This window comes from Stutzerimonas tianxiuensis (genome assembly GCF_053470365.1).
The window spans coordinates 400,661-458,331 of sequence record NZ_JBPVWS010000001.1 but is presented as its reverse complement, the minus strand read 5'-3'; the positions used below and the strand labels follow the sequence as shown (position 1 = coordinate 458,331).

At 60.4% G+C, this 57,671-nt stretch carries 46 protein-coding genes (2 of these 46 running past the window's edge); 14 read left to right on the top strand and 32 right to left on the bottom strand.

The genetic code is table 11. The annotated features are described in order from the left end of the window. A protein-coding gene (locus ACSSNI_RS01895) for a TolC family outer membrane protein (protein ID WP_148925343.1) crosses the window boundary here: on the top strand, positions 1-239 show its 3' end. 1,213 nt of this gene lie to the left of the window's left edge; 239 of the gene's 1,452 nt are visible here — the last part of the coding sequence; the start codon falls outside the window, past its left edge; its stop codon occupies positions 237-239. 149 nt (positions 240-388) lie between these two features. Here the strand turns inward: ACSSNI_RS01895 and waaA are convergent, their stop codons facing one another. Further along, positions 389-1,657 carry a lipid IV(A) 3-deoxy-D-manno-octulosonic acid transferase gene (gene waaA / locus ACSSNI_RS01890; protein WP_200639878.1) on the bottom strand — a complete coding sequence of 423 codons (1,269 nt, stop codon included), beginning with the start codon at positions 1,655-1,657 and terminating at the stop codon, positions 389-391. Positions 1,658-1,801: 144 nt separating this feature from the next. On the opposite strand from waaA, the gene ACSSNI_RS01885 reads away from it, so the two are divergent. The 4 genes from ACSSNI_RS01885 (at position 1,802) to ACSSNI_RS01870 (ending at position 5,111) form a co-directional block, all read left to right on the top strand. After that, the gene (locus ACSSNI_RS01885) at positions 1,802-2,134 is read left to right on the top strand and encodes a DMT family transporter (RefSeq protein ID WP_200639879.1); all 333 of its coding nucleotides are present in this window, start codon (positions 1,802-1,804) and stop codon (positions 2,132-2,134) included. Between the two features lie 68 nt (positions 2,135-2,202). After that, on the top strand, positions 2,203-3,375 hold the full coding sequence (locus ACSSNI_RS01880; RefSeq protein WP_200639880.1) for an NAD(P)/FAD-dependent oxidoreductase: 1,173 nt from the start codon (positions 2,203-2,205) through the stop codon (positions 3,373-3,375). Then, positions 3,375-4,187 carry an aldo/keto reductase gene (locus ACSSNI_RS01875; protein ID WP_267908339.1) on the top strand — a complete coding sequence of 271 codons (813 nt, stop codon included), beginning with the start codon at positions 3,375-3,377 and terminating at the stop codon, positions 4,185-4,187. Before ACSSNI_RS01880 ends, ACSSNI_RS01875 begins: the two co-directional genes overlap by 1 nt. 36 nt (positions 4,188-4,223) lie before the next feature. Next, a complete protein-coding gene (locus ACSSNI_RS01870) occupies positions 4,224-5,111 on the top strand; it encodes a metal ABC transporter ATPase (RefSeq protein ID WP_200639881.1) in 888 nt (295 codons plus the stop codon). Positions 5,112-5,160: 49 nt separating this feature from the next. Here ACSSNI_RS01870 and hldE read toward each other — a convergent pair whose 3' ends face one another. Continuing rightward, positions 5,161-6,582: a bifunctional D-glycero-beta-D-manno-heptose-7-phosphate kinase/D-glycero-beta-D-manno-heptose 1-phosphate adenylyltransferase HldE gene (hldE, locus tag ACSSNI_RS01865; RefSeq protein WP_148925348.1), complete on the bottom strand. Its 1,422-nt coding sequence runs from the start codon at positions 6,580-6,582 to the stop codon at positions 5,161-5,163. A gap of 112 nt (positions 6,583-6,694) precedes the next feature. Then, positions 6,695-8,512, bottom strand: a complete 1,818-nt coding sequence (msbA, locus tag ACSSNI_RS01860) for a lipid A export permease/ATP-binding protein MsbA (RefSeq protein WP_200639882.1) — start codon at positions 8,510-8,512, stop codon at positions 6,695-6,697. Between the two features lie 115 nt (positions 8,513-8,627). Here msbA and ACSSNI_RS01855 point away from each other — a divergent pair, with 115 nt between their 5' ends. Next, positions 8,628-10,457, top strand: coding sequence for an O-antigen ligase family protein (locus ACSSNI_RS01855; RefSeq protein WP_200639883.1), 1,830 nt, complete (start codon positions 8,628-8,630; stop codon positions 10,455-10,457). Between the two features lie 209 nt (positions 10,458-10,666). Here the strand turns inward: ACSSNI_RS01855 and ACSSNI_RS01850 are convergent, their stop codons facing one another. The 13 genes from ACSSNI_RS01850 to glnE form a co-directional block, all read right to left on the bottom strand. After that, positions 10,667-11,527 carry a glycosyltransferase gene (locus ACSSNI_RS01850; protein ID WP_200639884.1) on the bottom strand — a complete coding sequence of 287 codons (861 nt, stop codon included), beginning with the start codon at positions 11,525-11,527 and terminating at the stop codon, positions 10,667-10,669. Then, positions 11,520-12,656: a glycosyltransferase gene (locus ACSSNI_RS01845; protein ID WP_200639885.1), complete on the bottom strand. Its 1,137-nt coding sequence runs from the start codon at positions 12,654-12,656 to the stop codon at positions 11,520-11,522. The genes ACSSNI_RS01850 and ACSSNI_RS01845 overlap by 8 nt, the downstream gene beginning before the upstream one ends. Next, positions 12,656-13,570 (bottom strand): glycosyltransferase family 2 protein, encoded by a 915-nt coding sequence (locus ACSSNI_RS01840; protein WP_159967002.1) that lies wholly within the window; start codon positions 13,568-13,570, stop codon positions 12,656-12,658. The genes ACSSNI_RS01845 and ACSSNI_RS01840 overlap by 1 nt, the downstream gene beginning before the upstream one ends. Further along, on the bottom strand, positions 13,557-15,311 hold the full coding sequence (locus tag ACSSNI_RS01835; protein WP_200639886.1) for a carbamoyltransferase family protein: 1,755 nt from the start codon (positions 15,309-15,311) through the stop codon (positions 13,557-13,559). The genes ACSSNI_RS01840 and ACSSNI_RS01835 overlap by 14 nt, the downstream gene beginning before the upstream one ends. 97 nt (positions 15,312-15,408) lie before the next feature. Beyond that, positions 15,409-16,848, bottom strand: coding sequence for a lipopolysaccharide kinase InaA family protein (locus tag ACSSNI_RS01830; RefSeq protein ID WP_200639887.1), 1,440 nt, complete (start codon positions 16,846-16,848; stop codon positions 15,409-15,411). After that, complete coding sequence (locus ACSSNI_RS01825) at positions 16,845-17,597, bottom strand: lipopolysaccharide kinase InaA family protein (RefSeq protein WP_200639888.1); 753 nt, start codon at positions 17,595-17,597, stop codon at positions 16,845-16,847. Before ACSSNI_RS01825 ends, ACSSNI_RS01830 begins: the two co-directional genes overlap by 4 nt. Next, entirely contained in the window at positions 17,594-18,331 is a 738-nt protein-coding gene (locus ACSSNI_RS01820; protein ID WP_159966998.1) for a lipopolysaccharide kinase InaA family protein, read from the bottom strand. The genes ACSSNI_RS01825 and ACSSNI_RS01820 overlap by 4 nt, the downstream gene beginning before the upstream one ends. Further along, on the bottom strand, positions 18,328-19,143 hold the full coding sequence (gene rfaP / locus ACSSNI_RS01815) for a lipopolysaccharide core heptose(I) kinase RfaP (protein WP_448258929.1): 816 nt from the start codon (positions 19,141-19,143) through the stop codon (positions 18,328-18,330). Before rfaP ends, ACSSNI_RS01820 begins: the two co-directional genes overlap by 4 nt. Continuing rightward, a complete protein-coding gene (locus ACSSNI_RS01810) occupies positions 19,140-20,261 on the bottom strand; it encodes a glycosyltransferase family 4 protein (RefSeq protein WP_200639890.1) in 1,122 nt (373 codons plus the stop codon). The genes rfaP and ACSSNI_RS01810 overlap by 4 nt, the downstream gene beginning before the upstream one ends. Beyond that, entirely contained in the window at positions 20,261-21,262 is a 1,002-nt protein-coding gene (gene waaC / locus ACSSNI_RS01805) for a lipopolysaccharide heptosyltransferase I (RefSeq protein WP_200639891.1), read from the bottom strand. Before waaC ends, ACSSNI_RS01810 begins: the two co-directional genes overlap by 1 nt. Further along, positions 21,263-22,297 carry a lipopolysaccharide heptosyltransferase II gene (waaF, locus tag ACSSNI_RS01800; RefSeq protein WP_200639892.1) on the bottom strand — a complete coding sequence of 345 codons (1,035 nt, stop codon included), beginning with the start codon at positions 22,295-22,297 and terminating at the stop codon, positions 21,263-21,265. A 79-nt stretch (positions 22,298-22,376) separates the two neighbouring features. After that, positions 22,377-23,300: a branched-chain-amino-acid transaminase gene (ilvE, locus tag ACSSNI_RS01795; protein ID WP_200639893.1), complete on the bottom strand. Its 924-nt coding sequence runs from the start codon at positions 23,298-23,300 to the stop codon at positions 22,377-22,379. A 43-nt stretch (positions 23,301-23,343) separates the two neighbouring features. Next, positions 23,344-26,289: a bifunctional [glutamate--ammonia ligase]-adenylyl-L-tyrosine phosphorylase/[glutamate--ammonia-ligase] adenylyltransferase gene (glnE, locus tag ACSSNI_RS01790; RefSeq protein ID WP_200639894.1), complete on the bottom strand. Its 2,946-nt coding sequence runs from the start codon at positions 26,287-26,289 to the stop codon at positions 23,344-23,346. Positions 26,290-26,565: 276 nt separating this feature from the next. On the opposite strand from glnE, the gene aceE reads away from it, so the two are divergent. Together aceE and aceF are read left to right on the top strand one after the other, a co-directional pair. Further along, on the top strand, positions 26,566-29,211 hold the full coding sequence (gene aceE / locus ACSSNI_RS01785) for a pyruvate dehydrogenase (acetyl-transferring), homodimeric type (RefSeq protein WP_159966991.1): 2,646 nt from the start codon (positions 26,566-26,568) through the stop codon (positions 29,209-29,211). Positions 29,212-29,235: 24 nt separating this feature from the next. Then, positions 29,236-31,245 (top strand): dihydrolipoyllysine-residue acetyltransferase, encoded by a 2,010-nt coding sequence (gene aceF / locus ACSSNI_RS01780; protein ID WP_200639895.1) that lies wholly within the window; start codon positions 29,236-29,238, stop codon positions 31,243-31,245. 66 nt (positions 31,246-31,311) lie between these two features. On the opposite strand, the gene ACSSNI_RS01775 is transcribed toward aceF, so the two are convergent. Beyond that, complete coding sequence (locus ACSSNI_RS01775; RefSeq protein ID WP_200639896.1) at positions 31,312-31,839, bottom strand: hypothetical protein; 528 nt, start codon at positions 31,837-31,839, stop codon at positions 31,312-31,314. Positions 31,840-31,948: 109 nt separating this feature from the next. Between ACSSNI_RS01775 and ACSSNI_RS01770 the strand changes: the two genes are divergently transcribed. Together ACSSNI_RS01770 and msrA are read left to right on the top strand one after the other, a co-directional pair. Beyond that, complete coding sequence (locus ACSSNI_RS01770) at positions 31,949-34,624, top strand: putative bifunctional diguanylate cyclase/phosphodiesterase (protein ID WP_102837539.1); 2,676 nt, start codon at positions 31,949-31,951, stop codon at positions 34,622-34,624. A gap of 94 nt (positions 34,625-34,718) precedes the next feature. Further along, positions 34,719-35,366, top strand: coding sequence for a peptide-methionine (S)-S-oxide reductase MsrA (gene msrA, locus ACSSNI_RS01765; protein WP_200639897.1), 648 nt, complete (start codon positions 34,719-34,721; stop codon positions 35,364-35,366). Between the two features lie 533 nt (positions 35,367-35,899). On the opposite strand, the gene ACSSNI_RS01760 is transcribed toward msrA, so the two are convergent. From ACSSNI_RS01760 to bioB, 10 genes are all read right to left on the bottom strand, one after another. Beyond that, on the bottom strand, positions 35,900-37,678 hold the full coding sequence (locus ACSSNI_RS01760; RefSeq protein WP_200639898.1) for an acyl-CoA dehydrogenase C-terminal domain-containing protein: 1,779 nt from the start codon (positions 37,676-37,678) through the stop codon (positions 35,900-35,902). A gap of 221 nt (positions 37,679-37,899) precedes the next feature. Beyond that, positions 37,900-39,693: an acyl-CoA dehydrogenase C-terminal domain-containing protein gene (locus ACSSNI_RS01755; RefSeq protein WP_200639899.1), complete on the bottom strand. Its 1,794-nt coding sequence runs from the start codon at positions 39,691-39,693 to the stop codon at positions 37,900-37,902. A 154-nt stretch (positions 39,694-39,847) separates the two neighbouring features. Beyond that, complete coding sequence (locus tag ACSSNI_RS01750; RefSeq protein WP_200639900.1) at positions 39,848-41,185, bottom strand: GGDEF domain-containing protein; 1,338 nt, start codon at positions 41,183-41,185, stop codon at positions 39,848-39,850. Between the two features lie 113 nt (positions 41,186-41,298). Next, a complete protein-coding gene (locus ACSSNI_RS01745) occupies positions 41,299-43,104 on the bottom strand; it encodes a phenylacyl-CoA dehydrogenase (RefSeq protein ID WP_159966984.1) in 1,806 nt (601 codons plus the stop codon). Positions 43,105-43,342: 238 nt separating this feature from the next. Continuing rightward, complete coding sequence (locus tag ACSSNI_RS01740) at positions 43,343-43,600, bottom strand: hypothetical protein (RefSeq protein WP_200639901.1); 258 nt, start codon at positions 43,598-43,600, stop codon at positions 43,343-43,345. An 89-nt stretch (positions 43,601-43,689) separates the two neighbouring features. Beyond that, on the bottom strand, positions 43,690-44,388 hold the full coding sequence (gene bioD / locus ACSSNI_RS01735; RefSeq protein WP_200639902.1) for a dethiobiotin synthase: 699 nt from the start codon (positions 44,386-44,388) through the stop codon (positions 43,690-43,692). After that, positions 44,385-45,209, bottom strand: coding sequence for a malonyl-ACP O-methyltransferase BioC (bioC, locus tag ACSSNI_RS01730; protein ID WP_200639903.1), 825 nt, complete (start codon positions 45,207-45,209; stop codon positions 44,385-44,387). The genes bioD and bioC overlap by 4 nt, the downstream gene beginning before the upstream one ends. Then, a complete protein-coding gene (locus ACSSNI_RS01725; RefSeq protein ID WP_448258922.1) occupies positions 45,206-45,928 on the bottom strand; it encodes an alpha/beta fold hydrolase in 723 nt (240 codons plus the stop codon). The genes bioC and ACSSNI_RS01725 overlap by 4 nt, the downstream gene beginning before the upstream one ends. Then, positions 45,921-47,102, bottom strand: a complete 1,182-nt coding sequence (bioF, locus tag ACSSNI_RS01720) for an 8-amino-7-oxononanoate synthase (RefSeq protein WP_448258921.1) — start codon at positions 47,100-47,102, stop codon at positions 45,921-45,923. Before bioF ends, ACSSNI_RS01725 begins: the two co-directional genes overlap by 8 nt. A gap of 103 nt (positions 47,103-47,205) precedes the next feature. Continuing rightward, the gene (gene bioB, locus ACSSNI_RS01715; protein ID WP_148925376.1) at positions 47,206-48,264 is read right to left on the bottom strand and encodes a biotin synthase BioB; all 1,059 of its coding nucleotides are present in this window, start codon (positions 48,262-48,264) and stop codon (positions 47,206-47,208) included. A gap of 93 nt (positions 48,265-48,357) precedes the next feature. Between bioB and ACSSNI_RS01710 the strand changes: the two genes are divergently transcribed. Next, complete coding sequence (locus ACSSNI_RS01710) at positions 48,358-49,065, top strand: ComF family protein (protein ID WP_448258919.1); 708 nt, start codon at positions 48,358-48,360, stop codon at positions 49,063-49,065. Positions 49,066-49,132: 67 nt separating this feature from the next. Then, positions 49,133-50,107 (top strand): serine/threonine protein kinase, encoded by a 975-nt coding sequence (locus ACSSNI_RS01705; RefSeq protein WP_448258917.1) that lies wholly within the window; start codon positions 49,133-49,135, stop codon positions 50,105-50,107. A gap of 112 nt (positions 50,108-50,219) precedes the next feature. On the opposite strand, the gene ACSSNI_RS01700 is transcribed toward ACSSNI_RS01705, so the two are convergent. Continuing rightward, positions 50,220-51,059, bottom strand: coding sequence for a 23S rRNA (adenine(2030)-N(6))-methyltransferase RlmJ (locus ACSSNI_RS01700; protein WP_448258915.1), 840 nt, complete (start codon positions 51,057-51,059; stop codon positions 50,220-50,222). A gap of 146 nt (positions 51,060-51,205) precedes the next feature. Here ACSSNI_RS01700 and ACSSNI_RS01695 point away from each other — a divergent pair, with 146 nt between their 5' ends. Further along, positions 51,206-52,249 carry an NAD(P)H-dependent flavin oxidoreductase gene (locus ACSSNI_RS01695; protein WP_448258913.1) on the top strand — a complete coding sequence of 348 codons (1,044 nt, stop codon included), beginning with the start codon at positions 51,206-51,208 and terminating at the stop codon, positions 52,247-52,249. A 93-nt stretch (positions 52,250-52,342) separates the two neighbouring features. Further along, positions 52,343-52,876 (top strand): sterol desaturase family protein, encoded by a 534-nt coding sequence (locus ACSSNI_RS01690; RefSeq protein ID WP_448258911.1) that lies wholly within the window; start codon positions 52,343-52,345, stop codon positions 52,874-52,876. Here the strand turns inward: ACSSNI_RS01690 and ACSSNI_RS01685 are convergent. The 4 genes in view from ACSSNI_RS01685 to ACSSNI_RS01670 are tightly spaced (each overlapping or abutting the next) and all read right to left on the bottom strand, a layout consistent with a single transcriptional unit that may run on beyond the window. Next, positions 52,830-53,762: a phytoene/squalene synthase family protein gene (locus ACSSNI_RS01685; protein WP_448258909.1), complete on the bottom strand. Its 933-nt coding sequence runs from the start codon at positions 53,760-53,762 to the stop codon at positions 52,830-52,832. The two genes, ACSSNI_RS01690 and ACSSNI_RS01685, sit on opposite strands and share 47 nt — an antisense overlap. Beyond that, the gene (locus ACSSNI_RS01680) at positions 53,759-55,261 is read right to left on the bottom strand and encodes a phytoene desaturase (protein ID WP_148925383.1); all 1,503 of its coding nucleotides are present in this window, start codon (positions 55,259-55,261) and stop codon (positions 53,759-53,761) included. The genes ACSSNI_RS01685 and ACSSNI_RS01680 overlap by 4 nt, the downstream gene beginning before the upstream one ends. After that, the gene (gene crtY / locus ACSSNI_RS01675; RefSeq protein WP_448258906.1) at positions 55,258-56,424 is read right to left on the bottom strand and encodes a lycopene beta-cyclase CrtY; all 1,167 of its coding nucleotides are present in this window, start codon (positions 56,422-56,424) and stop codon (positions 55,258-55,260) included. The genes ACSSNI_RS01680 and crtY overlap by 4 nt, the downstream gene beginning before the upstream one ends. Beyond that, on the bottom strand, positions 56,417-57,671 hold the 3' portion of the coding sequence (locus ACSSNI_RS01670; protein WP_448258904.1) for a glycosyltransferase. 35 nt of this gene lie beyond the right edge of the window; only the last 1,255 of its 1,290 coding nucleotides appear in the window; the start codon falls outside the window, past its right edge; its stop codon occupies positions 56,417-56,419. Before ACSSNI_RS01670 ends, crtY begins: the two co-directional genes overlap by 8 nt.

Below are 57,671 nucleotides of genomic sequence, written 5' to 3'. Positions count from 1 at the left end.
GCAACATTGTCGATGTGCTCGACACGCAACGCCGCCTGTTTGCTTCGGTGCGTGACTACAACAATGCCCGCTACGACTACATCATCGACAGCCTGCGCCTGAAACAGGCGGCCGGCACACTCAACCCCGGTGATCTGGAAGATCTGCAGCGGTATCTGAAAACCGACTACGACCCGGATACCGATTTCCTGCCGCCGGACCTGTCTGAGAATTTCGCCCGCCCGGTGCGCATCGATTAGTCGTGGCGAACCGGCCCAATACTCTAAGGCGGATCGAGGCACGCCATGATCGGGCCCAAAAAGGGCCTGATCTACAACCGGTTCAGCGCGGGGTCTAGCGGACACTCGTGGCCGACAGGGCGGAATCAGCCAAACAGCCTGACGCCTCGCTACTTGAGCAAGGCACCCAACCCCTCTAGCAAACGCCCAAGCGCGCCCTGATTGTTCTTCAGGACCTTCAGGCCTGCGCTGCGTGCCTTTTCGACGCGCTCGGAGTCGTTCCAGAACAGCTCTATCGCCGATGCCAGTTCAGGCGCATTGCTGACTTCAGCAAGTGCGCCTGCATCACGCAGCTGCGCGGCAATATCAAGGAAGTTGAACAGATGTGGCCCCGTCAGGACCGGCTTGCCCAGCGCGGCTGGCTCCAGCAGGTTGTGGCCACCCGTAGGCACGAGGCTGCCACCGACGAAAGCGACATCGGCCAAGGCGAACAGAAACAGCAACTCCCCCATGGTGTCGCCAAGCACCACTTGAGTCTCGGGCTTCGGCAGCTCAGCGAGGGACCGGCGAACCGTGCTGAAGCCCTGCTTGCCACACAACTCATACACCGAGCGAAAGCGCTCAGGATGGCGCGGCACCAGGATCAACAGCGCATCGGGGCGTTCAGCCAGAATCAATCGATGCGCCGCAAGCAGAATCTCGTCTTCACCCGTGTGGGTGCTGGCACCGATCCAGATCGGTCGCGACATGGCATCCCACTGCTGACGGAGTTGCGAAGCGCGCTCGGGCAGCGCCGGATCAATATTCAGGTCGAACTTGATCGAGCCGGTGACCTGCACGCTCTCCTCACGAGCACCTAGCTTTCGAAATCGTGCGGCCTCGGCATTGGTCTGCACGGCGATCAGGCTCAGTTCGGCCAACATCGGCGCGGTCAGCCGGGCGAAGCGTGCATAGCCGCGCGCTGAACGCTCAGACAGGCGCGCGTTGGCCAGCGCTACAGGGATGCCCCGCTGCGCACATTGATGAATATGGTTAGGCCATAACTCGGTTTCCATCACCACCGCCAGCTTTGGCTGCAGGCGTTGCAGAAAGCGAGCCGCTGCCCACGGTAGGTCATAGGGCAGATAGCAGTGCTGCACCCTGTCGCCGAACAGCGCCTCGATGCGTTCGGAGCCCGTCGGGGTCATGCAGGTCACGGTGATCGGCAGCAATGGATAGCGCTCCATCAGCGCCCGAATCATCGGTGCCGCAGCAATGCTTTCGCCGACCGACACCGCATGCACCCAGATGCCACCCGGCTGGAACGCCGGAAGCCCTACAGCGAAGCGCTCGCCGATTCGCGCGCCATAAGCCGGCGCTCGACGAGCACGCCAGAACAGACGCGCAAACACCAGAGGCAAGGCGAGATGAAACAGCAAGGTATAGAGGGCACGATTCATGGGCGCGGAGCTTAGCAAAGCGTCGGACGCAACGGCCACAGCGAAGCGCAAAGCGAAATCCGCTACCGTTGCGCAGAACTTGCCCGTTCCGCGGGAGCCGAATGAACGCAGCGCAGACCGGCACTGCCCTCAACCGGAGACCGTATGACTGGCTATTTCTATCTCGCCATCGCTATCACCGCCGAGGTGATTGCCACCACCTCCATGAAGTCGCTGGCTGGCTTCAGTCGCCCGCTACCGCTGTTTCTGGTGATCGCGGGCTACAGCCTCTCATTCTGGATGCTTGCTTTGGTGGTCAGGACCATACCGGTGGGCATTGCCTACGCCATCTGGGCAGGCCTCGGCATCGTCTTGGTGAGCATCGCCGCAGCAGTAATCTATCAGCAGAAGCTCGATCTACCGGCGGTGCTAGGCATGGCGCTGATCGTCGCTGGCGTGGTGGTGATCCAGTTGTTTTCCGGCAGTACTGGGCACTGAGCCGGAACGACTGATGTTCAGGGGTGAGCGGTTATACTGCGCGCCTGATTTCTCCAAGAGGTCCCTCCATGTCCGAGTCACTGAGCACCGATGTTCTGATCGTAGGCGGCGGAGTCGCCGGCCTGTGGCTGAACGCACGCCTACGCCGACTGGGCTATTCGACGCTGCTGGTGGACAAGGGTGTGCTCGGCGGCGGACAAAGCGTCAAGTCTCAGGGCATCATCCACGGCGGGACCAAGTACGCATTGAGCGGCGCGTTGACCGGCGCATCGGAAGCCATCGCCGACATGCCACGACGCTGGCTCGAGGCGCTTGCCGGCAACGGCGAGCTGGACCTCTCAGGTGTACGCCTGCTATCGGACGCTCACTATTTATGGTCGCCAGGCACCTTGACTGGCAACCTCACCAGCTTTTTCGCCAGCAAGGCCGTCCGGTCGCGTGTCGGCCAGGTCAAGGGCGGTGAGCTGCCCCCAGCGCTCCAGGATCCGCGTTTCAAAGGCAAGGTCTACCGCCTCAGCGAGCTAGTGCTGGACGTGCCCAGCCTGATCCAGCGGCTCGCAGAGCTGTCGGGCCCAGGCCTGCTGAAAGCCGAGCGAATCGAACCTCTAAGGGAGAACGGCGAGTTGACCGGGCTAATTGTCGACGGTCGCTCGATCCGAGCTCAACGCGTAGTCCTGACTGCCGGCGCGGGCAATGCCGAACTGCTGAGTGCGCTGGGCCTCGCTCAGCCTGCGATGCAGAAGCGCCCGTTGCACATGGTCATAGTCAAGGCGCCGACATTGAAGCCGCTGTATGCACATTGCCTGGGCGGCGGTTCCAAGCCGCGCATTACGGTAACCAGCCACCCCGCTGCCGACGGCGAATGGGTGTGGTACCTGGGCGGTGACCTGGCCGAAGCCGGCGGGGTTGCGCGCGATGAAGCGTCGCAGATTGCCGCCGCGAAGAACGAGCTGGCCGAGCTGGTTCCCTGGATCGACCTGTCGGCAGCCAAATGGGCCACGCTGCGTATCGATCGGGCCGAGCCTGCGCAATCCGCACTGGCCAGACCGGATAACGCCTTCCTCGCCGAACAGGGGCGCCTGCTGGTGGGCTGGCCGACCAAACTGGCGCTGTCCCCAGACTTCACCGATCGGGTCGAGGCCGCATTGATCCGCGACGGCATCCAGCCCCACCCCTTGACGCCACTGCCCGAGTTGCCGCGCCCCGCGATTACTGGGCCGTTCTGGGAAGGGTTGGTCTGATGGAAACCACCCTTCATGCCTTGCACCGCCCGCTGGGCAGCACCGGCTTGAATGTATCGCCATTGGGATTGGGCACGGTCAAGCTGGGCCGTGATCAAGGCGTGAAGTACCCCAGCGGCTTTCGCATTCCCGACGATGCACAGGCGCGTCACTTGCTCGATCTGGCGCGGGATCTCGGCATCAACCTGATCGATACCGCCCCCGCCTACGGCGTCAGCGAACAGCGCCTGGGCCCGCTATTGCTGGGCCAACGCGACCATTGGGTGGTGGTCAGCAAGGTCGGCGAGGAGTTCGTCGACGGTCAATCGCTGTTCGATTTCTCGCCGGCCCACACCCGTTTTTCCGTCGAGCGCAGCCTCCAGCGGCTAAAGACCGACCGTATCGATCTGGTGCTGGTGCATTCGGACGGGCGCGACCTGGACATCCTGCAGAACAGCGGCGTTTACGAAACCCTCGCCGAGCTCAAGCGCGAGGGGAAGATTCTTGGCTACGGCCTGTCCGGCAAAACCGTCGAAGGCGGCCTTTTTGCCCTTGAGCAGGGCGACTGTGCGATGGTGACCTACAACCTCAACGAGCAGGCCGAACGGCCAGTGCTCGACTACGCTCAGGCAAACGCCAAGGGCATCCTGGTCAAGAAGGCGCTCGCCAGCGGCCATGTTTGCCTGCAGCCAGACGAGGACCCCGTACGGCTCAGCTTCGAGCTGTTGTTCAGTCATCCTGGCGTCGGCGCGGCAATCATCGGCACCATCAACCCGCAACACTTGTCAGCTAACGTAGGTACCGCCGCATCCGTTTTATCCCAACAACAATAAATGGCCAGACGGCCGCCGACTGCCAGGAGGAGCCGAATGCCGCGCGTACTGATCCGCAAGAACCCGACCGCCTTCAAGACGCTGCCGCTGCTCGTCGAAGCCAGCCCGGAAGGCTTGCGCTACCAGAGCCTTGGGCGTCCGCTGAACTTCAGCGAGATGCTCGAACGTCGCCGACCGGTAGCCGTGGACGATCCGAGCCGCTTCAATATCGAACTGGCTAACCTCGGCGTCTCGGTACGCCTGACGATCTGCTGGCAGGGCCAGGAGTACTGGGTACTGGTGCGCCAGCAACGCCAGGACAGAGGCGACGTGGTACTCAAGCTGATTTCCGGCTACGTACCGGCCCACGAACTCAGTCTGCCTCTGCTTACCGCGATTCAGGAAGTTGCTGAAGAATGTTTGCTGGAAACGCCTGAGGGTTGGCTCGCCGGGCGCTTCGGGGACACTTGGCTACCGGCTCCCTATCAGGGCAGCCTGCGCTATCGGGAGGCTGTGCATTTCAACCTGGCCTCGCTTTCAGGCTCGGCGAGACCGGTGCAATGCGGCCAGATGACCTTGATGGAGCGCCCGCGAGCCTATGTTCATCTGCCAACGGCTTCCCTGCAGTTGGTGTACGACATGCGCTTCGATCTACCGAAGGAAACCCGAGAGCTCAGCCTGTTTCATGTCGATGAACGGCTGGAAGACGGCAAGCTCGTCGCAGAGCTGTCCCGCAGCAGGCCCGACCTTTATCTGGTCCCGCTGCTGCAGGGGCGTCCGACCGCCGCGTTGTACACCCTGCGCAAAGGGCAGCCCGTACCGGCCAGCACGCGCGGGCTGTGGCTGTCGGAAAGCTTTGCAGGCCAGGAGGAATGGGTGGTGCGCGAAGAGCGAATCACTTGGCGCGACTGGATCAAGACCCTCGCCGTGGCAGCATCCGGTTGATTTGAACTGGAAAGGCTGCCCAGCCTGGTCGGCTGGGCAGCGGCCAGGCTTAGCGCTTGCGGATTTTTTCTACAATGGCCGTAGTAGAGCTGTTCTCGACCAACCCCAACACCTTGACCTCACCGCCATAGGCGGTGACCAGGTCCGCACCGACAACCTGATCGACACCGTAATCGCCGCCCTTGACCAGCACATCCGGCTTGACCTCGGCGAGCAGATTTTCAGGTGTGTCCTCCGCGAAAGATACAACCCAATCGACCGCGCCGAGCCCAGCCAGCACCGCCATGCGCCGATCAACCGAGTTGATTGGCCGGCCCGGCCCCTTCAGACGACTCACCGACCCATCGTCATTCACTGCGACGATCAAGCGATCCCCTTGAGCGCGGGCTTGCTCCAGATAGGTAACATGCCCGGCGTGCAGGATGTCGAAACAGCCATTGGTAAACACGATCTTCTCGCCTTCGGCGCGCGCATCTTCTATCGCGGTGAGCAACTGCTCGAGCGTCATTACCCCACGCTCGGAACCTTCCTCGCGCTGCACTGCTCGGCGCAATTCAGGGGCGCTGATGCAGGCGGTGCCCAGCTTGCCGACCACGATACCGGCGGCAAGATTGGCCAGTGCGACCGCTTGCGGCAGCTCCTCTCCAGCAGCAATGGCCGCCGCTAACGTCGAAATCACCGTATCGCCAGCGCCAGTGACATCGAATACTTCACGTGCGCGGGCCGGCAGGTGCAGCGGTGAATGCTCCGGACGCAACAGCGTCATGCCGTGCTCGCCGCGGGTCACCAAGAGGGCACCAAGTTCAAGGTTGTGCATCAGCTCGGCGCCCTTTGCGACCAGTTCGGCCTCGTCCGAGCAGTGACCGACAATGGCCTCGAACTCACCGAGGTTCGGCGTAATAACCGAAGCGCCGCGATATATTTCGAAGTCCTTCCCTTTAGGGTCAGCCAGCACCGGAATGCCACGCTTGCGCGCGGCCTGGATCAGCGACTGGTGATTGCGCAGTGCGCCTTTACCATAGTCGGAAAGAATCAGCACCTTCACGCCCAGCAACAGCTGCTCGACGTCGCGCAGCAACGCGGCCGGATCGGTGTCGAACGGCTCTTCGAAGTCCATCCGCAACAGTTGCTGGTGCCGGCTCATCACCCGCAGCTTGATGATGGTCGGCTGATGCTCGATGGATTGAAAGTGTGCCTGCACACCAGCTGCAGCCAGGCTATCAATCAGGCTTTGGCGGGCTTCATCCACGCCCGTGACACCAACCAGTGCGGCCGGCGCACCTAATGCCGAGATGTTAAGAGCCACGTTGGCGGCGCCACCCGGCCGATCCTCTACCTGCTCGACCTTGACCACCGGCACCGGCGCCTCCGGCGAAATCCTCGACGTGCCGCCATGCCAGTAACGATCGAGCATGACGTCGCCAACCACCAGGACGGAGGCTTGGTCAAAACGGGGCATGGACAGTTTCATGAGGGCTCCGGGGCAAAAAAACGCGCGATCATAACATGACGAACCGCCCAGGCCGGCGCAGCGCTGGCTTGAGCGGGCATGGCAAGCATCGGCCTTGGCGCGCAATGCCCGCTTATGCCGATTCATCGCTCCTGAATTGTGTTTCGTGCAAGCGGGAGTATGGGCCGTTGGTCAGGAGCAGTTGCGCATGGGTGCCACGCTCCACAATGCGACCTTGCTCCATCACCAGGATCAGATCGGCCTTCTCGATCGTGCTTAGCCGATGGGCGATGACCAGCGTGGTACGCCCTGCCATCGCATGATCCAGTGCACCCTGAATATGCCTCTCAGACTCTGTATCCAGCGCTGACGTAGCCTCGTCCAGAATCAGAACCGGTGCGTTCTTCAGCAGCGCGCGGGCAATGGCCAGACGCTGGCGCTGCCCACCGGAAAGCAGCACGCCATTCTCACCGACAGGAGTATCGTAGCCCTGAGGCATCTGCTGAATAAATTCATCGGCATAGGCATCGCGAGCGGCGCGCTGGATATCCTCGAGCGGGGCGCCCGCCAGGTCGCCATAAGCGATGTTGTTGGCGACCGTATCATTGAACAGTGTGACCTGCTGAGTGACTAAAGCGATGTGCCTGCGCAGATTGCGAAGGGTGTAATCCTCGATCTCCATACCGTCGAGCAGGATCTGCCCACGATCATGGTGGTAGAAGCGCGGAATCAGGTTGGCCAGGGTCGACTTGCCACTGCCCGACCGCCCAACCAGCGCCACCATCTGCCCAGGCTCGACGTTGAAACTGACGTCGTGCAGCACCTGCTTGTCCGTACCTGGATAGACGAAGCTCAGGTCGCTGACGTCCAGTTTTCCGGTTACTTTCTCGCGCTCGAACGTGCCCTTGTCGACTTCTGGCGACTCGTCGAGTTGCTCGAAAATACTTTCTGCTCCAGAAACGCCTTTCTGGATCGTAGAACTCACCTCTGAGAGCTGCCGGATGGGTTTGGGCAGCAAACCGGCAAGCGTAATGTAGGCGACCAGATCACCCGCCGACGCGTCTCCACGCATGTACAGCACCAGGAACATCAGCACTGCCATCGCGCTGTAAATTACCAACTGCAATGTAGGGGTGTAGACCGCATTGGTCTTGACCATGCGCAGCTGCTTGCCGGTGTTGTCGCTACTGGCATCAAAAAATCGACTCTGCTCATACGACTCGCCACCGAAGCTACGCACCACCCGGTAACCTTGAATCGTCTCGGACGCCACATGGGTGACGTCACCCATCGCGACCTGAATCTTCTTGCTCTGCTTGCGAAACTTCTTGCTGGCACTGGATACCATTACACCGATGAGTGGCAGAATCGCCACCATCACGAGCGTCAGCTTCCAGTTCATCCACAACAGCGTGGCGAACAAGAAGATCACGGTCATGCCCTCCCGCACCACTACCTTTATCGCGTCCGTCGCGGCACCGGTCACCATCGTCACGTTATAGGTAATACGCGAAATTAGATGGCCGGAGTTGTGGCTATCAAAGTAGCGGTTAGGCAAGACGAGCAGGTTGTTGAATAGCGACACCCGCAAATCATGCACCAAGCCCAGAGAAACGCGGGCAAGAAAATAGTTGCCCAAGAAGGAGCCTAGGCCTTGCATGATGGCAATCAGCACGATCAACAGTGGGACGGCTTGCAAAAGCTTGAGGTCTGCCAGCCAAGCCTGACCGTTTAGGTAAGGCACCTGAGCAAAAAAACTGCCGTCCGGATTGTTCAGCCCATCCACAAAGAACTTGAGGATATAGCCGAGCATCGGCTGGGTAGAGGCAAAAATCAGAAAGCCCAAAATGCTGAGGCCGAATAACCCCACATAGGGCTTCACATAGCCAAGCAGCCGAAAATAAATGGTCACGCTTGAAGTCTGGCTCTCGCTAGAGCGGTTATCAGGCATACGTCCACGCGTTAACGTTTGAAGAGACGCGAGAGATTACCATACAGCCGTGGCTGCCTCGGTCCGGGCTAATGCATTACTATGCTGGGCTTTTAGCAATAGCCGAAGTATTCCTGTGATTCGATTAGCCCACTGTACTCGCTGGCTGGATGCGTTCGTCGCCGGCCGCTTGCTTATAGCTGGTTATGTGGTGTTGTTGACCGGCTTGTTCTGGGTAAACGACACCAGCTCATACACCAAGCTCTACTACGCGCTGCTGGCCGCGCCCACGCTAATCGTTATGCTTGCCAAACCTCAGTATTGGCGAATGCTGATTCGTGAACCTATCGTGATGGCGTTTCTCGTCATGGCCGCGTGGCTATTGTTGAGTCTTTCCTGGACTCAGACTGAAGATGACCCAAGCAGTCTCGCCAAACGGCCGTTATACGTATTCATGATGTTCGCTGCCTGCGCCATCATCGCGCTGAAGGATCAGCAAAGGTTATTAAAAGCGCTACGCATTGCAGCCATGCTGGCGGCGGCAGCAGCCATGGCGGGCTTGGCAATTTTTCTGTCAAGGAATGACGGCGGCCGCATGATCGGCACCGGAGCCCTGTCCAACCCCCTTCTGTCGTCTCATGTATACGGTTTTTTTTGTGCTTACTGGATGGCCGTATGGCTGACGGATCGCGACGGCCCATCTTGGCTTCCCATCATGTTCGCGGCGCCACTAATAGCGGCCTTGCTGGCGACGGGTTCACGAACCCCCTTAATGGCGCTGGGTATGGTGAGCATCTGGATGGCGGCTTTAGGAGGGCGGCGGGCACTCTATTTGGTAGCTGCTATGGCTTTTATCGTCATATCTGGATTCTTACTGAGGCCAGACGTATTGCTACAACGGGGTTTGTCATTCCGACCTGAACTATGGGGCGAAGCCATACGCCAGGCGTCTGAGCACCCATGGGTCGGTCACGGCTACGGCGCTGAGTTCACATTCACGATAGCAGGGCTCGGACGTACCTTAAGCGATCCACATAATGTTGAACTGGCAGTGCTCCTAGAGCTCGGAATAGTCGGTTTAACCCTTTGGCTAGTCATGTATGCGATTGCGCTTGTACGCTGCCTGAACAAACAAGCATGCCTCCAGCTGGCATCCGCACTGGCGGTGTACGGACTGGCTGCCGGCCTTACTGAAGGCAGCAATTTCCTATCTCGCCCGAACGAAAATTGGTTTCTTATCTGGATACCGCTTTCGTTCATCGCCGCACTCTCCATCAGCCTGCGTCAAAAGGGGCCACTGCTCAATGCCCTAACTGAGGAACAGTTCAACCACTTACTGCAAGGTGCGGATGTAATCGAAGCAGACGGCCATGGGGTAAAGGTCGCGAAACTTGCGGACGGCACATACCTGAAACTGTTTAGGCGCAAGCGCTTTTTTTCAACTGCACTTTGGGCGCCTCCATCGCGCCGGTTTGCAAGTAACGCACAGCACTTACTACTACTGGGCGTGCCAGCACCAGCAGTAAGTAAGCTCATACAAATTAAGACGTCAAAGGTCGATGGCGTTCTATACCTGCCCCTTCCAGGCGATACGCTACGCAACCGCTGGAGAGCCCTAACCGATGCCGAGCGGGAATTAGAAATAGAAGCATTTGGAGCCTTTCTCGGACACCTTCACCAACTAGGGATTTATTTTCGCTCGCTGCATCTGGGTAACGTCATCAAGCTGCCGGACGGAAGTTTTGGCCTGATTGACGTATCCGACATGTCGATCAGCAACGAACCGCTTAAGCCTTGGAAGCGTCGCCGTAACCTAACCCATATGCTGCGCTATGGAGAGGATAGTAACTGGCTAGCGGTACAGCACATCTCCTCTTTGACGGAAGGCTATGCGGAACATTGCGGTCAAAGAGCCGCCCTGAAGCTGAACCAACAACTCAACCGGCTCGTTCATGCCACCCAGTGACTCGATATTACTGCAAAGCGAAAAGATGCTTGCCATCATCGCACGGGCATAGGGCTGGATCCATCAGTTAACCTGCGATGCCCTCTCGCCTGCTGCCCGGCAAGAACGCAGTGGCGACTTGATTTTTCCGAAATGGAAAACCCAAGTCGCCACTGCGTTGTGCGATTTCGCCAACACTATATGGAGCGCCTAGGCTGAAGTTTTCACGCTTAGCCAAAAACCAAACGCACCAAGCCACGTATTGTCTTTCCGTTCCAGAAGCGTACTGGCAGTTGCCGCAGCAATTCCCGCGAAAGCTGCTTATCGTCACGGGCGCTCTTTAGCACCATGGAATTTAAAAACTTTGCGCAAGCGCTTGGATAATCTGGATGATCACTGAAGCATGCGTAAGTTGCCATGACTTGCTCCACCATGAAGCGCCGGTCCTTATAGGTGTTGGCTCCATGTACTCGGTATTTGGCCAGAACCTCGCTTAGCACATCGATGAAATAGCCTGCATAAGCGATTTTTAACTCGACCTGTAAATCTTCGAGACGAATTGTCGGATCAAACCCACCCACAGCTTGCAAAGCTTCGCGACGAAACAACAAGGTAGGTGCTGGCGGCCCATCTTCAAGAGCGTTAAACATTGAATTGAAATCGAGTCGACGAAATGGCCTCGCACGGCACCGCTTCTGAATGAGATTTCCTTGCGCATCAATCGTTTTAATATTGCCTGCACATATCCCGACTTCGGGCTTACCTTCCATATAGGCGACCTGTGTCGCTATACGTTCTGACAACATCACATCGTCTGAGCCCAGCGGCGCAATCAAACTCCCTTTTGCACGGGCAATACTCTCGTTTAGCGTCCTAGAAAGCCCTTGGTTCGGCTGAACTCTGAAATCAAACCCGTATTTTTCATGTAAGCGCCGAATACGCTCCACACTGTCATCCTTGGACCCATCATCTACAACCAGCAATTCGATGTTCGGATAGGTTTGCTCAATAACACTAAGAATGCTTTCCTCGATATACGGCGCATGATTATAAGAGGCAATTATTACCGTCACCAAAGGGAGTTCAGTCATGGCACGACCTATTCAGCATATCTTCTAATAGCTCTCGATATTGCTTCCGAAAATCATCGATAGCATGTGCCCGGCAAAGATAATCATATGAGTGCCGCCCTTCTTGCACACGCTCATTTTCTGACAGCGACATAACTTCACGCAGTCGCTCCGCCAACACCAAGGGTTTGCCTACTGGATACGTACGCCCGCCGCTATCTTCCAAGATAGGTCGCATGCTATCGATATCAGAGCCTATAACTGGCAACCCGGCACTCATTCCCTCGAGCAATGCGAGTGGCAAGCCCTCACTAATCGAAGACATCACAAACACGTCGTATGCTTTGACAAATTGCAATGCATCATCACGCGACCCCAGCAAACGCACTCGCGCCTCCACGCCATGAGCGCGGATGAAAGCTTCTAGCTCCTGACGTGAGCGCCCTTCGCCGATAATGGCAAGCAGCGCTTTAGGAAACTCATCCTTTATCTCGACAAACGCTTGCAGCAAGTGGATGTGCGCCTTTACCGGCACCAGTCGGCCTATTGTTCCAATTACAAATGCGTCTTGAGGTAAATCGAGTAGCTGACGCGCATGCGACTTAGGATGTTGCAAGCGCTCGGCACGGGATATATCGATGGCATTATTGATCTGGCGAACATTTTCCGGACTGCCCGCGCCGCTTGCGATTAAATCATTGTAGACCGCTCGAGACACGCCAACTAACCGCCAAGCTTTATTCATTAATAACCGCGACTCCCACCGACGATATGCACGATCATATTCGCCAAGACCATGTAAAACCCCAATACAGACAGGAATGCGCAAGAAGCGGTTGAGCAACATCATCATATTGATGGGTTTGAAGCGATGCGCAACGACGGCATGGTAATTTTGAGCACGGCAGTGCTTGTAGAGCCTCCATAGCGCGTTGACACGCAGCCCCTTAGTCGAGGCACTACTCAGACCAAAATACTCCGAGCGCACCGCCCTGCTCTCAGGTTCGCCGGGCTCTGGACCACCACGCAGGAAAACAGTGGTCACCTCGTATATATCGCTTGGTAGCCCCTGGATTATCTGCTCAGCTAAATCAGAGGCATTCACGTTAAAGCTATTTTGCAATTGTAAGACTTTTATTTTCGTCGCCATCAGTAATGACCCAACCACAACCGGAACGCTTTACGAACATAAGAGCCATTCAATACAACACGCCAATCATGCCGTAATGCTGTTTGGAAGTATGATTTAGCAGCCTCAACGTCACCTGCCAGATAGGCACTTCGAAACAGCGACAAACAGCGCTGAACAAAGAACTCATTTCTCAGCGCCTGAAATTCTTTACCCAGTCGTTGCGGGGAAAAAACCTCATCTACGAGAGCCAGCCCTCCGGATTTTGCATGACTAAATTGATGACGAAGACTGTCGTCGTGCTTGTGGATCAAGGCCAAAGGCTCAGCTAAAACGGTGCACGGATAATTAGCCAACACTTGGCTAAATACGGGAATATCTTCGGCGCTACGAAACCGCTCTGGGTAGTCCCCGCGAGAAAAGACTTCTCGGTGCATCGCACAAGCGCCGTTGGAGAGCGCGATATGCTTGCCCAGCAGGTAGCCTCGAAGCCGTTCCACTGGCGTATTGGGCAGGGCCTGGGGCAGATGAACACGGCGCTTACCGGTATCTGAGATGGCGCAATGCCCACCAATTACCATGCGGGCATGCCCATGCTCGGCAATATGTCTAGCGAGCAACCCCAAAGCGCCAGGCGCCAGCTCATCATCCGCATCGAGAAAAATCAGATAGGTCCCACGTGCTTCGCGGATGCCACGGTTGCGCACTGATGCCGCACCGCCATTTTCCTTGCGCAATGATCGGAATTGCGGCCGGGCTGCTAGTAATGCTTCGATTATTACTGGCGTATCATCAGTTGAACCATCGTCGATTACGATAAGTTCAGCTGAAGCTTCATCCAGTTGAACGAGCACCGACTCAACAGCACGAGGTAACGTTGCCGCATAGTTGTAAGCAGGGATAACGACGCTTATCAGCGGTTCATGCACCGTCATTCCTACCCATCCCATCTTTGACCACCAACACATCTTCCATGATCAAATACTGCAAGTCCGATCCGTAGAACATGTTCAATGCATCCGTCGGTGAGCAGATCATTGGCTCGCCGCGACGGTTGAGAGAGGTGTTCAGCGACACGCCGTTACCGGTGAGTTTTTCCAGCTCCAGCATCAGATCGTACCAGCGTGGATTATGGCGGCGTTCCAGGACCTGGGCGCGCGAGGTGCCGTCCTCATGCACCACTTCACCGACGCGGTCTTTCCAGCCCTCGTTGACCTCGAAGGTGAAGGTCATGAACGGGCTAGGATGGTCGACCTTGAGCATCTGAGCTGCAACGGTATCGAGCATGGATGGGCAGAATGGCCTCCAGCGCTCGCGGAACTTGATTTGCTCGTTAATCCGGTTGGCCACACCAGGAACGCTCGGGCAACCAATAATCGAGCGGCCGCCAAGCGCGCGCGGGCCGAATTCCATACGCCCCTGAAACCAGGCCACCGGATTGCCGTCGACCATGATCTGCGCGATTCGCTGCGGCATGTCGTCGATCTGCTGCCAAGTCGGCTTGCTCGGATGGCGCGCGCATGCTGCGATGATGTCTTCGTTCGAGTAAGAGGGCCCGAGGTAGACATGCTCCATTTTCTCGACAGGCACGCCCCGTTGATGCGAGACATATGCCGCCGCGCCTACCGCCGTTCCTGCATCGCCTGAAGCGGGTTGGACGAAGAGCTCTTTGACCTCGTCCCGGGCGATGATCTTCTGGTTGAGTTTGACGTTCAACGCACAGCCACCCGCGAAGGCGATCTTGCCGGTTTCGCGGATGATGTCGCCCAGGTAGTGATCCATCATCTGCAGCGCCAGCTTCTCGAACAAGGCTTGCATGGCAGCGGCATAGTGGATGTAGGGGTCGTCGGCGATATCGCCTTCGCGCTTAGGCCCCAGCCACTCGATCAGTTTGGGAGAGAAGTAATAGCCCTTGCCCTTTTCCTTGTAGCGGCGGAAGCCGATCACGTTGGCGTAATCAGTATTGATGACCAGCTCGCCATTCTCGAATTTGGCCAGGCGCGAAAAATCATACTTGGCGGCATCGCCATACGGCGCCATGCCCATGACCTTGAACTCGCCATCGAGCATCTCGAAGCCAAGGAATTCGGTAATCGCGCCGTAGAGCCCACCAAGCGAATCCGGATCGTAGAATTCTTTTATCTTATGGATGCGGCCATTCTCGCCGTAGCCGAAAAACGTCGTGGCGTACTCACCCTTGCCGTCGATACCCAGGATTGCTGTTTTCTCGGTGAAACCGGAGCAGTGATAGGCACTCGATGCATGGGCCAGATGATGTTCAACCGGCTCGATTTTTATCTTCTTCAGATCGAATCCCAGTTGCTGCAGGCACCACTGGATTCGCTTGTGGTAGCGCTTGTAGCGGCGATTACCAAACAGAATGGCATCTAGCGCTCGATCCGGCGCGTACCAATAGCGCTTGGCGTAATGCCAGCGAGCTTTCTCGAGGATGCTGATCGGTGCAAACGGAATGGCGACCACATCGACATCGGCAGGTTTGATACCAGCCTGCTCCAGGCAGAATTTTGCTGATTCGTAGGGCATACGATTTTTCGCATGCTTGTCGCGTACGAAACGCTCTTCCTCGACGGCAGCGATCAGCTTGCCGTCGATATAAAGGGCGGCGGATGGGTCATGACTGAGGGCGCCGGAAAGGCCGAGAATTGTCAGTGCCACTGTAAAAAGCCTCTTGAGAAAGCAGCCTGGAGCTCAAAGCCGGAGGCTCGAAGCAATAGCGCGTTGTAGTACTAGCCCGTGGGCGTTTCTTCCAGCTTCAAGCGTCCTGCTCCAAGCTGCCTTTCGGTAAACGATGGTCCAGCAAACGGTACAAAGCGCTGTCGACGGGCCAGTTGCGCAGTAAGCGCTCACGGTCCTTGGCAAAAGCTTGACGGAATCGAGCATGGCTATGGTGCTGCTGCAGCGCATCCAAGTCGATCAGCGCCCAGCTGCCGTCCTGCCATAGAACGTTGGTACCTTTCAGATCGCCATGGCTGATGCGCTCACGAATCAGCGCTGCGAGTAACTGTTCAAGCGCCAGCAGTTCATGCTCCGGCGGAGCACCATCCACGTAGGGGGCGAAGCGCGCGATTATATCCTGCCCGCCTATATAGTCGGTAATCAGATAGCTGCGTGCGCGAAGACCGAGACGACGCATCTCGATCATGGCTAGCGGCTGCGGCGTGGCGATACCCAGCACCTCGAGGCGATGCGCCTCTACCCAGCTGTGCCACGCCCGAGATGGCCGCCAGAAGCGCTTGAGCCAGTGCATGACGCCCTTGATGTTGTAGCGTTTGACCACCAAGGGTCGGTCTTGGGTATCAACAAGCGCAACCGTGGCACTGCCGCCCCGCTTGAGCGCTACGCCTGCGGCAATGAAGCCATCCGGGTCTGCTAACACGCCGCGCAGTTCGGCTTCGTACTCGCGGCGTACAGCAACTACCCCGCCATGATCGCGGTGCACGCTGAACGCCGTGCAATCGCGTCCGACCTTCTTGAGGTAGCTGGCGAGGCGCTGCTGGCGGGCCACACGAGTCTTGTCCACAAGCGCCTCGAGCGGAAGGGCATGTGCACTGTTGACCAACAAGTAGTTCACCAATAGTTCTTCAATGAAGAACTCAAGAGCTGTGGGAAGCTGGGCGAAGAAGACAGCCAGGTTTGCCAGCACGCGATCCCTCGATAACGGCTGGCCAGGGGTCTCGGCACGAATGCCACCACCATCGATAAGGTAGAGCCGCTGCTCGTGGCGCATCAGGTTGTCCAGATGCAAATCGCTCTGCCAGAGACCCTTGGCATGTAGCGTTGCAATTTCGGCCAGCGCACTGCCAAGCACATCTCGCTGGGCTTCGCTCAATGGCAGCTGACGAGCCACAGCGAGCCAGGCCTCGTGCAGGCTCTTTGCATCTTCGAGATATTCGAACAGCAGCCATCCACCGCCGCTATCCTCAAATCCCTTGTCCAGCAAGCTTGGCGTTGTGAGACGGTGCGCGGCGAGCAGCTGCGCACCGGCGAGTTCACGATCGAAATGACGCCGGGCGCGATCACCCACCATGAGTTTGGCAAGTACCTGGACACCTCGCCACTGAGCGCGAGCCACATAGCGCTGCCCCGGCAGTACACGCAGCCACTGCATGATATGCAGCTCGTCGGCTCCCAGCGCGATGATCATCGGAAGAGACGGGGTACGACCAGCCGAGCGCAGCTGTGCGAGCCTCATGCCTTGGCTGCCTTGTAGTGGTGGCGCGCACGGATAGATTTCAGCCAGTCTTCAATCGCTCGGCTGTCAGCGTTTTCATCCAGGTAAGAGGCCAAGAGGCATCGCAACTCCTCTTCGCGCCACAACTCCGCACGACGGACCAATGCCTCTAGATCACGTATGCGGTCTCTTCGCCCCAGCAGCAAGCGAGTCTTTTCCAGATCGATCAGACATGCTTCGTAAGCGCCGAGATGTTCACGTAAGAAAATATGCTTGGGATAAAAACAACCATGCACCTCCCCTGCGCCATGTAGCTGACGAGCCAGCCTCCCGCAGGAAGCGAGTACCGCGTTGCGGCTCACAATCCCTATACCAGACCACCGATCAAGCAGACTACTCAGGTCCTGCCAACCATCCAGCGCACGAGTCAGCAGTACGGCGCTAACCTCACCTTGAGCGCGGCGCTGGGCGAAGAATGCAACGTCCAGAGTGGGGAGTTGCTTGTGCTGATAGCGACAAATGTTGCGAAACTCAGCGGCGAACGTCGGCTCTCCGAAAGGATGGCGCCAGCTGCGCGACAGATAATTACTTTGCCGCTTGAGGTAATAACCAGCGCCACCGATGTCCAGTCGGTACACACTGCTCCAACCGCCTTCGACCGCATTCGGCGCATCGACGGCGTTCAGCTCCAAACGCCACAACGCGTCGAAACTATCAAGGCCTGCGCTGCGCAGTGACCGGGCGTGCGCTGGCGAAATGAAATCTCTCATTCTCGTCCTTTGAAATAGACCAATATCTGCCTGATCAGCGCCCTGTCGTCGGCACCAAGCCGCCCTCGCCGACGATAGAGTAGGAAGAACCGCAGTCGCTGGGTTCGAGACAAGGTGCATCTGGCCACCTTATCCAGGCAGGCCAGGTCCTTGACGATACGATGCCGCAGAATCGGCCCCCACCAAAAGTCACCAGACGGACAATCAATCAGGAACAGCTTGCCCGCCTCATTGACCAACAGGTTGCGCCACTTCAGATCGTTGTGAGCGAAGCGATGGTCGTGCAGCGTCCGCGTCGCGCTTGCCAACTGTTCACTAAGCTGGCGCACCCACAAAGGATCCGCCAAGCGCGCATCGCCATCCTTAGCCATGGCCGCCATATCGACAGTGCCGGGCACCTCCAGCGTGATCAACGCCCCTCGCTGAAAGAATCCCGCACGGCGCTGCTGCCCCCAGGCAACCAGTGGCGCAACAGCCACACCCCAATCGTGGAAATGCTGCAAGTTCTGCCACTCAGCTTCGACCCGCGGACGCCCGATGAAACGCCGCAAACCTTTACCCGCAGCCCAATAGCGTTTTATGTAATAACGCTGACCGGCAACGCTGACACGAAGTACCTCGGACAATGGATCACGCGTTATTGGCTCGCCGCTCAATGCGAACACTGTCTCAAGACTGCCAAAGGCACGCACCGCGTCGGCGTTTACTCCATCAGCGACTTGCCAACGAATCACCCCTGCGCACCTGTCGCGTATTTGCGTTGGAATCGGCTCTGCAGCTTTTCGGACTTGCGTTGCAGCCAGGAGAGTAACGAAGCCTCCTCACGCAAGACCTCGCGTAATGGCCGCTGAAAATAGACCTGCAGAAAACGCAACTTGTCGCGCTGCGTCAGGCCGATGCCCAACGCTGAAAAGTACAACCCTGCCAGGTCCTTGTCGCGCCAGCGCCGGGGGGTATTGCTGCGGGTCTGGGCACGATGCAGGTCGATCAAGGAAAGACGGAAGCCATCGGCCGTTACCGGCCTATCGGTGTGCAATAGGAAATGGCAGATGTAACAGTCTCGATGGTTTACACCGGCGTTATGCATAGTGCCGGTCATGCGCGCCACCTCAACGATCAGTGCTCGTTTTAAGCGCGGATCGGGCGGGTTGCTTAACCAGTCGGCGCTGTAATCTTCGAGGCTGACTGTCGGCGCCAACTCCTCGGTGATGATGAACGAATGTTGTGTGGCGGGATTGCTGCCGCGCTCGCCGTAGGCTACTGCCGTCATGGTCGGTACACCCACATCATGCAGGCGCTGGATGGCTCGCCACTCCTGCCCCGCTCCGAGCACTGGCAGCTTGGCGGTGCTGAGGTTCTTGACGATCTCGCCCCAGCCGATGCCGCGGTGGATCTTGACGAAGTAACCGCGTCCGTCGACCTCTGTGCGCAGCGTGCGCCGGCCTTCAAGCTCTCGGTAGACCTGCCCTTGCAACTGCTCCACGGCCTCGAACGGATCGCGACAGGCCCATAGGGTTTTGAAGGGTTCAGCGACGATCAGCTTCATGAGCGCTCCGCAAGGATCACGTCGGCAGCCCGCTCGGGCATGCTGTAAAGATCGGCGCGCTCGGCAAACGCGAGGGCATTCTGCGACCAAAGAATTCGCTGCTCATTGCTCGCCAACATTTCGGCTAGCAGACGATCAAGGGTGTCTTGGACGAACGGCGCGGGCACTACACGGCCGCAGTCGGCATCGGCCATGTAGTGTGCATAGCCGCACACATCAGTGACCAAGACCGGAAGCCCGGCGACCAGCGCTTCTAGCAACACAGTACCGGTATTTTCATTGTACGCAGGATGGATCAGCAGGTCCGCTCCGAGCAGAAAGCGGGGGATGTCGCTGCGGCCTTTGAGAAACTCGACCTGAGTGGCTACACCCAGCTTCTTGGCCTGCATTAAAAACGGTTGGGGATCGTCCTGACCTACAACGAACAGGCGTGTCCGCTTCTTCAGTTCGCGAGGCAGCGAAGCGACGGCTCTAAGGCTGCGGTCAAGTCCCTTGGTTTTGAACCCGGAACCGATCTGCACCAACAAGAGGTCATCGTCCTCTAGCTTGAACTCACGACGGAAATCGGCCCGAATCTCTGCGGCATTGGACGGGGCCCGTCGATCCTGGGCGATGCCCGGCGGCAGTAGATGAAAACGGCCGGCAGGCGTCGCGTAGTGTTTGACGAACAGCGGCTGCTGCACCTCTGAAATCATCAGGATTTCGGTATTGGACCGAGGCTCGAATACTGCTCGCTCGTATTCCGCGAAATGCTTGTAGCGGCCCCAGCGGCGGTAGATCGGATTGCGCAGTGTTTGAGCTTTATCTTCGAAACAGGGATCTGCGGCGTAATAAACGTCAAGCCCCGGCATCTTGTTGAAGCCGACCACTCGATCTACTGGTCGCTTGGCCAGGTCGGTTTCAACCCAGGCAGTGAAGCGCTCGTTGCGGGTGTGATTGAAGATCGCCTTGACCGGCGCTATCAAGACTTCGAAACCCGCAGGCACTTCGCCCTCCCAAATCATCGCGTAAACCCGGATTGCATGGCCGCGGCGCTGGCACTCCAGCGCGATACGCATGAAGTCGCGCTGGAGCCCGCCGAACGGAAAGTACTTGTAGAGGATAAAGGCCAGTTGCATCAGGGCGTCTCCGATGACCGCAACAGGGCCTTGAGTTCACTTGCGACGCGCTCAGAAGGCAGCTCGTCAAAACAGGGTTTGTGGCGGTCACCTTTGCCGGCGTTCGGTCCAGGCGCGCACAGGTGTACTTGGGAACGGCCATATGCACCGACGCGGCCCGGCAACGTGGGGCCGTAGAGCGAAATACTCGGAACATCCAAGGCGGCGGCGAGATGACCAAGCCCCGTATCAACCGCTACACAAGCACGCGCGCCGGCGACCACTTTGGCAACACCACCCAGATTGAGCCTGGGCAATACCGAAGCACCTGGCAGATCTTTAGCGATTCGTTCGGCTCGGGCCTTTTCCTCCGCGTTACCCCAGGGCAAGCGGATCGCCCAGCCGAACTCACTCATGCGCTCGGCCAGTTCGCGCCAGTAACGCTCCGGCCAATGCTTGCTTGCCCAGGTGGTGCCGTGCAGGAAGAGTAAATAAGGCTGCTCGCCGGGCGTAGCCAGCTGGCTGCGATCCAAGCCGTACTCAGCGACTGTCGCGGGAGCCGGATAACCGAGCGCCTGGGCAAATAACTGTCGTACCCGCTCGAGAGCATGCTGTTCCCGCGGCACGCTGAAGCATCGGTCATAAAACCGCGCCGCCAGCGGTTCGCGAATCGAGGCACGATCGAAACCGGCGACAGGCGCCGTGACGTAACGGGTTAACCAAGCGCTTTTCAGCAGTCCCTGCGCATCGATGACCAGGTCGTAACGGGTCTCGCGCAGACGCGCCTTGAAGCGCCTCCACTCACCTGAGCGAAGGGTTTGCAGAGGATGTTTGCGCCAGCGACGAATCGCCACGGGGATCACCTGCGCCACCGCAGGGTGCCAGGCAGGGATCTCAGCGAAACCCTCCTCCACCACCCAGTCGAACTGGATACCTGGAATGGCGCGCTGGGCGTCGGTCAACGCCGGAAGCGTATGGACCACGTCACCCAGCGAAGAGGTCTTGACCAGCAAAACCCTCACTCAGCGCACCTCGACCGGCTGGGGAACCAGGCGCCCCAGCGCCTCGATGACCGGGCGCGGTTTCAGTTCGCGCATGCAGTTGTTATGACCGAAACGGCAGGTGCGCTCGAAACATGGACTGCAATCGAGCCCCAGACGTACAACCTCAACCTGCTCGGACAAAGGTGGCGTGAAGGCCGGCGATGTCGAGCCATAGACGGAAACCAGCGGCCGCCCGAGCGCGGCTGCTACGTGCATCAGCCCCGAGTCGTTGGACACCACCGCCTCGGCGCATGAGAGCAAATCGATGGCTTCAGCCAGACTGGTGTCGCCCGCCAGGTTCAGGGCCTCTTCACGCAGTCCGGGAATCAACTGCTGCAGGATCTCTTCACCGACAGCATGGTCGTTCTTCGAGCCAAACAGCCAAACCTGCCAGCCTTCACGGATCTTCACCTCGGCGACCTTGGCAAAATGCTCGGCCGGCCAACGCTTGGACTCACCAAACTCGGCACCGGGACAAAGCGCCAGCACCGGGCGATCCAGTGAAAGCCCGAAACGCGCCAACGCTGCGTCGCGGGTCTCTTCGACGATACGCAGAGAGGGCTTCGGGTAGGGTTGGGACAACTCGGCGCCAGGCTCGAAGGCCAGCGCCATGAAGCGCTCGATCATCAGCGGATAGCGTTGTTTATCCAGCTTGCGCATGTCATTGAGCAGGCCGAATCGCATCTCACCACGCCAGCCGGTGCGCTTGGGAATGCCGGCAAAAAACGGCACCAGCGCAGACTTCAGCGAGTTGGGCAGCAGGATTGCCTGCTGATACTGCCCACGCAGGCTCGCCGCGATAGTGCGCCTAGTCGCCATGTCGAGCACACCGTGACCCACCGGAAAACTCAACGCCTGCCGGACCTCGGGCATGCGCTCAAGGATCGGCCGGCTCCACTCCGGCGCGAGCACGTCGATCTGGCAGTCAGGGTGGCGTTGTTTCAGACAGACGAACAACGTCTGCGCCATCACCATGTCGCCGACCCAACTAGGACCCACAATCAGAATATTCATAAAGGCAGCTTCACGCTTCGGGCCTCAGGCTGCAAGCGCGGGCCGCTCAAGCAGCTCGCGCTTACGGCGGACACGGCGCTTACTTGACCAGCGTCCGCCATTCAGCGTGCGCATCGGTCTTGCCGGAAACCAGATCGAAATAGGCTTTCTGGATGCGCTCGGTTACCGGGCCGCGACGGCCAGCACCAATATTGCGACCATCCACTTCGCGGATCGGAGTGACTTCTGCCGCAGTACCGGTGAAGAAGGCTTCGTCGGCGATATAAACCTCATCGCGGGTGATGCGCTTCTCGACCACTTTGATACCCAGCTCGTCGGCCAGGGTCAGCACGGTGCCACGGGTGATGCCATTGAGGCACGCCGTAACTTCAGGGGTGTAGATCACGCCGCCTTTGATGATGAAGATGTTCTCACCTGACCCCTCAGCCACATAGCCTTCCGGATCCAGCATCAATGCCTCGTCAGCACCGCCGGAGATGGCTTCCTGCAGTGCCAGCATGGAGTTGATGTAAGCGCCGTTGGATTTGGCGCGGGTCATGCTGATGTTGACGTGATGACGCGTGAAGGAACTGGTGCGGACCTTGATGCCGACTTCCAGCGCTTCGTCGCCCATGTAGGCGCCCCAGTGCCAGGCGGCGACGATCACATGTACTTTCAGGCCGCTGGCGCGCAGCCCCATACCTTCTGACCCGTAGAAAACCATCGGACGGATATAGGCGCTTTCAAGATTGTTTTCACGTACAGCGGCGCGGGTCGCCTCGTTAATTTCCTCTTTCGAGTACGGCATCTTCATATTCATGATGTGCGCCGAATCGAACAGACGATCCGTGTGGGCCTGCAAGCGGAAGATCGCGGTGCCGGCCGGTGTGTTGTAGGCACGCACGCCTTCGAACACGCCCATGCCGTAATGCAGGGTGTGGGTCAGCACATGGGTGGTCGCATCGCGCCACTGCACCATCTCACCGTCATACCAGATCACGCCATCACGATCGGCCATCGACATTGTTGCCACCTCAAGATTCGATAAATGCTGTTTGCAGACGAGTTCAGCTGAGCCCCAGCTCACGCCAGATGCGCATCACCGCGCGACGCTCGTCTTGAAATTGGTCCCCGCTCACAACGCCAGGCAGTTTCTGCAGTGATTGCCGGTGGGCCGCGGCGCGGTATGCCTTGTAGGCATCCTGCAGCAGCCGAACCTCATCGCCGGTCATCAACCCGGCCTGCTCCAACCCATCGAGGATGCGGATATTGTCGGTATAGCGCAGCAGTTGCGGATGCTGGTGCGACCACGCCAAAGCCGCGTATTGCACCATAAATTCGATATCCACGATACCACCGGCGTCCTGCTTGAGATTGAACTCGCTATCAGCCAGGAAGGCTTTTTCAGCGGTGCCGGCACCGGTTGCACGGGTGCCAAGGTTGTCGCGCATCTTGGCGCGCATCTCGCTGACCTCACCACGCAACTGCTCAAGATCTCGCGAGCGCCCCAGCACCGAAGCCCGAACCTTCTCGAAATCTGCTGCCAGCTGAAGGCAGCCCACCAAGACTCGAGCGCGCACCAGCGCCTGATGCTCCCAGGTCCAGGCCTCCTCACTCTGGTAGCGATTGAAGGCGCCCAGCGAGCTGACTAGCAAGCCGGAGACGCCTGACGGACGAAGGCGCATATCGACCTCGTAGAGCTGCCCCGAGGTCGTCTGGGTAGTCAGCAGGTGAATGATGCGCTGCCCGAGGCGGGTATAGAACTGCGCGCCATCGATGGGTTTGGCACCGTCGGTCTCGGCGTTCGGGTCACCGTCATGGATGAATACCAGATCCAGGTCGGAGCCGTGCCCGAGTTCAATGCCACCAACCTTGCCATAGCCCACGATGATAAAGGCCGGATCGCACAGCGAACCGTCTGCACGCTGCGGCTGGCCGTGCCGTGCGACGGTGTGGCGCCAGGCCAGTGCCAGCACCTCTTCGAGAATGGCCTCCGCGAGCCAGGTCAGGTAATCGCTGACTTTCATCAGCGGCAGCGTGCCGGCAATCTCGGATGCCGCGACACGTAAACGGTGCGCCAGCTTGAAGTGGCGCAATGCTTCCATTTGCTGTTCGAGATCGTCTTCTGGAATGCGTGCTAGCCGCTCGCGCAACTCGGCAGCGAGCTCCGGCGCCTGTGGCGGACTGAACAGCCGGCCGGCATTGAGCAGCTCGTCGAGCAATAGCGGGAAGCGGGTGATCTGCTCGGCGATCCAAGGGCTTCCGGCACAAAGCTCAAGCAGCCGCTGCAACGCGCCTGGGTTTTCAGTCAGCAGTACGAGATAAGCCGAACGCCGAGCCACCGCCTCGACCAGAGGAAGCACGCGCTCCAGCACCAGATCCGGATCGTCCTGTTCAACCGCCTGAGCCAGAAGCCGCGGGATGAAGGCATCGAGACGCTCGCGCCCCAACCGCTGCATGGTGCGCACCTGATTGCCGCTGCGCAAGGCAGCGAGTCGCTGGCAAGCGGTCTGACCATCACGAAAACCCGCATCGCTCAACTGACGACAGGCGAATTCCTCGTCCCAGTTCTGCTCCCACAACGGCAGCCATTCGCCGCCGACCAACGTCTCGCCTTCGGCGCTTTCGTCTTCATCGGGATCAGCAATGACCTGACGGAAATGCCAGTCAACCCGGCCACGCCAATAGAGAAGCTGCTGGTGAAAGGCCTCCCAGCCAGCGAAGCCCATGATCAAAGCGACGCGATCACAGTCGGTCTGATTCTCCGGCAGCATCTGCGTCTGGCGATCATCGATGGCCTGCAGCGCATGCTCGGTGTAGCGCAAAAACTCATAGCCTTCGCGCAACTCTTCCACGGCAGCAGCCGGCAGATAGCCCTGCCCGGCCAGGGTTGTCAGCACCTTGAGCAAGGGACGCTGCTGCAAGCTAAGGTCGCGCCCTCCATGGATAAGCTGGAAAGCCTGGGCGATGAACTCCACCTCGCGGATGCCACCGGAGCCCAGCTTGATGTTGGCGGCCATGCCTTTGCGCCGGACCTCTTGCTGGATCAGCTGTTTCATGGTGCGCAACGCATCGATTGCGGAAAAATCAAGATAGCGCCGATAGACGAAGGGCCTGAGCATTTCCAGCAGCTCTTTGCCCGCCGCTTCGCTGCCGCCGACTACGCGCGCCTTGATCATGGCGTAGCGTTCCCAGTCGCGCCCCTGATCCTGGTAGTACTGCTCCAGCGCATTGAAGCTCAACACCAGCGAGCCGGACGAGCCATAGGGCCGCAGTCGCATGTCCACGCGAAAAACGAAACCATCGACTGTCGGCGCGTCGAGCGCCTTGATCAGCCGCTGCCCGAGGCGAACGAAGAACTCCTGATTATCCAGAGAGCGCTTTGCCCCAACTGTCTCGCCACCTTCTGGATAGCCAAAGATCAGGTCGATATCCGAGGACAGATTCAGTTCACGTGCGCCCAGCTTGCCCATGCCAAGCACAACCATGTGCTGGGCATCGCCGCTGCGTCGACCAGTCGGAACGCCAAACTGCTCGCAGTGGCGCTCGTATAGCCACTGGTACGCCAGGTCGATACAGGCGTCAGCCATGTCGGACAGATCGCCGCAGGTTTCGGCAAGAGCAGCCTGGCGAGTCAGGTCACGCCAGATGATTCGCACCTGCTGGCGGTTGCGGAACCGCCGCAGCCGGCGAGCCAGGCTGTCCTCATCAGTGCAATCGCCAAGCAGCTCGGTGAGCGCCGCACGCATTTCACCATCCTTAAGCGATCGCTCCAGCAAGCCGCTTTCGGCCAGCTGCAGCAGCATCTCGGGATCTCGGCTAACCTGTTCGCTGACGAAGTCGCTGGCGGCGCAAACCCGACCGAAGGCCTCGCGGCGAGAGGCTGGCCATGCTGAAAACAGCTGCTCTGCCTGCTCCGATGTGTCGCGCAAGGCGTCGAGGAACGTCTCCTCAGCACGGGTGACCAAAGGTTGAAGCGACGTCGGCAGTGCAACCAGCGATGGCAAACTCATGAATGTTCCTTTGTACAAGAACGGCCAGAAGGATAGCGATAACGTCCGGAGTAGAGCCCCTGACGCCGGAGCCAGCCCGCCCGACCGACCCGTCACATTGTAGTTTTACTACGAAATACTCCAACAGGGGGCTGAATCGGCTGCGGTTTTGTAGTAAAACTACAGAGCCCGGCTCTACCCCCGGCACCACATCCAAGAACATATACGCACCGGCTCACAAAGCCGGCCGCGAAGCAGGCAACCGATTCTGGAAGCCTTTCCGCCCTGGAGCAAGCCATGCAAGATCTCGATCCCGTCGAAACCCAGGAATGGCTGGACGCCCTCGAGTCAGTTCTCGACCGCGAAGGTGAAGACCGCGCCCACTATCTCATGACCCGGATGGGGGAGCTGGCAACCCGTAGCGGCACCCCGCTGCCCTACGGCATCACTACGCCGTACCGCAACACCATCCCCGTCACCCGTGAAGCGAAGATGCCCGGCGACTTGTTCATGGAGCGTCGAATCCGCTCCCTGGTCCGCTGGAACGCGCTGGCGATGGTGATGCGTGCAAACATGAAGGACCCGGACCTGGGTGGACACATTTCCACCTTTGCCTCCAGCGCGACGCTCTATGACATCGGCTTCAACTACTTCTTCCAGGCTCCGACCGAAGAGCATGGCGGCGACCTGATCTATTACCAAGGTCACGCCTCCCCCGGCATCTATTCGCGCGCGTTCCTGGAAGGCCGCCTGAGCGAAGACCAGATGCTTAACTTCCGTCAGGAAGTGGATGGCAAGGGCCTGTCGAGCTACCCGCACCCGCACCTGATGCCGGACTTCTGGCAGTTCCCGACCGTGTCCATGGGCCTCGGGCCGATCACCGCGATCTACCAGGCGCGCTTCATGAAGTACCTGGAAAACCGCGGATTCATTCCGAAGGGCAAGCAGCGCGTCTGGTGCTTCATCGGCGACGGCGAGTGCGACGAGCCGGAAACCCTGGGTGCCATCTCCCTGGCCGGCCGTGAAAACCTCGACAACCTGGTATTCGTCATCAACTGCAACCTGCAGCGTCTCGACGGCCCGGTTCGCGGCAACAGCAAAATCATTCAGGAACTGGAAGGCGTGTTCAAAGGCGCCAACTGGAACGTCAACAAGGTCGTCTGGGGCCGCTTGTGGGACCCATTGTTTGCCGCCGACGAAGACGGCCGCATGCAGCGCCGCATGGACGAAGCAATCGACGGGGAGTACCAGAACTACAAGGCCAAAGATGGCGCCTACGTGCGCAAACATTTCTTTGGTGCCGACCCCGAGTTGCTCAAGCGTGTCGAGAGCATGTCGGATGAGGAAGTCTGGAAGCTCAACCGCGGCGGCCACGACCCCTACAAGGTCTATGCAGCCTACCACCAGGCGGTCAACCACAAGGGCCAGCCGACGGTCATCCTGGCCAAGACCATCAAGGGCTACGGCACGGGTGCCGGTGAGGCGAAAAACATCGCCCACAACACCAAGAAAGTCGATATCGACAGCCTGAAGAAATTCCGCGATCGCTTCGACATTCCGGTCAACGATTCGCAGCTCGAAGAACTGCCGTTCTATCGGCCAGCCGAAGACAGCGCCGAGATGCGCTACCTGCGCAAGTGCCGCGAAAAGCTCGGCGGCTCCCTGCCGCAGCGCCGGCCGAAGAGCTTCAGCATTCCGACGCCGCCATTGGAAACGCTCAAGGCCGTACTCGACGGCTCCGGCGATCGCGAGATTTCCACCACCATGGCCTTTGGCCGGATTTTGTCCCAGCTGGTCAAGGACAAGGACCTGGGCAAGCGCATCGTGCCGATCCTCGCTGACGAGGCGCGCACCTTTGGTATGGAAGGCATGTTCCGCCAGCTGGGTATCTATTCCCCAGTGGGGCAGCTGTACGAGCCGGTCGACCGCGACCAGGTGATGTACTACCGCGAAGAGAAGGACGGCCAGATTCTTCAGGAAGGCCTGAACGAAGCCGGTGCATTCTCCTCGTTCATCGCAGCCGGTACCGCTTACAGCAACTACAACCAGCCAATGCTGCCGGTCTACATCTTCTACTCGATGTTCGGCTTCCAGCGGATCGGCGACCTGGCCTGGGCGGCGGGCGATGCACAGACCCGTGGCTTCCTGCTGGGCGGCACCGCCGGCCGCACCACGCTAAACGGCGAAGGTCTCCAGCATGAGGACGGCCACAGCCACATCCTCGCCAGCACCATCCCCAACTGCCGCAGCTATGACCCCACCTACGGCTACGAGCTGGCGGTGATCATGCACCACGGCATGCACGAGATGATGGAGCTGCAGAAGAGCGTCTATTACTACATCACGGTGATGAACGAGAACTACCAGCAGCCGGCCATGCCGCAGGGTGTCGAGGAAGGCATTCTCAAAGGCATGTATCTGCTCGAAGAAGCCAAGGGCGACTTCAAGCACCGCGTGCAGCTGATGGGCTCAGGCACCATTCTGCGCGAGGTACGCGCCGCGGTGGACATCCTCGCCAAGATGGGCGTTGGTGCCGACGTCTGGAGCGTGACCAGCTTCAATGAGCTGCGCCGCGACGGCCTGGCCGTGGACCACTGGAACCGCTTGCACCCAACCGACGAACCCCGCAAGAGCTATGTCGAGCAGTGTCTGGAAGGCCGCGAAGGTCCGGTCATCGCCTCCACCGACTACATGAAGTTGTTCGCCGATCAAATTCGCCAGTGGGTTCCGTCGCGTGAATACCAGGTGCTGGGTACCGACGGCTTCGGCCGCAGCGACTCGCGCGCCAAGCTGCGTGACTTCTTCGAAGTCGACCGTCGCTGGGTCGCGGTCGCCGCCCTGCAGGCTCTCGCCGCTCGCGGCGCCATCGAGCGCACGGTCGTGGCCAACGCCATCACCGAGTTCGGTATCGACCCCGAGAAGCGCAATCCTCTGGATTGCTGATGCGTGCGCACAGGAGAACCTATTGTGAGTGAAACCATACGCGTACCCGACATCGGCAGCGGTGAGGGTGAAGTAATCGAGTTGTTCGTCAAGGTCGGCGACCGTATCGAAGCCGACCAGAGCATCCTGACGCTTGAATCCGACAAGGCCAGCATGGAAATTCCGGCGCCCAAGGCGGGCGTAGTGAAAGCCTTGAAGGTCAAGCTCGGCGACCGCCTGAAAGAAGGTGATGAGCTGCTGGAGCTTGAGAGCGAAGAAGAACAGACCAGCGAGGCGCCGGCGCAAGCCGCTGCCGAGACGGCCGGTGCCGGCAGTGGCGGTGCGACTGATGAAGCCGAAGCACCTACGCCAGCAGGCGACGACAACGCATCAGCTTCCGCTGAGGAAAGCGAATCGCAAGAGATCAAGGTTCCGGACATTGGCTCTTCCGGCAAGGCCAGCGTCATCGAAATCTCAGTGAAGGCCGGTGACACCATTGCCGCCGAGCAGCCGCTGATCACCCTGGAATCCGACAAGGCGAGCATGGAGATCCCCTCTCCCGCCGCCGGCGTGGTCGAAAGCATATCGGTCAAGGTGGGCGATGAAGTCGGCACTGGCGATCTGATCCTGATTCTCAAGGGTGAGGCGGCGAGCAAGCCAGCCGCGGCCAGCCCTGCCCCCGCAGGCCAGGCGCCAAGTGCACCCAAGGAAAAGCTTAGCGAGCAGGCGGCTGAAGAGCCCGCCGAAGCAGCTGGCGAATCCGTGGAGGAAGTACGGATTCCGGACATCGGCTCCAGCGGCAGCGCCAAGGTCATTGAAGTCATGATCAAGGCCGGCGACAACGTCGAGGCTGACCAGTCGCTGATCACCCTTGAATCGGACAAGGCCAGCATGGAGATTCCCGCGCCCAAGGCTGGCGTGGTGGAGTCCCTGTCGATCAAGGTCGGTGATGATGCCAAGACCGGCGACCTGATCCTGACCCTGAAGGTGGCTGGCACAGCACCGGCGAAGAAGGCCGAAGCCAAACCGCAGGAAGCAGCCCCGCAACAGCAGGCAGTCGCGCCGAACAAGCAAGGCGTGCCTGAATCCAAAGCGGCCGCTGCCCCTGCTCCGGCCGTGAGCGGCCCAAGCAAGGCCGGCACCAAGGTACATGCCGGCCCTGCGGTCCGCATGACTGCACGGGAGTTCGGTGTCGAATTGGCCGATGTTCCTGGCACCGGGCCGAAAGGACGGATCCTCAAGGAAGACGTGCAGGCCTACGTCAAGAATATGATGCACAAGGCCAAGCAAGCGCCGGCCGCGGGTGCTACCGGTGGCGCGGGCATTCCGCCGATACCGGAGGTCGATTTCAGCAAGTTTGGCGAAGTCGAAGAAGTGCCAATGACCCGGCTAATGCAGGTGGGCGCTGCCAATCTGCATCGAAGCTGGCTCAACGTCCCGCACGTGACCCAGTTCGAGTCATCCGACATCACCGAAATGGAAGCATTCCGCGTTTCGCAAAAGGCTGTCGCCGAGAAAGCAGGCGTCAAACTGACCGTGCTGCCGCTGCTGCTCAAGGCCTGTGCACACCTGCTTAAGGAACTGCCGGAGTTCAATGCCTCGCTAGCCCCTAGCGGCAAGGCTGTGATCCGCAAAAAGTACGTGCACATCGGTTTTGCCGTCGATACGCCGGACGGCCTGCTGGTGCCGGTAATCAAGAATGTCGATCAGAAGAGCCTGTTGCAACTGGCAGCCGAGGCAGCTGAGCTCGCCGAGAAGGCGCGCACCAAGAAGCTGTCGCCCGACGCCATGCAGGGCGCCTGCTTCACCATCTCCAGCCTTGGTCATATTGGCGGCACCGGCTTCACGCCAATCGTCAACGCGCCGGAAGTGGCGATCCTCGGTGTATCCAAGGCGACCATGCAGCCGGTGTGGGATGGCAAGGCCTTCCAGCCTCGCCTGATGTTGCCGCTGTCGCTGTCCTATGACCACCGCGTCATCAACGGCGCCGCGGCGGCGCGCTTTACCAAGCGCCTGTCCGAGCTGCTGGCGGACATCCGCACGATGCTGTTGTGATCCGATGAGTTACAAAAAACCCGCCTTCAGGCGGGTTTTTTGTCTGTGAGATAACGCTAAACGTCCTTAGCCCTTCTGCAGATTGCGGAACAGGAATGACAGCGCCTTCGCCAGCTCCTCGGCCCCCTTGGGGTCACGGAGGATGGTCAGCCATGGTTCGCCGCCCGCTGCGCCGACGAAAGTGCAGGCCACGCCTTGCGGCGGGCACTGGTACTGAATGTAGGGGTCCATGCCGAACACCGAGAACCCACGGTTACGTACAGCGACGTTGCCGGACGCATCGCGGCGCTCCTCACGAATACGCAACTCGCCAGGCGCTCCAGCGCTGAGCTGGTATTCGAGATCCTCTGGGTTGGCTTGCCCGACTTGATAGGCCGAACGCAATCCATAGGTTTTAAGCAGCGCATTGCTGTGCGCAAGCAGGGCTTTTCGTTCGTTCTGGGTGAGATAAAGCGTCTTGAGCGCGCCCAGATAGCGGGACGACTCATCCGAGCTCAAGGTATTTGGCTCGGCAGCCTTGAGCTGTCCGCTGGTGATCAGGAAAATCGAGATTAACAGTAACTTTGATAGCCGACTTGTCAGTCCCTGCTGCATGATGCACCCTTGCGGTAATTAATATTATTTAGCCATCGCCACGCCGTAGAAAGCGTCTAAGCTGCGGCTAACGAAGCGACTCCGCAGCATACTGGAAGCAAACCGCTCGATGAAAATACATACCGATGCCGCCAGCCGTTTGGCGACCGAGGTTGTGACGCAGTTGCCCGTGCCTTCGAGGCTGGGCATGCTGCGTTTCGAGCGTTTGAACGAATCCAGCTGGGCCCTGCTGTTTCTCGATCCCGCCTGCGAGCGTTACCTGGGCCAACCTGCGCAGGATCTCTGCTCTCTCATCGACTCGCCTTACGCCAGCCTCATGGAGCCGCAGGCTCGCCTTAAACTTCATGACGTCGTGCAGGCGCAGCTGGCAACCCTGGGCCACTACTCCATTCGTTATTGCCTGCACACCTGCGGTGGGCCGCTGGACATGCTGGAGATCGGCGAACTCTGCCAACAGTATGGTCGAGAATTGGTGCGTGGCTACCTGATTGTCGAACCCCATGCAGAGCGGGCCTCCCCAGCCTTGGAATCCGAGAACGCAAAGTTACGGTCGACCCTGGAGTTTTATCAGCAGGCCCAGGATGAGCACCTCGAACACCTGATTCGCTCCCGTGCTCAACAGAGCCTTATTGTGCGCCTGGCACGGCACCGTTACAGCGCAGCTGACCCACAACTAGAAGCAGCCCAGCTGATCACCCAGGCCGCCAGCGAAGCCTATGGGATTGCTCGGGCCTCGATATGGCATCTGAAGGGAGATCAGCTAGAGGCTATTGCAGCCTACTGCCGCGACAGCGGCAGTTTGGAATACCCATCATCACTGAACATATCGGCTTGCCCGCGTTACATGGACGCGCTGCACAGTGGACGAGTGATCGACGTGCAAAACGTTGCCGAAGACATCCGCACAGCGGAACTCACTCAGTCATTCTTCAAGCCACGAGGCATCACGTCGATCCTTGACGCAACGATCCGGGTGGGTGGGGAAGTTTTCGGCGTGCTCTGCCTGGAACACTCCGGCTGCGTCAGGGTCTGGCATGCCGATGAGGTAGCGTTCGCTGGCGAACTGGCCGATCAGTACGCTCAGGTACTGGCCAATCAGCAGCGCGTCAGTGCCACTCACACCCTGCACCTCTTCCAACGCGCCGTCGAACAGAGTGCAAGCGCGTTCATCCTGGTCGACCGTGACGGCATCGTCGAATACGTGAACCCGAGCTTCACCTCCATCACCCAGTTTTCAGCCGATGAAGTGCGTGGTCGCCGCCTGGCGGACCTGACTGCATTGGAAAACCTCAGCGAATTGCTGTTTGACACCTCATCGGCGTTGTCACAGAGCAACAGCTGGCAGGGCGAATTCCGAAGCCGCCGCAAAAATCTGGAGCCTTACTGGGGGCAGCTGTCGATTTCCAAGGTATTTGGCGAAAGCGGTGAGCTCACGCATTACATCGGCATTTACGAAGACATCACGCAGAGCAAGCTGGCGCAGCAGCACATCGAACGCCTGGCCTATACCGATAACCTGACCAGCCTCGGAAATCGTCCGTTTTTCATCCGCAGTATCGAGGAGCGTTTCGCCGCCAGCAAAGATCCTCAGCTGTGTCTGTTGCTGGTGGATATCGACAACTTCAAGCGCATCAATGACAGCCTCGGGCACCAGACCGGTGACAAACTGCTGGCCAGCCTGGCTCGCCGTTTGCGCAATAGCCTCAACCGCGACAGCGTGCTCGCGCGCTTTGCCAGCAACGAATTTGCCCTCCTACTCGACAACATGGACTTGGAAGAGGGCCAGCTGCTGGCGCATCAAGTGTTGCGCATACTCGACAAACCCCTGTTCGTCGACAAGCAGCTGATCAGCGTCAGCGCCTCCCTCGGCCTGGCCTGCTCGCCTCTGCATGGCCGTGATCCAGAGACGCTGATGAAACACGCCGGCCAAGCCCTGCACAAGGCCAAGGCCAACGGCAAGAATCAGGTACAGGTGTTTACCGAAGCCTTGCATGCCGAGGCCAACTACAAGTTGTTCGTCGAAAACAATCTACGCCGTGCGCTGGTGCAGAATGAGCTCGAGGTCTTCTATCAACCCAAGCTCTGCCTGCGCAGCGGTCGGCTGCAAGGACTGGAAGCGCTGCTGCGCTGGAACCATCCTGAAAAAGGCATGATCCGCCCAGATCAATTCATCGGCGTTGCCGAAGAAACAGGGCTGATCATCCCGATAGGCAAGTGGGTTGCACGTGAAGCGTGCAAGATGGGACTGCAGCTGGCAGCGTTGGGTATCGGCACACCACAGGTCGCGATCAACCTGTCACCCAAGCAGTTCTCAGACCCCGATCTAGTCGGCTCTATCGCCGCCATTCTCTCCGAAGAACAGCTGCCGCCCGACCGCCTGGAGCTGGAATTGACCGAAAGCCTGCTGCTCGAAGCGACCGAAGAGACCCGCCAGCAACTGTTAGGCCTCAAGGCCCTCGGGGTCACGCTGGCCATGGACGACTTTGGTACCGGCTATTCGTCGCTGAGCTACCTGAAGAAATTCCCCATCGACGTGATCAAGATCGACCGCAGCTTCATCAAGGACATCCCGGATAACCAGGACGATATCGAGATCACCTCAGCGGTCATTGCTATGGCTCGCAACCTTAATCTGAAGGTGGTTGCGGAAGGCATCGAGACGGTCGAGCAGCTGAACTTCCTGCGCCATCAGCGCTGCGATATCGGGCAGGGCTACCTGTTCGACAAACCCATCCCCGGCGACCAGCTACTGACCTCGCTACGCCGATACCCACACTGGCTCTGACGGTCTGCGCCTACCGTCCAGGCACGCGCGCGTTGGATTTGTCAGCTTGGTAGCCTAGGCTAGCTGAAAACCTGCCCAAGGCACGAGGACCACAATGACCCTGCGCTCGCAAATTCTCGTTCATAAACAAGCGCTACCTGATGCGGGACAAGCCCTGCCCGGACGCGCCACACCCGTCCCGGTACCCGAAGCCCACTTCGTCAACGGCAACCCGCTGCAACCACCTTTCCCGGCGCACCTGCAACAGGCCATGTTTGCCATGGGCTGTTTCTGGGGAGCAGAGCGACGTTTTTGGGAGCAGCCCGGTGTTTGGACAACCGCAGTGACCTATGCCGGCGGCCACACGCCAAACCCCACCTACGAAGAAGTTTGCTCCGGCCTCACCGGGCACACTGAAGCCGTGCTGGTAGTCTTCGATCCCCAGCAGATCTCCTATGGTGACCTGCTCAAGCTGTTCTGGGAGGCGCACAACCCAACACAGGGCATGCGCCAAGGCAACGACATTGGCACTCAGTACCGCTCGGCCATCTATTGCTTTACCGAGGCTCAACTCGAAATGGCACGCGATAGCGAAGCGCGCTTTCAGACAGAACTGAACAAGCACGGGCTGGGCAGCATCACCACAGAGATTGGCGATCTGCCAGCGTTCTACTACGCCGAAGCCTATCACCAGCAATATTTGGCGAAAAACCCAGGCGGATACTGTGGGCTGGGGGGCACCGGCGTCTGCATGCCGGCGTGAAGCGACACGGCGTCGATGACTCTGATGGTCATCAGGCGCCAAAATCAGGAAGCACGGATTGTTAGCGGCTTGTGTGACACCGTTGCGCCAGATCGCCATTCTGCCCGAGCCTCAGGCGAAACCCGGCTGGAGCTAGTCGATAGAAACTCGATTCATTGAGAAATCAATGAATCAGGTAACGCCGGGTTTCCGCTTTTTGAAAAAAGAAAACCCCGCCGAAGCGGGGCCTTTGCAGACTGTAACCGACATCCGTGACTTACGCCTCCCTGGCGTCGTTCCGCTACGCGTCCGTTTTGTGGCTGAAGCGCTTCCCTACGCAGCGTCCATGGCGGAAAAGACTACCGATCGGTCAGAGAAACCTGTAGTAGCAGTTCGCACCACGACTTGTAAGCATTCACTTACACACAAACCTTTCCTTGGCGTTGCGTGTAAGCGATTGACTACAAGCGAAGCAGATCTATGACTGAGGCAATGGCACATTGTTCCCAAAGATGGCCAATTAATTTCAATATGCCTTCACGGATTGAGCTTTTTTAGAACTGCGCAGCATCCAGCAAATACAACGATTCACTGCCGGCCCGTACGGTGGCGCTCAACGAGTGGATGCGAGGCAGCAGTCGTGCGAAATAGAACCGCGCGGTGCCTAGCTTGCTGGCATAGAAGTCGTCCTGGGCCTCTTTGCCCAGTGCGGCTTCAGCCATCCGGGCCCACATATAGGCGTAAGCCGTGTAACCGAACACATGCAGATATTCGACCGAGGCCGCACCGATCTCGTTGGGATTGCGCTTCGCGCTGTCGATGACAGAGGCGGTGAGGGCGTCAAGGTTCTCCAGTGCTGCTTTCAGAGGCGCCGTGAACTCTTCAAGCTCACTGCCCGCTGCTGCACAGAAGCCGCGGATTTCTTCGGCAAACGCGCTGTAAAGCTCACCACCACTGCCCACAACCTTACGTCCGAGCAGATCCAGCGCCTGGATACCATTGGTACCTTCGTAAATCTGAGTGATCCTGCAGTCGCGCACCAGCTGCTCCTGCCCCCACTCACGGATGAAGCCGTGGCCGCCAAACACCTGCTGACCATGGACAGTGGTCTCCAACCCCATGTCGGTGAGGAAGGCTTTTGCCACCGGCGTCAACAGGGCCACCTGTGCCTCGGCACGCTGGCGGGCTTCGGCGTCATCGCTGAACTTGGCGATGTCCAGTTGAAGCGCCACGTAACTGGAGAACGCGCGGCCACCTTCATTCAGCGCTTTCATCGTCAACAGCATACGGCGCACGTCCGGATGCACGATGATCGGGTCGGCGGCCTTTTCTTGCGCTACCGGACCAGTCGGCGCGCGACTTTGGATACGCTCACGCGCGTACTCAATGGCGCTCTGATAGGAACGCTCGCCCGTGGCCAAACCCTGAATACCCACGCCTAGACGCTCATAGTTCATCATGGTGAACATCGCTGCCAGGCCCTTGTTCGGCTCGCCGACCATCCAGCCGGTGGCACCGTCGAAGTTCATGACGCAGGTGGCCGAGGCCTGGATGCCCATCTTGTGCTCGATCGAACCGCAGCCGAGGCTGTTGCGCTCCCCAAGGCTGCCGTCTTCGTTGACCATAACTTTGGGCACCAGAAACAGCGAGATACCGCGGGAACCGGCCGGCGCATCGGGCAGTTTGGCCAGTACAAGGTGAATGATGTTATCGGTGAGATCGTGCTCACCACCGGTAATGAAGATCTTGGTACCGCTGACCTTGTACGATCCGTCCGCCTGCGGCTCGGCCTTGGTGCGAATGATGCCCAGATCGGTACCAGCGTGTGGCTCGGTCAGGCACATGGAGCCGGACCAGACACCGGCATACATGTTCGGCAGGTACTTCTGCTTCAGCTCTTCGCTAGCATGGGCGTAAATGGACAGGCAGGCGCCGGAGGTCAGCATGGGGTACAAACCGAACGCCAAGCTGGCCGAGTTCATCATCTCCTCGACCTGCGCCGAGATTGCTTTCGGCATACCCATGCCGCCGTAGGCTGGGTCACCGCCTACACCGACCCAACCGCCTTCGGCATAAAGGCGATAGGCCTCCGGGTATCCCGCCGGGGTGGTTACCGCGCCGTCGACCCAGCGGCAGCCTTCCTCATCACCACTGCGGTTGAGCGGCGCAATGGAATTGGCAGTGATCTTGCCCGCCTCCTCGAGGATGGCTTCGGCGGTTTCCGCATCGACGACTTCCGCTAGCGCTGGCATCGTCTGCCAGAGCTTCGGGGCGTCGAAGACTTCATTCAGGACGAAACGCATATCGCGCAGCGGTGCTTTGTAGTCAGCCATGGAAAGACCTCGCAGAAAACGTGTCACCCGGCCGATTGGCCGCAGCAGTTTCGCGAGTCTAACTGAAGACCAATCGGCGCCCGAAGCGTCTTTAAATGACTGACCGGTTCCCATCTCGACGCTTAAGGCAGCCTTGCTGGTGCGCCCCCCATCCACGAGGCCCAGCTGATATCGCCCATAAAAAAGCCCGCACGAGGCGGGCTAAAGAGTTTGCTGATGGATCAGAAAGCGAATTGGTCAGCGGCCAGCCTCATCAGGCTGGCACTACCGGCCTCGATGGCTGCCTTGTGGGCTGCGGTGCGCGGCAGCAGGCGAGCAAAGTAGAACTCGGCAGTGGTCAGCTTCGACTGATAGAAGGCCGCATCGCTGCCTGCCTCGTCGAGCCGGCCCTGTGCCACTACGGCCATGCGCAGCCAGAAGTAGCCGAGAATCAGGTAGCCGCAGTACATCAGGTAGTCGACCGAGGCCGCGCCAACTTCGTCAGGGTTCTTCATCGCGGCCATGCCGATTCGGGTGGTGATCTCGCCCAGCTCGCGATTCAGGCCAGCCAGCTGCGTGACGTATTGCTGCAGCTGAGGATGCTGCGCGTTAGCCTCGCAGAACTTGTGTACCTGCTTGGTGAAACCAAGCATCAGCTTGCCCTGGCTGCCGAGGACCTTGCGGCCCAGCAGATCGAGTGCCTGAATGCCGTTGGTACCTTCGTAGATCGGCGCGATGCGGCAATCCCGCACCAGCTGTTCCATGCCCCACTCTCGAATGTACCCGTGGCCGCCAAATATCTGCATGCCGAGATTGGTCACTTCCAACCCCGTGTCGGTCATGAAGGCCTTGCAGATAGGGGTGAGAAACGCGAGCAGATCCTCGGCTTCCTTACGCTTGTCGGCGTCCGGGCTGTGTATTTGATCGAGCAACTGCGCGGTGAAGTAGGCCAGGGCTCGGTTGCCCTCGTTGAACGCCTTCATGGTCAGCAGCATGCGTCGCACATCGGGGTGCACGATGATTGGGTCGGCAGGCTTCTCGGGAAACTTCGCCCCGGTCAGTGCGCGCATCTGCAAACGCTCGTTGGCGTATTGGATGGCGCCCTGGAAGCTCGCCTCGCCACTGCACAAGCCCTGCATGCCGGTGCCAAGCCGAGCATGATTCATCATGGTGAACATGCAGTTGAGACCCTTGTTGGGCTCACCGATGAGGAAACCCTTGGCACCATCAAAGTTGATCACGCAGGTCGCCGAGGCCTTGATTCCCATCTTGTGCTCGATGGAGCCACAGGCGACAGCGTTGCGCTCGCCCGCTTCTCCGGTCGCGTCAGGCAGGAACTTGGGCACGATGAACAGTGAAATACCCTTGGTTCCGGCCGGGGCGTCGGGGAGTTTCGCCAGAACCAGATGCACGATGTTCTCGCTCATGTCGTGCTCGCCGGCGGAGATGAAGATCTTCGTGCCGCTGATCGCATAGCCGCCATCTGCCTGCGGTACCGCACGGGTCTTGATGATGCCCAGGTCCGTGCCGCAATGGGATTCGGTGAGGCACATGGTGCCGGTCCAGCGGCACTCGGTCATGCGCGTCAGGTAGGCCTGTTTCTGCTCGTCGGTACCGTGGGCGGCTATCGCAGCCATGGCGCCATGGGTCAGCCCCGGATACATCCCAAAGGAGGTATTCGCCGAGCCGACCATCTCGCCGACCACCAGCCCCAGCGAGTGAGGCAGACCTTGACCGCCATAGGTAGGATCCGAGGCAAGGCCCATCCAGCCGCCTTCAGCATACTGCGCAAAGGCTTCCTTGAAGCCCTTCGGGGTCACTACCACACCGTCGTCGAAATGGCAGCCTTCCTCGTCACCGCTTCGGTTAAGTGGCGCAAGGACCTGCTCGCAGAACTTGGCGCCCTCTTCGAGGATCGCGCTGACCGTGTCAGGCGTCGCGTCTTCTGCACCGTTGGCCGCGTAGCTGCCATGAAAGTCGAACACTTCGTCGATCAGAAAGCGCATATCGCGCAGGGGAGCCTTGTAAGCGGGCATATCGTTCTCCAGAACAGCACAGTGCATTGTTATGCCGCCACGCTACTGTCAGATCGACCCGCTCGCCATCACATTGCAGGCGCTGAATGCGCCGCCATAACCGCCGGCTGCCCCACCGATCGCACCGTTAACACCGGCTGTTTTCCAGCTGCGCCTAGCCGTCGGCGCTCACCTCTTTCAACGTACGCATCGCACCGCGGCGGTTCTCTCCATGCGATCGGATGCAGTTGCGCCCTGCACCCTTGGCGCTATAGAGCGCCTGATCGGCCTTCTTGATGACTTCCTCGGGGCTGCGTTGCGTCATCAGGCGCTGGGCGACGCCGATGCTGATGGTCACTGAGACCGCCGCTGCCGAAGCGACACCGCGGCGTTGCCGCCCCTGCTCCGCATCCTTCGGTCGACTGGACTTGTCGCGCAGCTGCAGTGGATAGCTCTCGACGGCCTGCCGCACGGCTTCCAGATGCGGCAGGCAATGCGCCAGCTCACGCCCCGGAAATACCAGCGCGAACTCTTCACCCCCGTAGCGGTAGGCACGACCACCGCCACCGACCTTGCGCAACCGGCTCGCAACGAGACGCAGCACTTCGTCCCCCACGTCGTGTCCGTGGGTGTCGTTGAAGGCCTTGAACCGATCGACGTCGGCCATGGCGATTACATAGTGACGCCCCAGGCGCTGCAGCCGCTCGTTTAGGGCGCGACGGCCAGGCAGGCCGGTCAACTCGTCACGAAACGCCATTTGATAGGCCTCCTGGGCAATGGAGACTACCAACACCAGCATCATCAAGCTGCTCAAGACGTTGAGCGCACCGGGTCGACTGAATACCTGAGGCAGCATCAGGAGCAGGCCGATCAGCGCAATCAACTGCGCCGCGTGCACTGGCCGTGGCCGCCGCAGGTACTGCGCTAGCACCCCGATTATGGCGATCAGAAATACTGGATAGGCCAGCTGGATCAATTGCAGCCAGTCAGCCTGCAATGACGGCCAGCGAACTTCCGTCAGCCAGTCGAGCACCCCCGCAGGGAAGCGCCGCGCCAAGGCCAGCGCCAAGACCGAAACGGCAAATACGACAGCGAGCCGTGCCAGACCGTCCTGCAACAAATGTGCACGCTCTTGCCAAAGGGCATACAGACCGTAGAGCGCCGGCAAGAGAAGACTGCACAGGTGGAACGTGAGTGCAGCCTCTGGCAGAAGCGCGCCGGTGAGCCGGTAATGGTCGACCTGGGTATCGAGCAGGAAATAGACGATATAAACCGTCAGCAGCAGAAAGGTCTCCCGAACCCGCGCATAGGCGATGCAAAAGGCCCCGCCTAGCAACAGCAACACGGTGGGCAGCACATTGAACAGCGACGTGAAGAACTCATTCAGCGTCGGTTGACGCGCAGCGACAAGCCCTCCGGCCAATAGCGCCAGGGGTGCATAGAAATGACTGAAGCGAGCTGGACTCAGACGAGGCACGGCGGTTCCGGTAACGCCCGTGAGGAAAGCAGGCATTCTGCCTGCACTTGATGACAGGTTCACCCACGAGGTGAACAACAATGACTGGCATAGCGAAAAACAGACAAAAAAAACCGCTGCCGTAGCAGCGGTTTTTTTTGCGAGAGACCTTAGTAGGCCAGCTCGAAGTGCGCTTCGTCCATGTCCATCAGGTTGTCAGCTCCGGACAGCATGGTTTCAACGTGGGTACGGGTGCGCGGCAGGATGCGCTGGAAGTAGAAACGCGCCGTCTGCACCTTGGCGGTGTAGAAGCCATCCGCGTCTTCGCCAGCTGCGATTTTTTCCGAAGCCAGACGCGCCATGTCGGCCCAGAAGTAGGCCAGGCAGGCATAACCGCAGTACATCAGGTAGTCCACCGAAGCAGCACCGACTTCTTCACGGTTCTTCATCGCGGCCATGCCGACCTTCATGGTCAGGTCGCCCCACTCTTTGTTCAGTTTGGCCAGCGGCTCGACGAACTGCTTGACCGCCTCGTTGCCTTCATTGGCCTGGCAGAACTTGTGCACGACCTTGGTGAAGCCTTTCAGCGCCTCGCCCTGGGTCATCAGCACCTTGCGGCCCAGCAGGTCGAGCGCCTGGATGCCGGTGGTGCCTTCGTACAGACAGGAGATACGGCTGTCGCGGACGTTCTGCTCCATGCCCCACTCGGCGATGAAGCCGTGACCACCGTAGATCTGCACACCATGGTTGGCCGCTTCAAAGCCAACTTCGGTCATGAACGCCTTGGCGATCGGCGTCAGGAACGCCAGCATTGCATCGGCGGCCTTGCGCTGCTCTTCATCCTTGCTGCGCTGGGTGATATCCACCTGCTTGGCAGCGAAGTAAAGCATTGCACGATTGCCTTCAGCGAAGGCCTTCATGGTCAGCAGCATACGGCGTACGTCCGGATGCACGATGATCGGGTCAGCGGCTTTCTCAGGAGCTTTCGGGCCGGTCAGCGAACGCATCTGCAGGCGCTCACGCGCATACTTGATGCCACCCTGGAAACCGATCTCGGCGTGAGCCAGGCCCTGCAGAGCAGTACCCAGGCGGGCCGTGTTCATGAAGGTGAACATGCAGTTCAGGCCCTTGTTCGGCGGGCCGATCAGGAAGCCGGTGGCAGCGTCGAAGTTCATCACGCAAGTAGCATTACCGTGGATGCCCATCTTGTGCTCGAGCGAGCCACAGGAAACACCATTGCGCTCGCCTACGCCACCTTCGGCGTTCGGCAGGAACTTCGGCACGATGAACAGCGAAATACCCTTGGTGCCTTGCGGCGCATCGGGCAGGCGAGCCAGAACGATATGGACGATGTTGTCGGCCATGTCGTGTTCGCCAGCAGAAATGAAGATCTTGGTGCCTGAAACCTTGTAGCTGCCGTCAGCCTGAGGCTCGGCCTTAGTGCGCAGCATGCCCAGGTCGGTGCCGCAATGCGGCTCGGTCAGGCACATGGTGCCGGTCCACTCGCCGGAAACCAGCTTGGTCAGATAGGCTTGCTGCTGCTCGGGCGTGCCGTGCTCGTGAAGGGTGTTCATGGCGCCATGAGACAGGCCGGGGTACATGCCCCAAGACCAGTTGGCTTCGCCGACCATTTCGCTGATGGCCATGCCCAGCGATTCAGGCAAGCCCTGACCACCGTGTTCGACATCATGGGCGAGGCTCGGCCAACCGCCTTCCACGAACTGCTGATAAGCCTCTTTGAAGCCGGTGGGCGTCTTCACGCCGCTCTCGCTCCAGGTACAACCTTCGGTGTCGCCTACTCGGTTGAGGGGGGCAATCACCTGCTCACAGAACTTGGCGCCTTCATCAAGAATGGCGTTAACCATGTCCGGGGTGGCGTCTTCACAACCCGGAAGGCTTTGGTAGTGCGCTTCGTAGCCGAGCAATTCGTCACGTACAAAGCGGATATCGCGCAAGGGGGCCTTGTAGTCAGGCATATCGTAAACCTCAGCAGTGGGTTCTTGATTCAGGTGGCCGACAGATCAGCCACGCTTGATTTGATTGGACCATCCGGCATCGCCCCGGCAGGTCAAACAGGCGTTTGAAACATACGTTTAGGCCTGAACGATGTCAAGCAGCGACCATGACGCCATTCGTCGGCATCTGAATAACCATAGACAGGGATAGCAGTGCCCGAGATCGGGCGAGACGGCCGGCCAGACAGGCCGGCGCAGGTCAGGCTTTGGTGTTGACCAAGGTGCCGAGTACTTCGTCGGCAGTCTGCAGAAGGCGGACGCCGGCTTTGGCCTGATGCTCACCCACTTTCATCTGAACCAGTTGCTCGGTCAGCTCGACCGTGTCAGCCACGGCCTGAGAGGTTTGGGCAGCCGGCAGGGTGCGATCAGCCACGACGCCGCTGGCCTGGTCAACTCGCTGCTGTCCGGCTTGGTACACGCCAAGGCCGGCCGATAAAAGGCTGTTGTTGATCTGCATGATTCAACCCCTCTGAGATCACATAGCTATCATTGATACCAGAGCCGCTCCGCTGACGCCAGTTCCACGTCGCTATAACAAACGCGTGTTCACGCCCTGAACGGCATGAGACGGAGCGCTGACAGGTCGAGGTAGCGCGCAACCTCCGCCGGGCTTGCAGTCGCCAAGCGCGGCACCCGGCCGAGGCATGATGCCTCAAGGCGCTGCTCCAAGGTCGCGAGATTTTCCTGCAACCGTGAGGTGGCAGGATCGACGATGTTGGCGACCCACCCTGCCAGCCTAAGTCCATCTCGCTCGATGGCCTCGGCGCTGAGCAGCGCATGGTTGATACAGCCAAGGCGCACGCCGACCACGAGGATGACCGGGAGGCTGAGCGCTATGGCGAGATCGGAAAGTGTTTCGTCTCCTGCCAGCGGAACGCGCCAACCACCTGCGCCTTCCACCAGAGAGAACTGAGCGTGCAACGCCAACACTCGACGAACCGGCTCGGCCAGCGCCGCGACACTCAGCTCGACACCAGCCTCGCGAGCGGCCAGATGCGGCGCTATCGCCGGCTCGAAAGCCATAGGATTGACCTGTTCGTAGCGCAGCGGCAGTGTGCACTCACCGAGTAGCGCCAGCGCGTCGCTGTTGCGCAGGCCTTCGGCGGTAATTTCGCAACCAGATGCGACCGGCTTCGCTGCTGCCGTGCTGAGCCCGGCCAGCCGCGCCGCATGCAGGAGCCCGGCAGCGATGGTGGTCTTGCCAACTTCGGTGTCTGTGCCGGTGACGAAATAAGCTGCGGTCATGTCAACTCCTTGCACAACACGCCATACACCACCTGATAGGTCGCCGGGAGCCCGCTCGGCGTGCGGAACCGCTCGTAGGCATCGATCAGCGCACGAATACGTGCGCGACCGGTCAGCCCGCCCGGACGGCCAGGGTTCAGATTATGTGCGCCGAGCGCTTTGAGTTCGTGGGTCAGCTGCCGCAGCTCGGCGAAATGCAGCACCTCCGGCTCGACCTCCAACCGCTCCAGCTGCAAACCACTGTGAGTGCAGTGATGCTGGTACGCGCCGAACGAACGAAAGCGATTCACATGAGCAAAACCGTCCACCGCCTGCCAGCTGTCGCGTAACTCTTGCAGCGTGCCACTGCACAGACTGCTGAAGGCGAACACACCACCAGGACGCAGCACCCGCTTCGCCTCGCCGAGTACGGCGGAGAAATCTTCACACCACTGCAGCGCCAGACTGGAAAAAATCAGATCTACCGACGCATCACGCAGCGGCAAGCATTCGGCATCGCCGGCGATGAAACGGCTCGCGCCGCCCAGAGGTTGAGCATGGCGCAGCATGCCTTCGGCAATATCCAGCGCGACGCCTTCGCCAGCAGGGAAACGGCTCGCAAGGCTTCGAGAGAAATAGCCGGTGCCACATCCCAGGTCGAGCCAGCGCGCCGGCGCCGTTGAGCAGGGCAGACGCTCGATCAGCGTGTTACCGACCGTGCGCTGCAGATCGGCCACGGCGTCATAGCTGGACGCAGCGCGGGAGAATGACGCCGCGACCTGACGTTTGTCAGGCAGGGCGCTTTCCGTCTCCAACGTCGGTGCCGTGGCCGCATCCGTCATTTTGCTCTGCCCCTGATGAATGCCGCGATGGTTGCCGCCACGTCATCAGGCCGCTCCAGCGGCAGAGCATGGCTGGTCGACGCGATCAGTTCGGCTTCGATGCCCGGCATCCAGCGTCGAAGTGCGTCACAGGCCGTCGGTGGCACCAACGCGTCGCCACCGGCGAACAGGTGTAGTTGCGGTCCGAAATAGCCGTGCAGCGCGCCGCGACCGTCCAGCTCAGCGAGCAACTGCAAGCCGGCATCGAGCACAGCCGGCGCAGAATCGGACTGGCTGACTTCCAGCTGACGGGCCAGCGTTCGCGGATCGTAGCCACCGCGACTGCAGAGTAGACGGAAACGTTTCAATGTTTCCTCGGGGTCAAGCCGGAACGCCTCTTGAAAGGCGTCAAAGATATCCGGTGCCATGCCCTCGGGCCATTGTGGCCGAGCGCGGAAGCACAGATTGCTGGCAATGGTGACCAGCCCGCGGCAGGAGTCCACGCGACGCGCTGCGAGCTGCGACGCCAGCATCCCGCCCAACGACCAACCGGCCAACCAGCTGTCATCGGGTACACGGCAGTCGAGCTCATCCAGCCAGGCACCGGCCTCGGCAAGCTCCGGCAAGGGCTCGATGATTACATCGAGATCCGGCGCAAGCTCTGACAAAGCCTCGCACAAAGGCTGCAACGCAGCCGGGCCAAACGCCCATCCGGGCAGCAAAAACAGCTGATCAGGCATTTGCTTCAGGCTCCTCGGCCATTCGATTCCAGCATTCGGCCAGGATATCCAAGAGTCGTTCCACCTGCGCTTCGCTATGCGACGCGCTGAAGGTCACCCGCAGCCGAGCACTGCCGGCAGGCACGGTCGGCGGGCGAATGGCACCGACCAGAATCCCGCGCTCGCGCAACGCCGCCGAAAGCTTCAGGGCCCGCTCGCTGCTACCGATGAGAATCGGCTGGATCGGTGTTGGGCTGTCCATCAAGGTCAGGCCGATCTCGGCCGCGCCCTGGCGGAATCGTGCAATCAAACCGTTCAGATGATCTCGACGCCAGCCCTCGCGGCGCAGCAACTTCAGACTTTTCAACGTTGCGCAGGCCACCGCAGGCGGCTGGCTAGTGGTGTAAATGTAGGGACGTGCGAACTGGATCAGCGTCTCGATCAGCTCCTCGCTTCCCGCTACGAAGGCCCCAGCGGTGCCGAAGGCTTTACCGAGCGTGCCGACCAGGACCGGCACGTCATCAATACCCAGGCCGAAATGTTCGACGATGCCGCCCCCGGTCTTACCCAACGGGCCGAAGCCGTGAGCGTCGTCCACCATGACCCAGGCATTCTTGGCTTTCGCAGTCGCGCAGATCGCGGGCAGGTCGGCCAGATCACCGTCCATGCTGAACACACCATCAGTGACCACCAGCGTGTCGCCGGTGGCCTTGTCCAGGCGCTTCGCCAGGCTGTCCGCATCGTTGTGCAGGTAACGGGAAAAGCGCGCGCCGCTGAGCAATCCGGCGTCGAGCAGCGACGCGTGATTGATCCGGTCTTCCAGCACCGTATCGCCCTGCCCCACCAGCGCGGTAACAGCGGCCAGATTGGCCATATAGCCGGTGGAGAACAGCAAAGCGCGTGGCCGACCGGTGAACTCAGCCAAAGCCTCTTCGAGCTGGTGATGCGGTGTGCTGTGCCCCATGACCAGATGCGAGGCACCGCCGCCCACGCCCCAGCGCTCGGCGCCCTGCCGCATGGCGAGGATCACATCAGGATGGCTGGCCAGCCCGAGATAGTCGTTGGAGCAGAACGCCAACAACTGTTCGCCATCGACCGTCACCTCCGGCTGCTGCGGTGTTTCCAGCAAAGGGCGTTGACGATAGAGGTGGGCGGCGCGGCGCTCAGCGAGACGTGAAGCAAGATCGAACGGCATGGCAGAGGGGCTTCTGTAGGAGCCAGCTTGCTGGCGAACCTGTAGCCGCGTCGATGCATCGGGAGCTTCGCGGCTACAGGAGTCGTACTTTTGTTGGCGCTAATCAGGCCGACGCGGCGTCGTAAAACAGCTTGCTGTCACGTTGCTCGACCAGCGCCTGCTCAATGGCAGCCTGGTGCACTTCGTCGTCGTGCTCTTCACGCGCTTCGGGCTGAATGCCCAGGCGCTTGAACAGCAGCATGTCCTTGTCGGCTTGCGGGTTACCGGTGGTCAGCAGCTTCTCGCCGTAGAAGATCGAGTTGGCGCCGGCGAGGAAGGCCAGGGCCTGCATCTGCTCGTTCATCTGCTCGCGACCGGCGGACAGCCGCACGTGGGATTTCGGCATCATGATCCGCGCCACGGCAAGCATCCGAATGAAATCGAAGGGGTCGACGTCCTGCTCGTCGGCCAAAGGCGTGCCCTTGACCTTCACCAGCATGTTGATGGGCACCGACTCTGGATGCTCGGGCAGGTTGGCCAGTTGAATCAGCAGGCCAGCGCGGTCGTTCAGCGACTCGCCCATCCCGAGGATGCCGCCTGAGCAGATCTTCATTCCCGACTCGCGCACATAGCTCAGCGTCTCCAGACGGTCGGCATAGGTGCGAGTGGTGATGATGTTGCCGTAGAACTCCGGCGAGGTATCAAGGTTGTGGTTGTAGTAGTCCAGGCCCGCGGCGGCCAGTGCCTTGGTTTGCTCCTGGTCGAGCTTGCCGAGGGTCATGCAGGTTTCCAGCCCCAGGGCTTTCACGCCTTCAACCATTTTCAGGACGTAAGGCATGTCCTTCGCGGACGGATGCTTCCAGGCGGCGCCCATGCAGAAGCGCGTCGAGCCGATGGCCTTGGCTTCGGCAGCCGCTTCCAGGACCTTCTGCACTTCCATCAGCTTTTCTTTATCGAGGCCGGTGTTGTAGTGGCCTGACTGCGGGCAGTACTTGCAGTCTTCCGGACAGGCGCCGGTTTTGATCGACAGCAATGTCGAAACCTGGACGCGGTTGGCATCGAAGTGCTGGCGGTGCACGCCCTGAGCCTGGAAGATCAGGTCATTGAAGGGTTGTTCGAAGAGCGCCTTGACTTCAGCGAGGCTCCAGTCGTGACGGGTAACGGAAGCGGCAGTGGCGCTCATGAGTGATCCTTGTAATGAATGGCGGCTCGGTAGCCAGGCACGGATGCGAAATGGTTAGCCAAGGCCGAGGCGCTGTCAACCAGGAAAGGAATCATGGTTTACAACTGGTTAAATATTGATCACTACTGTGCGCTGTGTGATGAGCGCTGCGAAACAGGTCAATCGGTCTGCGGCCCGTGCGAGGCCGAGCTTCCTTGGCTGCGAGAGCACTGCTCCCGTTGCGCCTTGCCATTGCCGACCTCCGGTCTGATCTGCGGCGAATGCCTGAAGCGGCCGCCGGCGTTCGACCAGGTCAGCGTGCCGTGGCGATTCGCCTTTCCGGTAGACGCCCTGATCACCCGCTTCAAACACCAATCCCAATGGCCACTCGGCCGACTGCTAGCGGAGCAGCTCTCACGTCATTTGCAGCACGCGTTCGATGAGGGTTTACCGCGTCCCGACGCCTTGCTGCCGGTGCCCCTGGCCCGCAAACGTTTGCGTCAGCGCGGCTTCAATCAGGCGCAGATGATCGCCGACTGGCTGAGCTCGGCATTGGCGATCCCGGTCGATACGAAGATTCTGCAGCGAGTCCAGGATACCCAGTCGCAACAGCAGCTCGATGCGGCGAGTCGGCGCCGAAACCTGCGCCAGGCGTTTGCTCTGAGTGACGACCGGAGCCTGACTGGCCGTCATCTGGCGATCGTCGACGATGTGCTCACCACGGGCGCAACCGCCGAGGCACTGGCCCGCCTGCTCAAGCGCGCTGGCGCGTCGCGTGTGGATGTGTATTGCCTGGCGCGAACACCGAAGCCTGGCGAGTAGTAAGGCACTGCGCGGTTGTGTAAACACACCAGTGCAATACACTGGTTGCCCGCCTGCGGAGCCGACTATGAGCCACCCCTTCGACACGCTTACGCCTGACCTTGTGCTCGATGCGGTGGAAAGCACCGGCTTTATCAGCGACGCCCGCGTACTGGCATTGAACAGCTACGAAAACCGCGTCTATCAAGTGGGCATCGAGGACGAAACGCCGATCGTGGCGAAGTTTTATCGCCCAGGCCGTTGGAGCAACGAGGCCATTCTCGAAGAGCATCAGTTTTCCAAAGAACTGGCCGATCGCGAGATTCCGGTCGTGGCGCCATTCGAGCGTGACGGCAAAACCCTGTTCGAACACGCCAACTTTCGCTTTGCGCTGTTTCCCCGCCGTGGCGGCCGCGCCCCCGAGCCGGGCAATCTGGATCAGCTCTACCGCCTCGGCCAGCTGCTGGGCCGCATGCATGCTGTCAGCGCCAGCCGACCATTCGAGCACCGCGAAACACTCAATGCCCAGCATTTCGGCCATGAGTCGCTGGCGACGCTGCTTGAAGGGGATTTTGTGCCCAAGAGTCTGCTACCGGCTTACGAGTCGGTGGCGCGCGACCTGCTGAAGCGCGTCGATGATGTCTTCGCCCGCACCGAGTTTCAGCCGATCCGCCTGCATGGCGACTGCCACCCCGGGAACATCCTCGCCCGTGATGATGCGTTTCACCTGGTTGATCTGGACGATTGCCGCATGGGGCCGTCGGTGCAGGACATCTGGATGATGCTTGCCGGCGAACGTCACGAGCGACTCGGACAGCTGTCAGAACTGGTGGATGGCTACAGCGAATTTCACGACTTCGCCCCACGCGAACTGCCGCTGATCGAAGCCTTGCGCGCGCTGCGCCTGATGCATTACAGCGCCTGGCTGGCGCGCCGCTGGGATGATCCGGCTTTCCCCATGAGCTTTCCCTGGTTCGGCACCGAACGCTACTGGGGCGATCAGATACTGATCCTCCGTGAGCAGATGTCAGCGTTGCAGGAAGAGCCGCTGAAGCTGTTCTAACTGGAGCGTTGATCACCGGGCTACTGGCACATCCTGATGACGCTCGGTGCGCTCCTCTGGTGGGCTGAAGCCCACCCTACAGACACCGTTTCGTAGGGTGGATCACGCTGCATCAGGCCTCTTCGATCAACCAATCCAGCCGCCAGCCACCCTCGCTCTGGCCGAGCAGCTTGGCCAGCCAGGGCAGCAGCTCGCGCAGTTCCTCTTCCAGCCCCCACGGCGGATTGCTGATCGCAAGGCCGGAGCCGTTCAGGCGCAGCGCCTCATCAGTGGGGTGCACGTACAGCTCAGCGCGCAGCAATTTAGGTGCGCCGCTGCGTGACAGGTCCTGATAGAACCGCTTGAGCTGACGCTCATCCTTGATCGGGTACCAGATCACGCCGATGGTCTGGCGCATACGCCCCAGCGCTTCTTTCAGCGCTGACACGCAGCGGCTCAGCTCGTCGGCCTGCTCGAAAGGCGGATCGATCAGCAGGACAACGCGCTTTTCGGCGGTCGGCATCAAGGCGCGTGGCACGTGCCATCCCTCTCCCAGGTGCACCGCCACGCGGCGATCACCAGCCATGTTGTCTTTCAGCAGGCGGCCGTCTTCCGGATGTTTCTCGTTGAGCTGCAGGTGATCCTGCTGGCGCGTCAGCTGACGCGCCAGCTCCGGCGAGCCGGGGTAGTAACGCAGCGCGCCGTCAGGATTGAGTGCCCGGATCACGTCCAGATAGCCCTGCGCCATAGCCGGCAAATCCTCTGCCTGCCACAGGCGGGCAATGCCCTGCAGCCATTCGCCGGTGCGGCTGGCCTGGTCACCTGCGAGGTCATACAGGCCGACGCCCGCGTGGCTGTCGAGATAGGCGAACGGCGCCTCCTTGCGAGCCAGCATGGCGAACAGACGGGACAATACGAGGTGTTTGAAGACGTCGGCATGATTGCCGGCATGGAAAGCGTGGCGGTAGTTCATCGGGCACTCCTGAAGTGCGCACAGTCTAACCGCGCAGCGCGGCGATTCGCAGGGCCTCGCTAAGCTGAGACGCAACCTGAGAGGCGAATCCACGACAAACGGCTGATACAGTCAGCAGTCTCGCCCAGCCGTTCAAAGGAATTCCGATGGATATCCGCACCCTCTTCGAGATCAGCTTGCCCATCATTCAGGCACCGATGGCCGGCTCGCAGGACCATCAGCTCGCAGCAGCAGTATCCGACGCCGGCGGGCTGGGTTCGGTCCCAGCCGGCATGCTCAATGCAGAGGCGCTTGATGCCGAGCTGGCCGCTATCGCAGCACTGACGCGCAAACCCTACAACGTGAACTTCTTCTGTCATCAGACGCCTGCCGACGACGCCGCACGAACCGAGGCCTGGCTGGCAGCGCTGGCGCCTTACTTGAAAGAACTCGCCATCGACCCGACGAGCATCCCCAGCGGCGCAACCCGCAAGCCGTTCGATGCTGCAATGGCGGAAGTGGTGGAGCGGCATCGTCCGCCGGTGGTCAGCTTCCACTTCGGCCTGCCAGCGCCAGACCTGCTTCAGCGTGTCAAAGCGACCGGCGCGAAGATCCTCTCCAGCGCCACGACTTTGGAAGAAGGCCGCTGGCTGCAGGCGCAAGGCGTCGATGCGGTGATTGCCCAAGGCGTTGAAGCGGGCGGGCATCGCGGCATGTTTCTCAGCGAAGACGTCAATGGGCAGCTCGGCACCTTTGCCTTGCTGCCGCAGCTGGTTGCCGCGCTGGACGTGCCGGTGATCGCGGCCGGCGGGGTTGCGAGTGCCCGCTGCGTATCCGCCGCACAGGCGCTTGGCGCAGCGGGGGTGCAGGTCGGCACCGCTTATCTGCTGTGCGACGAAAGCCGTGCCAGTCCGCTGCACCGCCAGGCTTTGCAGAGCCCGTCTGCCGAGCATACCGTACTGACCACCTTGTTCTCTGGCCGGCCCGCGCGGGGCATCGTCAATCGCCTCATCCGCGAACTGGGCGGACGGCCAGACGCCGTGCCGGCGTTTCCGCTGGCAGGCAATGCTATCGGCAGTTTGCGCGCCGCTGCTGAGCCTCAAGGCCTTGATCACTTCTCACCGCTGTGGGCCGGGCAGAACGTCAGCGGTTGTCAGCCGATCCCGGCGGCACAGCTGACCGAAGCGCTTGCATCCGGATGGAAAAGTTAGGCGACAATCAGGGCGGCGCCAGGCGTCGGAGCTGGGTCCATTACGGCGACGTAGCGCGTAAACTGGCGCGACCTGCAGATGAACGGATCGGATATGACCGTGCTGACTAACACACTGGTATTTCTAGCCACCCTGGCCGGCATGGAGCTGTTTGCCTGGTGGGCGCACAAGTACGTGATGCATGGCTGGGGCTGGGGCTGGCACAAGTCACACCATGAGCCGCGCACCGGCTGGTTCGAGAAGAACGATCTGTATGCGGTGGTCTTCGCCGGGGTTGCGATCCTGCTGATCGCGCTAGGCACGGCGGGCTACGGCCCGCTGGAATGGATCGGCGCCGGGATGACGGCCTATGGCTTTCTCTACTTCGTCGCCCATGACGGGCTGGTGCATCACCGCTGGCCGCTGCGCTTCGTACCCCGCAATGGCTACCTAAAGCGTCTCTATCAGGCGCACCGCATGCACCATGCCGTTGAAGGGAAAGAGCGCTGCGTGTCCTTTGGATTCCTTTATGCGCCGCCGCTGCCGGTGCTCAAGCAGCAGCTGCGCGAGCTGCATGACGGGCCGCTGCGCAAGACAAACGCTAAGCCCGACGCGGACGTGTCCAGAGGGAATCAGGACGCGGCGTGAGTTGCATCCGACGCGAAGCCAACGCCAGCACACCACCGCCGAGGAGAAACTGCAGTTTCTGCGCGCTGGTCGTCGATACACGCGTGTCCCAGGCCGCAGCGCCTCGCGCTTTCACTTCCACACCAATCTGCCGATAAACGCCGTGCGCCGTAGCAATGGACCAGGCCGAACGCAATGGCAGGTCGCGCAACCCCTGCGAGGCCGACAGGTAGTAAGGCTCGGCTAGATCGACCAGACGGGCCGCCAGCAGCGCCAGTGCAGGCCGGCTGTATGGCAGGCCAATCGCGTCAGCCGAGATACCTGCTTCCCTGAGCCAGTCGGCCGGCAGATAGACGCGACCAATCTCCGCATCCTCGACGATATCGCGCGCAATATTGGTCAGCTGGAACGCCAGCCCTAGGTCGCAGGCCCGGTCCAGCGTCGCCTCCGCTTCGGCGCCCATCACCTTCGCCATCATCAAGCCCACCACTCCGGCGACGCGGTAGCAGTACAGCAGCGTGTCGTCGAGGGTCTGATAGCGGTAGTCCTGCACATCCATGCGGAAGCCCGCCAGATGCTCCAACGGATATTCCAGAGGAATCCGATGACGTTGGATGACCTGCTGAAACGCAGCAAAAGCCGGATCCTGCATGGGCTCGCCGGCATAAGCGCGCTCGGTCAGGTCCTCCAGCTCGGCCAGGCGCGCTTCTCCGGTGGAACGGTCACCTTCGACCTGGCCGTGCCCGAGGGTCTGGCCATCGATCACGTCGTCGCAATGCCGGCACCAGGCATAAAGCATCACCGCGCTCTGACGGGTGCGCTCGTCGAACAACTTGGCCGCCGCTGCAAAACTCTTGGAGCCGACGTTGATCGCCTGAGTCGAGTGATCAATCACCTGATCGTTCATCCGGAAAGATCCTCCAGCATCAGGCCGGCCGTGGCCTTGGCCGAACCCACCACGCCCGGCACACCCGCGCCGGGATGCGTGCCGGCACCGACGATGTAGAGGTTGGGAATCACGTCATCACGGTTGTGCGTGCGAAACCAGGCGCTCTGGGTGAGGATCGGCTCCAGCGAAAACGCCGAGCCGAGATGGGCGTTGAGCTCGTCGCGAAAATCGAACGGGGTGAAGATCCTGTGCGTGACCAAATCCTCGCGCAGCCCGGGAATGTAGTGACGTTCGAGGTATTCGAAGATGCGGTCGCGGTACTTTGGCCCCTCCACGGCCCAGTCGATGTCGGCCGTGCCCAGGTGCGGCACCGGCGCCAGAACGTAATGACTGGCACAACCTTCCGGCGCCAGCGAGGGGTCGGTGACGCATGGCGCGTGCAGGTAGAGCGAGAAGTCGTCAGCCAGGGTCTCGCGCTTGAAAATCTCATCGATCAGTTCGCGGTAGCGCGGCCCGAAGCACACCGTGTGGTGCTGCAGATGTTCGTGACGGCGCTTGAGGCCGAAATGAATTACGAACAACGACATGGAAAAGCGCTTGCCGGAAAGCCGTTTGGCTTCGTCGCGACCACGCTGTTCATGTCCGAGCAGCTGCTTGTAGGTATTCACCACATCGGCATTCGAAGCCACCGCATCCGTGACGAAGCGGCGCCCGTCCCAGGTGACCACTGTCCTTGCCAGCCCACCGGAAAGTTCGATGCTCGCGACCTCGGCGTTCAGTTCCAGCTTGCCGCCCAGGTCTTCGAACAGCCTGACCATGCCCTGCACCAGCGCGCCAGTGCCACCGCGTGGAAACCAGACGCCCCCCTGCCGCTCCAGCGCGTGGATCAACGCATAGATGGAGGAGGTCTCGAACGGGTTGCCGCCCACCAACAGCGAGTGGAATGACAACGCCTGGCGAAGGCGTTCGTTCTCCACGAAGCTCGACACCATGCTGTACACGTTGCGCCAGGCCTGCAGCTTGGCCAGCTGCGGCGCGACGCCAATCATGCTGCGGAACGACAGGAAGGGCACGGTGCCGAGCTTGACGTAGCCCTCCTCGTACACCGCACGTGAATAGGCGAGAAAGCGCTGGTAGCCGGCAACATCCTTCGGGTTCAGCGCATGGATCTGTTTGTCCAGCTCGGCCTGGTCGTTGACGTAGTCGAAGCTGTAGCCATCTTCCCAGCACAGCCGATAGAAGGGGCTGACCGGCAGCAGTTCGACGTAGTCGGCCATGCGCTTGCCGGCGCCGGTGAAGAGTTCTTCCAGCGCAGGCGGATCGGTGATGACCGTCGGCCCCGCATCGAAGGTGAAGCCCTGGTCGTGATAGACGTAGGCGCGGCCGCCCGGCTTGTCGCGCTTTTCCAGCACCGTGGTCTGGATGCCGGCACGTTGTAGCCGAATCGCCAGCGCCAGTCCGCCGAAACCGGCCCCAATCACCACCGCCCGCTTCACAACGCCAGTTGCCTCGTTCATTGCTTTTCCTTGTGGTGCAGATTGCCGGCGGCCAGCGCACGCAGCGCTTCGCCCACCGGCACGGGAGGTTTGCCCGAGACGATGCGCAAGCGGTCCCAGGTGGTCAGGTCTGCTGCGTAGAAGCGCTGGATCAGCGATTCCCGCAAACCGTAGAAGCGCTGCATGACCGCCCAGCGTCGATCCGCCGGCCCAGCCATGAACAGCATGCGATTGAGCAGGCGGAAGAATCCGCGCTGCCGCCACTGCAGCATCGAATAGTCGCGAATCGCCGCGAACAGGCTGTCGGCATCCCAGCGGTCCAGCGCGACCAGATGATCGGCCAGACGCACCGCATCAGGCAGGGAATAGCCAGTGGTGGGGTGGAACAGGGCGGCGGACAGGCCCGTCTGCGGCACGCCGCGCGCCTCATCCCAGAACGCCGGCAGGTCACCGGACAGCACGATGGGTAACACGCCCTGCTCTTCGCGCAGCATCTCGGCGATGCGCCAGTCGCGCGCCTCGGCATAGCGCCGGATGTTGTCTCGCAAGGTGCCCGGCGCAACGGCATCGCCGTCGGCGTAATACGTGTCCTCAATCAGGAGGGTGTCGGCGCTGAGCGGCAACACGTAGACGAACCGGTAGCCATCCTGCTGGGCGACGCTGGCGTCCATGATGATCGGCTCCTGCAAGCCATGCGGCTCATGCAGGCGCAGCTCCTGCCCGAGAAACTTCTGGAAGCCCAGCGCCAGCTGATCGGTCCGGCGCACGCCGCGCCCGTCAATCACCGCCCCGGCGCGCAGAACATCGCCGCAACCCAGTCGCACCTGGCGCGGCTCTGCCCGGGTGACGGTGGTGTTCAGGCGCACCCCGTCTGCCAGTTCCGACATCAGCAGCCGATGAAATCGATCAGAAAAAATGCTGGCGTAGCCACTGCCCAGCCGGCGCTGCAGATCCGGGAAAATCACTTCATAGCCAGGCCAGCGATTGCCCACCAGCGGCTCCAGCCAGGCCTGCTGGACTGGCATCAGGTCGTGCTCGTGAAAGGACCAGGTATGGTTGCCGCCGAGGGTTTCACCCTGCTCGATAATCAACAACCGCAAATCCGGACGCGCCTGCCGCAAGCGCAGGGCCAGCAGCCCATTGGCCAGACCGCCACCGACCAGGATCAGGTCCGCATCAGCCATGTTCTGCCCTCTGCAAGGCCGGTGCCTCAGCGTCGAGCGCCGCCTCGATCAATTGCGCGGCCCGCGGCGCCCCGCCGGCCGTGCGTACCTCGGCGCCCAGCTCCGTCGCACGCTCGGCAAAGCCGGGCTCGCGTAACAGTCGCCGCAGCCCCTGCACAATGCGTCGACGACTGGCCAAGCGCGGGTCGAGTTTCAAGCCCACGCCGGCATGCACCAACCGAGCAGCCACTCCGGGCTGATCGAAAGCAATCGGCAACGCAAGGCTTGGCACCCCTGCTTCTAGCGCGTCGAGCACGGTGTTGAGCCCGGCATGGGTAATCACGGCATCCGCTCGCGCCAGCACCGCACGCTGCGGCGCGAAATCGGTGACCCAGCTGGCGCCTGCCTTGAGCAGCCGTCGCTCTTGCGACGCATCCAGACGACCACAGTGGGCGATCAAGAGCTGCACATCCAGCTCGCTACAGGCTGCAGCGATGCGCCGGAACAGGCCGAAGCGATCGCCCTGCAGGGTGCCCAGCGAGGCGAATACGAATGGCCTGCCGGGCGCGACCGGAATATCCATCGGTGGCTCGTCACTCAGCGCCGAACGCAGCGGGCCGATGCCGTGGAAATGTTCGGGCAGCGCGGTACGCGGAAAATCGAAACCGGGGGTTGTCTGGCTCAGCTGCAGCAGCGGCGACAAGCATTCATCGAGGCGTTGGCGAGGCGGCAGGCCAAACGCGGCCGCATGGCGTGCGATGACCGCGGCGTGCGCTTGCATGGCGCGGTCATAGACACCACTGCTGTGCAAGTTCAGCTGCTCGCCCCAAGGCGTCGCACGATAGCGCCAGGGCATGACCGGCAGCGGCACCAGCGCTTCGCGATTGACCGGCACTGCACAGGCCACCGACACGAACGGCAGCCCGAGATGCTCGGCCACAAGCCCACCGGCCGGCTCCATCTGATCGGCGATTATGCAGTCTGCGCCGATGGCGCGAAGCACAGCTGGCGCTTCTCGGCAGTACATATCAGTTGCTGAGGCCATATCGGCAATCACGCGGCGTATGCCCCATGGCCCGCCAGGCCGCGCGGCCCGGTCGATTACCGCCTGGAGCGAGCCTGGCGGATGCGAGCCCGCGCCGACTTGAGCGAAGCCCAAGCGAGGGTCGCGCAGCATTGCGGCAACATCGGCCTGCTGAACGACCGTCACCCGGTGACCGCGTGCCAGCAGCTCACCGGCGACCGCCTCCATGGCCCGCACATGGCTG

What these genes read in the sequence shown, in the direction of transcription:
- ACSSNI_RS01850 (WP_200639884.1), bottom strand. Translation starts at nt 11,527, where the DNA reads ATGACTGAACTCCCTTTGGTGACGGTAATAATTGCCTCTTATAATCAT.
- ACSSNI_RS01710 (WP_448258919.1), top strand. Translation starts at nt 48,358, where the DNA reads ATGGTTTACAACTGGTTAAATATTGATCACTACTGTGCGCTGTGTGAT.
- bioC (WP_200639903.1), bottom strand. Translation starts at nt 45,209, where the DNA reads ATGACGGATGCGGCCACGGCACCGACGTTGGAGACGGAAAGCGCCCTG.
- ACSSNI_RS01690 (WP_448258911.1), top strand. Translation starts at nt 52,343, where the DNA reads ATGACCGTGCTGACTAACACACTGGTATTTCTAGCCACCCTGGCCGGC.
- aceE (WP_159966991.1), top strand. Translation starts at nt 26,566, where the DNA reads ATGCAAGATCTCGATCCCGTCGAAACCCAGGAATGGCTGGACGCCCTC.
- ACSSNI_RS01705 (WP_448258917.1), top strand. Translation starts at nt 49,133, where the DNA reads ATGAGCCACCCCTTCGACACGCTTACGCCTGACCTTGTGCTCGATGCG.
- bioF (WP_448258921.1), bottom strand. Translation starts at nt 47,102, where the DNA reads ATGCCGTTCGATCTTGCTTCACGTCTCGCTGAGCGCCGCGCCGCCCAC.
- msbA (WP_200639882.1), bottom strand. Translation starts at nt 8,512, where the DNA reads ATGCCTGATAACCGCTCTAGCGAGAGCCAGACTTCAAGCGTGACCATT.
- ACSSNI_RS01845 (WP_200639885.1), bottom strand. Translation starts at nt 12,656, where the DNA reads ATGGCGACGAAAATAAAAGTCTTACAATTGCAAAATAGCTTTAACGTG.
- ACSSNI_RS01700 (WP_448258915.1), bottom strand. Translation starts at nt 51,059, where the DNA reads ATGAACTACCGCCACGCTTTCCATGCCGGCAATCATGCCGACGTCTTC.
- ACSSNI_RS01750 (WP_200639900.1), bottom strand. Translation starts at nt 41,185, where the DNA reads ATGCCTGCTTTCCTCACGGGCGTTACCGGAACCGCCGTGCCTCGTCTG.
- ACSSNI_RS01825 (WP_200639888.1), bottom strand. Translation starts at nt 17,597, where the DNA reads ATGAGAGATTTCATTTCGCCAGCGCACGCCCGGTCACTGCGCAGCGCA.
- ACSSNI_RS01840 (WP_159967002.1), bottom strand. Translation starts at nt 13,570, where the DNA reads ATGACGGTGCATGAACCGCTGATAAGCGTCGTTATCCCTGCTTACAAC.
- ACSSNI_RS01880 (WP_200639880.1), top strand. Translation starts at nt 2,203, where the DNA reads ATGTCCGAGTCACTGAGCACCGATGTTCTGATCGTAGGCGGCGGAGTC.
- ACSSNI_RS01725 (WP_448258922.1), bottom strand. Translation starts at nt 45,928, where the DNA reads ATGCCTGATCAGCTGTTTTTGCTGCCCGGATGGGCGTTTGGCCCGGCT.
- ACSSNI_RS01685 (WP_448258909.1), bottom strand. Translation starts at nt 53,762, where the DNA reads ATGAACGATCAGGTGATTGATCACTCGACTCAGGCGATCAACGTCGGC.
- ACSSNI_RS01745 (WP_159966984.1), bottom strand. Translation starts at nt 43,104, where the DNA reads ATGCCTGACTACAAGGCCCCCTTGCGCGATATCCGCTTTGTACGTGAC.
- ACSSNI_RS01770 (WP_102837539.1), top strand. Translation starts at nt 31,949, where the DNA reads ATGAAAATACATACCGATGCCGCCAGCCGTTTGGCGACCGAGGTTGTG.
- bioB (WP_148925376.1), bottom strand. Translation starts at nt 48,264, where the DNA reads ATGAGCGCCACTGCCGCTTCCGTTACCCGTCACGACTGGAGCCTCGCT.
- ACSSNI_RS01760 (WP_200639898.1), bottom strand. Translation starts at nt 37,678, where the DNA reads ATGGCTGACTACAAAGCACCGCTGCGCGATATGCGTTTCGTCCTGAAT.
- ACSSNI_RS01680 (WP_148925383.1), bottom strand. Translation starts at nt 55,261, where the DNA reads ATGAACGAGGCAACTGGCGTTGTGAAGCGGGCGGTGGTGATTGGGGCC.
- waaF (WP_200639892.1), bottom strand. Translation starts at nt 22,297, where the DNA reads ATGAATATTCTGATTGTGGGTCCTAGTTGGGTCGGCGACATGGTGATG.
- ACSSNI_RS01755 (WP_200639899.1), bottom strand. Translation starts at nt 39,693, where the DNA reads ATGCCCGCTTACAAGGCTCCCCTGCGCGATATGCGCTTTCTGATCGAC.
- ACSSNI_RS01885 (WP_200639879.1), top strand. Translation starts at nt 1,802, where the DNA reads ATGACTGGCTATTTCTATCTCGCCATCGCTATCACCGCCGAGGTGATT.
- ACSSNI_RS01775 (WP_200639896.1), bottom strand. Translation starts at nt 31,839, where the DNA reads ATGCAGCAGGGACTGACAAGTCGGCTATCAAAGTTACTGTTAATCTCG.
- rfaP (WP_448258929.1), bottom strand. Translation starts at nt 19,143, where the DNA reads ATGAAGCTGATCGTCGCTGAACCCTTCAAAACCCTATGGGCCTGTCGC.
- ACSSNI_RS01870 (WP_200639881.1), top strand. Translation starts at nt 4,224, where the DNA reads ATGCCGCGCGTACTGATCCGCAAGAACCCGACCGCCTTCAAGACGCTG.
- ACSSNI_RS01830 (WP_200639887.1), bottom strand. Translation starts at nt 16,848, where the DNA reads ATGAGGCTCGCACAGCTGCGCTCGGCTGGTCGTACCCCGTCTCTTCCG.
- waaA (WP_200639878.1), bottom strand. Translation starts at nt 1,657, where the DNA reads ATGAATCGTGCCCTCTATACCTTGCTGTTTCATCTCGCCTTGCCTCTG.
- msrA (WP_200639897.1), top strand. Translation starts at nt 34,719, where the DNA reads ATGACCCTGCGCTCGCAAATTCTCGTTCATAAACAAGCGCTACCTGAT.
- ACSSNI_RS01810 (WP_200639890.1), bottom strand. Translation starts at nt 20,261, where the DNA reads ATGCAACTGGCCTTTATCCTCTACAAGTACTTTCCGTTCGGCGGGCTC.
- ACSSNI_RS01875 (WP_267908339.1), top strand. Translation starts at nt 3,375, where the DNA reads ATGGAAACCACCCTTCATGCCTTGCACCGCCCGCTGGGCAGCACCGGC.
- ilvE (WP_200639893.1), bottom strand. Translation starts at nt 23,300, where the DNA reads ATGTCGATGGCCGATCGTGATGGCGTGATCTGGTATGACGGTGAGATG.
- glnE (WP_200639894.1), bottom strand. Translation starts at nt 26,289, where the DNA reads ATGAGTTTGCCATCGCTGGTTGCACTGCCGACGTCGCTTCAACCTTTG.
- crtY (WP_448258906.1), bottom strand. Translation starts at nt 56,424, where the DNA reads ATGGCTGATGCGGACCTGATCCTGGTCGGTGGCGGTCTGGCCAATGGG.
- hldE (WP_148925348.1), bottom strand. Translation starts at nt 6,582, where the DNA reads ATGAAACTGTCCATGCCCCGTTTTGACCAAGCCTCCGTCCTGGTGGTT.
- ACSSNI_RS01740 (WP_200639901.1), bottom strand. Translation starts at nt 43,600, where the DNA reads ATGCAGATCAACAACAGCCTTTTATCGGCCGGCCTTGGCGTGTACCAA.
- bioD (WP_200639902.1), bottom strand. Translation starts at nt 44,388, where the DNA reads ATGACCGCAGCTTATTTCGTCACCGGCACAGACACCGAAGTTGGCAAG.
- ACSSNI_RS01695 (WP_448258913.1), top strand. Translation starts at nt 51,206, where the DNA reads ATGGATATCCGCACCCTCTTCGAGATCAGCTTGCCCATCATTCAGGCA.